This is a genomic window from Gordonia aichiensis NBRC 108223, assembly GCF_000332975.1.
In the GTDB taxonomy this organism is placed as follows: domain Bacteria; phylum Actinomycetota; class Actinomycetes; order Mycobacteriales; family Mycobacteriaceae; genus Gordonia; species Gordonia aichiensis.
The window spans coordinates 517,600-571,269 of record NZ_BANR01000004.1 but is presented as its reverse complement, the minus strand read 5'-3'; the positions used below and the strand labels follow the sequence as shown (position 1 = coordinate 571,269).

At 64.6% G+C, this 53,670-nt stretch carries 42 protein-coding genes, 5 tRNA genes and 1 pseudogene (1 of these 48 only partly in view); 20 read left to right on the top strand and 28 right to left on the bottom strand.

Annotation, left to right across the window (positions count from 1 at the left end):
• Positions 1 to 310: 310 nt before the first annotated feature.
• The 6 genes from GOACH_RS07255 to GOACH_RS07230 all read right to left on the bottom strand — a co-directional run bounded on the left by GOACH_RS07255 (position 311) and on the right by GOACH_RS07230 (position 8,768).
• The gene (locus GOACH_RS07255; protein ID WP_005172744.1) at positions 311 to 1,204 is read right to left on the bottom strand and encodes an IS3 family transposase; all 894 of its coding nucleotides are present in this window, start codon (positions 1,202 to 1,204) and stop codon (positions 311 to 313) included.
• Positions 1,201 to 1,518, bottom strand: coding sequence for a transposase (locus GOACH_RS07250; protein WP_005172740.1), 318 nt, complete (start codon positions 1,516 to 1,518; stop codon positions 1,201 to 1,203). Before GOACH_RS07250 ends, GOACH_RS07255 begins: the two co-directional genes overlap by 4 nt.
• Positions 1,519 to 1,661: 143 nt before the next feature.
• On the bottom strand, positions 1,662 to 2,861 hold the full coding sequence (locus tag GOACH_RS07245) for a GIY-YIG nuclease family protein (RefSeq protein ID WP_005172738.1): 1,200 nt from the start codon (positions 2,859 to 2,861) through the stop codon (positions 1,662 to 1,664).
• Positions 2,858 to 4,825: a DEAD/DEAH box helicase gene (locus GOACH_RS07240; protein ID WP_005172735.1), complete on the bottom strand. Its 1,968-nt coding sequence runs from the start codon at positions 4,823 to 4,825 to the stop codon at positions 2,858 to 2,860. Before GOACH_RS07240 ends, GOACH_RS07245 begins: the two co-directional genes overlap by 4 nt.
• Positions 4,822 to 7,524 carry a DNA methyltransferase gene (locus tag GOACH_RS07235; protein ID WP_005172726.1) on the bottom strand — a complete coding sequence of 901 codons (2,703 nt, stop codon included), beginning with the start codon at positions 7,522 to 7,524 and terminating at the stop codon, positions 4,822 to 4,824. The genes GOACH_RS07240 and GOACH_RS07235 overlap by 4 nt, the downstream gene beginning before the upstream one ends.
• A 293-nt stretch (positions 7,525 to 7,817) precedes the next feature.
• Positions 7,818 to 8,768 carry a hypothetical protein gene (locus tag GOACH_RS07230; RefSeq protein WP_040517856.1) on the bottom strand — a complete coding sequence of 317 codons (951 nt, stop codon included), beginning with the start codon at positions 8,766 to 8,768 and terminating at the stop codon, positions 7,818 to 7,820.
• 133 nt (positions 8,769 to 8,901) lie between these two features.
• Between GOACH_RS07230 and GOACH_RS23965 the strand changes: the two genes are divergently transcribed.
• From GOACH_RS23965 to GOACH_RS07215, 4 genes are all read left to right on the top strand, one after another.
• The gene (locus GOACH_RS23965) at positions 8,902 to 9,279 is read left to right on the top strand and encodes a hypothetical protein (protein ID WP_005172721.1); all 378 of its coding nucleotides are present in this window, start codon (positions 8,902 to 8,904) and stop codon (positions 9,277 to 9,279) included.
• A gap of 714 nt (positions 9,280 to 9,993) precedes the next feature.
• Positions 9,994 to 10,812, top strand: coding sequence for an ATP-binding protein (locus GOACH_RS07220; protein ID WP_005172716.1), 819 nt, complete (start codon positions 9,994 to 9,996; stop codon positions 10,810 to 10,812).
• A 65-nt stretch (positions 10,813 to 10,877) separates the two neighbouring features.
• The gene (locus GOACH_RS23295; protein ID WP_245551835.1) at positions 10,878 to 11,021 is read left to right on the top strand and encodes a helix-turn-helix transcriptional regulator; all 144 of its coding nucleotides are present in this window, start codon (positions 10,878 to 10,880) and stop codon (positions 11,019 to 11,021) included.
• Between the two features lie 6 nt (positions 11,022 to 11,027).
• Complete coding sequence (locus GOACH_RS07215) at positions 11,028 to 12,146, top strand: tyrosine-type recombinase/integrase (RefSeq protein WP_005172706.1); 1,119 nt, start codon at positions 11,028 to 11,030, stop codon at positions 12,144 to 12,146.
• A gap of 74 nt (positions 12,147 to 12,220) precedes the next feature.
• Here GOACH_RS07215 and GOACH_RS07210 read toward each other — a convergent pair.
• From GOACH_RS07210 to GOACH_RS07200, 3 genes are all read right to left on the bottom strand, one after another.
• Positions 12,221 to 12,294, bottom strand: a tRNA-Phe gene (locus GOACH_RS07210).
• Between the two features lie 29 nt (positions 12,295 to 12,323).
• Positions 12,324 to 12,400 (bottom strand) — tRNA-Asp (locus GOACH_RS07205).
• A gap of 38 nt (positions 12,401 to 12,438) precedes the next feature.
• A tRNA-Glu gene (locus GOACH_RS07200) sits at positions 12,439 to 12,511 on the bottom strand.
• Between the two features lie 216 nt (positions 12,512 to 12,727).
• Here GOACH_RS07200 and GOACH_RS07195 point away from each other — a divergent pair.
• Positions 12,728 to 12,800: transfer RNA gene (locus GOACH_RS07195), tRNA-Lys, on the top strand.
• Between the two features lie 47 nt (positions 12,801 to 12,847).
• On the opposite strand, the gene GOACH_RS07190 is transcribed toward GOACH_RS07195, so the two are convergent.
• The 5 genes from GOACH_RS07190 to GOACH_RS07170 form a co-directional block, all read right to left on the bottom strand.
• On the bottom strand, positions 12,848 to 14,296 hold the full coding sequence (locus GOACH_RS07190) for an HNH endonuclease (RefSeq protein WP_005172703.1): 1,449 nt from the start codon (positions 14,294 to 14,296) through the stop codon (positions 12,848 to 12,850).
• Positions 14,297 to 14,403: 107 nt separating this feature from the next.
• Positions 14,404 to 14,952 carry a dihydrofolate reductase family protein gene (locus tag GOACH_RS07185; protein ID WP_005172699.1) on the bottom strand — a complete coding sequence of 183 codons (549 nt, stop codon included), beginning with the start codon at positions 14,950 to 14,952 and terminating at the stop codon, positions 14,404 to 14,406.
• Positions 14,952 to 15,908 carry a helix-turn-helix domain-containing protein gene (locus GOACH_RS07180; protein ID WP_005172696.1) on the bottom strand — a complete coding sequence of 319 codons (957 nt, stop codon included), beginning with the start codon at positions 15,906 to 15,908 and terminating at the stop codon, positions 14,952 to 14,954. The genes GOACH_RS07185 and GOACH_RS07180 overlap by 1 nt, the downstream gene beginning before the upstream one ends.
• Positions 15,909 to 15,994: 86 nt before the next feature.
• Positions 15,995 to 17,053 carry a phosphotransferase family protein gene (locus GOACH_RS07175; RefSeq protein ID WP_005172693.1) on the bottom strand — a complete coding sequence of 353 codons (1,059 nt, stop codon included), beginning with the start codon at positions 17,051 to 17,053 and terminating at the stop codon, positions 15,995 to 15,997.
• Between the two features lie 5 nt (positions 17,054 to 17,058).
• Positions 17,059 to 18,177, bottom strand: coding sequence for an Rv3169 family protein (locus tag GOACH_RS07170; RefSeq protein WP_005172690.1), 1,119 nt, complete (start codon positions 18,175 to 18,177; stop codon positions 17,059 to 17,061).
• 96 nt (positions 18,178 to 18,273) lie between these two features.
• On the opposite strand from GOACH_RS07170, the gene GOACH_RS07165 reads away from it, so the two are divergent.
• Positions 18,274 to 18,876 carry a TetR/AcrR family transcriptional regulator gene (locus tag GOACH_RS07165; RefSeq protein ID WP_005172688.1) on the top strand — a complete coding sequence of 201 codons (603 nt, stop codon included), beginning with the start codon at positions 18,274 to 18,276 and terminating at the stop codon, positions 18,874 to 18,876.
• A 10-nt stretch (positions 18,877 to 18,886) separates the two neighbouring features.
• Here GOACH_RS07165 and selB read toward each other — a convergent pair whose 3' ends face one another.
• From selB to GOACH_RS07150, 3 genes are all read right to left on the bottom strand, one after another.
• Positions 18,887 to 20,677 (bottom strand): selenocysteine-specific translation elongation factor, encoded by a 1,791-nt coding sequence (gene selB, locus GOACH_RS07160; protein WP_005172686.1) that lies wholly within the window; start codon positions 20,675 to 20,677, stop codon positions 18,887 to 18,889.
• On the bottom strand, positions 20,678 to 22,006 hold the full coding sequence (selA, locus tag GOACH_RS07155; RefSeq protein WP_005172683.1) for an L-seryl-tRNA(Sec) selenium transferase: 1,329 nt from the start codon (positions 22,004 to 22,006) through the stop codon (positions 20,678 to 20,680).
• Between the two features lie 40 nt (positions 22,007 to 22,046).
• A tRNA-Sec gene (locus tag GOACH_RS07150) sits at positions 22,047 to 22,142 on the bottom strand.
• Positions 22,143 to 22,175: 33 nt separating this feature from the next.
• Here GOACH_RS07150 and selD point away from each other — a divergent pair.
• On the top strand, positions 22,176 to 23,189 hold the full coding sequence (gene selD / locus GOACH_RS07145; RefSeq protein ID WP_005172681.1) for a selenide, water dikinase SelD: 1,014 nt from the start codon (positions 22,176 to 22,178) through the stop codon (positions 23,187 to 23,189).
• A 57-nt stretch (positions 23,190 to 23,246) separates the two neighbouring features.
• Entirely contained in the window at positions 23,247 to 24,398 is a 1,152-nt protein-coding gene (locus tag GOACH_RS07140; RefSeq protein WP_005172678.1) for a GGDEF domain-containing protein, read from the top strand.
• 19 nt (positions 24,399 to 24,417) lie between these two features.
• Here the strand turns inward: GOACH_RS07140 and nrfD are convergent, their stop codons facing one another.
• The 6 genes and pseudogenes from nrfD to GOACH_RS07105 all read right to left on the bottom strand — a co-directional run bounded on the left by nrfD (position 24,418) and on the right by GOACH_RS07105 (position 32,821).
• The gene (nrfD, locus tag GOACH_RS07135; protein WP_005172675.1) at positions 24,418 to 25,533 is read right to left on the bottom strand and encodes an NrfD/PsrC family molybdoenzyme membrane anchor subunit; all 1,116 of its coding nucleotides are present in this window, start codon (positions 25,531 to 25,533) and stop codon (positions 24,418 to 24,420) included.
• Positions 25,530 to 26,561, bottom strand: a complete 1,032-nt coding sequence (locus GOACH_RS07130; RefSeq protein ID WP_005172673.1) for a 4Fe-4S dicluster domain-containing protein — start codon at positions 26,559 to 26,561, stop codon at positions 25,530 to 25,532. The genes nrfD and GOACH_RS07130 overlap by 4 nt, the downstream gene beginning before the upstream one ends.
• A gap of 10 nt (positions 26,562 to 26,571) precedes the next feature.
• On the bottom strand, positions 26,572 to 29,910 hold the full coding sequence (gene fdh / locus GOACH_RS07125) for a formate dehydrogenase (RefSeq protein WP_005172670.1): 3,339 nt from the start codon (positions 29,908 to 29,910) through the stop codon (positions 26,572 to 26,574).
• A 24-nt stretch (positions 29,911 to 29,934) separates the two neighbouring features.
• Positions 29,935 to 30,156: pseudogene (locus GOACH_RS07115) on the bottom strand (putative quinol monooxygenase); the annotation flags it as partial.
• A gap of 113 nt (positions 30,157 to 30,269) precedes the next feature.
• On the bottom strand, positions 30,270 to 31,079 hold the full coding sequence (locus GOACH_RS07110; RefSeq protein WP_245551839.1) for an alpha/beta fold hydrolase: 810 nt from the start codon (positions 31,077 to 31,079) through the stop codon (positions 30,270 to 30,272).
• Between the two features lie 167 nt (positions 31,080 to 31,246).
• Positions 31,247 to 32,821, bottom strand: coding sequence for an MFS transporter (locus GOACH_RS07105; RefSeq protein ID WP_005172662.1), 1,575 nt, complete (start codon positions 32,819 to 32,821; stop codon positions 31,247 to 31,249).
• Positions 32,822 to 32,925: 104 nt separating this feature from the next.
• Between GOACH_RS07105 and GOACH_RS07100 the strand changes: the two genes are divergently transcribed.
• From GOACH_RS07100 to GOACH_RS07080, 5 genes are all read left to right on the top strand, one after another.
• Complete coding sequence (locus GOACH_RS07100; RefSeq protein ID WP_005172658.1) at positions 32,926 to 33,870, top strand: alpha/beta fold hydrolase; 945 nt, start codon at positions 32,926 to 32,928, stop codon at positions 33,868 to 33,870.
• Positions 33,871 to 33,938: 68 nt separating this feature from the next.
• Positions 33,939 to 35,042: an MBL fold metallo-hydrolase gene (locus GOACH_RS07095; protein WP_040517987.1), complete on the top strand. Its 1,104-nt coding sequence runs from the start codon at positions 33,939 to 33,941 to the stop codon at positions 35,040 to 35,042.
• Entirely contained in the window at positions 35,039 to 35,800 is a 762-nt protein-coding gene (locus tag GOACH_RS07090) for a crotonase/enoyl-CoA hydratase family protein (protein ID WP_005172654.1), read from the top strand. Before GOACH_RS07095 ends, GOACH_RS07090 begins: the two co-directional genes overlap by 4 nt.
• Before the next feature lie 47 nt (positions 35,801 to 35,847).
• Entirely contained in the window at positions 35,848 to 36,768 is a 921-nt protein-coding gene (locus GOACH_RS07085) for a LysR family transcriptional regulator (RefSeq protein ID WP_040517986.1), read from the top strand.
• 13 nt (positions 36,769 to 36,781) lie between these two features.
• Positions 36,782 to 37,669, top strand: coding sequence for a LysR family transcriptional regulator (locus GOACH_RS07080; RefSeq protein WP_005172650.1), 888 nt, complete (start codon positions 36,782 to 36,784; stop codon positions 37,667 to 37,669).
• A gap of 11 nt (positions 37,670 to 37,680) precedes the next feature.
• Here GOACH_RS07080 and GOACH_RS07075 read toward each other — a convergent pair whose 3' ends face one another.
• From GOACH_RS07075 to GOACH_RS07065, 3 genes are read right to left on the bottom strand one after another with little or no spacing between them, the layout of a single operon-like run.
• A complete protein-coding gene (locus GOACH_RS07075; protein ID WP_005172648.1) occupies positions 37,681 to 38,907 on the bottom strand; it encodes an acetyl-CoA C-acetyltransferase in 1,227 nt (408 codons plus the stop codon).
• On the bottom strand, positions 38,900 to 40,570 hold the full coding sequence (locus tag GOACH_RS07070; RefSeq protein WP_005172646.1) for a class I adenylate-forming enzyme family protein: 1,671 nt from the start codon (positions 40,568 to 40,570) through the stop codon (positions 38,900 to 38,902). The genes GOACH_RS07075 and GOACH_RS07070 overlap by 8 nt, the downstream gene beginning before the upstream one ends.
• Entirely contained in the window at positions 40,570 to 41,706 is a 1,137-nt protein-coding gene (locus tag GOACH_RS07065; protein ID WP_040517985.1) for a thiolase family protein, read from the bottom strand. Before GOACH_RS07065 ends, GOACH_RS07070 begins: the two co-directional genes overlap by 1 nt.
• 214 nt (positions 41,707 to 41,920) lie before the next feature.
• Here GOACH_RS07065 and GOACH_RS07060 point away from each other — a divergent pair, with 214 nt between their 5' ends.
• Both GOACH_RS07060 and GOACH_RS07055 read left to right on the top strand, forming a co-directional pair.
• Positions 41,921 to 43,117 (top strand): acyl-CoA dehydrogenase family protein, encoded by a 1,197-nt coding sequence (locus GOACH_RS07060; RefSeq protein WP_005172642.1) that lies wholly within the window; start codon positions 41,921 to 41,923, stop codon positions 43,115 to 43,117.
• Positions 43,118 to 43,159: 42 nt separating this feature from the next.
• A complete protein-coding gene (locus GOACH_RS07055; protein WP_005172640.1) occupies positions 43,160 to 44,317 on the top strand; it encodes an acyl-CoA dehydrogenase family protein in 1,158 nt (385 codons plus the stop codon).
• A gap of 8 nt (positions 44,318 to 44,325) precedes the next feature.
• Here GOACH_RS07055 and GOACH_RS07050 read toward each other — a convergent pair whose 3' ends face one another.
• Positions 44,326 to 46,347, bottom strand: coding sequence for an NAD(+) synthase (locus tag GOACH_RS07050; protein WP_040517848.1), 2,022 nt, complete (start codon positions 46,345 to 46,347; stop codon positions 44,326 to 44,328).
• Positions 46,348 to 46,366: 19 nt separating this feature from the next.
• Positions 46,367 to 47,770 carry a WS/DGAT/MGAT family O-acyltransferase gene (locus tag GOACH_RS07045; RefSeq protein ID WP_005172635.1) on the bottom strand — a complete coding sequence of 468 codons (1,404 nt, stop codon included), beginning with the start codon at positions 47,768 to 47,770 and terminating at the stop codon, positions 46,367 to 46,369.
• Positions 47,771 to 47,932: 162 nt separating this feature from the next.
• On the opposite strand from GOACH_RS07045, the gene GOACH_RS07040 reads away from it, so the two are divergent.
• The 5 genes from GOACH_RS07040 to phoU all read left to right on the top strand — a co-directional run.
• Entirely contained in the window at positions 47,933 to 48,526 is a 594-nt protein-coding gene (locus GOACH_RS07040; RefSeq protein WP_005172632.1) for a nuclear transport factor 2 family protein, read from the top strand.
• 181 nt (positions 48,527 to 48,707) lie between these two features.
• Positions 48,708 to 49,700: an acyl-ACP desaturase gene (locus GOACH_RS07035; RefSeq protein ID WP_005172629.1), complete on the top strand. Its 993-nt coding sequence runs from the start codon at positions 48,708 to 48,710 to the stop codon at positions 49,698 to 49,700.
• 148 nt (positions 49,701 to 49,848) lie between these two features.
• On the top strand, positions 49,849 to 50,982 hold the full coding sequence (gene dusB, locus GOACH_RS07030; protein WP_281168887.1) for a tRNA dihydrouridine synthase DusB: 1,134 nt from the start codon (positions 49,849 to 49,851) through the stop codon (positions 50,980 to 50,982).
• 128 nt (positions 50,983 to 51,110) lie between these two features.
• The gene (locus GOACH_RS07025) at positions 51,111 to 53,429 is read left to right on the top strand and encodes an LCP family protein (protein WP_005172624.1); all 2,319 of its coding nucleotides are present in this window, start codon (positions 51,111 to 51,113) and stop codon (positions 53,427 to 53,429) included.
• 106 nt (positions 53,430 to 53,535) lie between these two features.
• A protein-coding gene (gene phoU / locus GOACH_RS07020) for a phosphate signaling complex protein PhoU (RefSeq protein WP_040517981.1) crosses the window boundary here: on the top strand, positions 53,536 to 53,670 show its 5' end (the start). Its footprint extends 528 nt past the window's final position; the window shows 135 of its 663 coding nt (coding positions 1–135); its start codon is at positions 53,536 to 53,538; its stop codon lies beyond the right edge, outside the window.

The following is a 53,670-nucleotide window of genomic DNA, read 5'->3' as shown; positions in this document are numbered from 1 at the left end:
GCTCCTTTGTGGGGTTCCATTGAGGGCGGTAACGACTCGACTGCACTCACCGATGCCAGCGGACCCGCCGCACGCTCGTACTCCATCTGGAGTAGCCGTCTGTTCGGATACTGGCGCTTAAGGTACTCCGAAAGGGTGACTTCTTGTGCTTGATGGCTTCGGTCGGCGTTTTGTAACACAGCGGGCACGCCAAGCGGATCACTACTGGTCGACCTGAACGAAGAACTCTCTGGAAGTGACGAGACTCGCCCGTCTTAGACGGGTGGCCGTCTCGATACAAGCTGAGGCTCCCCCGAAAAAGTGGACACGGTTAGCTTGATTGCTGACTGGTCAGTGACTTGATCTCGAAGGCGATGGGCGAGATCATTCCCAGCGAGCTGTGCCTCCTGTCATGATTGTAGAAGCGTACGTAATTGTCAAGTCCTGCAGTAAGATTCGTGTAGCTGGTGAACGCGTGCCGCTTGTAGTACTCGTGCTTGACCGTTGACCACAGCGACTCGGCGCCGGCGTTGTCCCAGCAGATCCCCGTCGCGCCCATCGAGCGCTTGAGGTCGTACTTGCCGCATGCTGCGGCCATGTCGTGGCTGGTGTACTGGCTGCCGCGGTCGCTGTGCAGGATGGTGCCGGCCACTGACCCCCCGCGGGTGAACACCGCGGCGTCCACGGCCGTCTCGACCAGCTCGGTGCGCATGTGATCGGCCAGTGACCAGCCCAGCACCCGCCGCGAGTGCTCATCACGAATCGCACACAGATACGCATCCCCTTCACCGCAGGTCAGATACGTGATGTCGGAGGTCCAGACCAGGTCGATGCCACCCTGGTCGAACACCCGCCCGACCCGGTCCGGTGGGAACGTCGCGGTCGGATCGACCTGGGTGGTCTTGACCTTGAAGGTGCGTGGGCTGATGCCCTCGATACCCATCTCGGCCATAATCTTGGCGACGGTGTTCTCCGAGACCGCGACACCCTCGGCGTGCAGGTCGGCGGTGATCCGCGGTGAACCATAGGTGCGCGTGGATGCCTGCCAGTGGGCGAGGATCTTCACCTCCAAATCGCGACGCCACTGCTGTCGCGCTGTCAGTTCAGTGCGGCGTTGCCGATCCACCCACGCGTAGAATCCGGATCGTGAAACACCGAGCAGTTCAGTGAGTTTCGTGATGTCGTGGTCGGCGCACTCCGCGGCGATGAGCTCGAACTTGCTCACCGATGTTGCTGCGCCGCAAAGTACGCCGATACTTTTTTCAGGAACGCTAGATCGCGATCCTTCTCGGCGAGCTCCGCGCGTAACCGGGTCAACTCCGCGTGCTCACCAGCCGACAGATCCCGGTCCGGTGGGGCATTGCGCATCTCGTCGGCGACACCATCGCGCATCCGTTCAGCGCGAACCCATTTGCCCAACAAGTTCTCGTGCACGTTGAGTTCACGTGCGACCTCGGTGACCGGCCGTCCCCCGTCGATCACCCGACGAGCAGCCTCCGCCTTGAACTCAGGCGTAAACGACCGACGCGTCCTGGACATGTAGACATCCTCCCAGCAGGACCCTTCGCCCCGCTATCTCAGGTGTCCACTCAAACTGGGGAGGTTCAAGCAGCATGAAGGGTGACGGGGCAAGACGCCAGTTCCGGCCTCCGCCTGCGAGCGGTTCGCCAAGGAGATCGTGTCTAGCACTCCTGTCGTCCGACTAGTCGGCGGGTGGTCGCGTCATACCGGTAGTGAACGATCTCTCCCGAGATGATCAGCTCGATCGCTTGGTCAATAATCCTGCGCGGCACGACAAACCACTCGGAGGGATCATAGTTGCGGCCGTTCTTGTCGATCTGGGTCAGATTCAGACGGACGTCGGCAAAGACACGATGGAGGAGGTTCTCCAGCGCTGAGGCGCGCGTGTTATAGATCCGGTAGGTCGCGACAACCTCAACCGGCGCCATCAGATATGTGGGCGACTTGTCGGCGTTCTTGATCCTTGTTTCGACCGGCCCACGCGAGAAGCCAATCTTATGCAAGTCGGCGATCCCGGCGATCTGCGGATCGGAGCTCTGAGAGCGCAAGACGTAGATGTAGCCACTGACCTCATCGTCTGTAAGGATGTCCGGTCCCAGCCGGGGCACAACAATCTGGCCATCCTCATCACCCAACCGAATCGCCAAGGATTGGCGGTACATCCGTGATTCGGTGCCGTTCTCGAAGATGCAGCGGAGGCGTTCCCGCTTGTTCTCGCGAACGGTCGACTTCTTGTACTCAGTCTCGCCGACTTCAGCGATGAACAACATTACTCCGTTGAGGACGAAGAAGGCACCTGGTGCGATGTGCTTCAACCCGGGATACGGCAGTAGCTGGCTTGCGCCGTTACGCAGCTCGTCATGCTTCTGCTGAAACAGCGGCGCGAAATCTGCGAAATCGTTCGCGGGCTGGCGACGTGCCGTTTCCTCGGTCTCGAAGTGCTGCTTGCGGACGGGCAGGGTGGAGACGTCGAAGATACCGGTCTCGTCATCCAAAAGATCGAGTGGATCGCCCTCAAGGAGTTCGTCAATTGAGCCAGGCGCGGCGGGTACGTCGAGAAGGCCGAACTCGTCAAGATGCTTGAGTGCCTCGATCTTGCTGTCGTCAGCAAGAATACCCTCCAGACGTGCTCCAAGTTTGCGCTCAGAAATTTCCCTTGTGGTCGAGCTCGGGAGCCGGGCCTGTGCCCGTCGGAACTCCACGATCTCTAAGAACGCTCGCTCCAACCGATCACTGGACGTGATCTTCTTGGCCTTTTCCGGCGTGTCCAGAAGGCCGTCAATATCGGCGTCAAGGAGCTGCTGGAACGCGTCAGGCGCTGGTTGATCGTCGCCTCCTGCGGTCTTGTCATCCGTCGTCATTGAGCATTCTCGATTGCTTGTTTCTGGGCCAGCCGCTGCTGCTTGAGCCGTTGCAAAAACAGCAGCGCTTCGGCGTACCGCTTCTCTGTCGGATTGTCTGAGCGCACGTCGGGGCGTCGACCGTTGACCTTGACCCAGCTCTGAATCTTAGGGAACAGCGCGAGCGCCTCCTCCTCGCTGATCTCCACGCGTGTGCTCGTGATCGCGTCGGAAATGATCTTGAGTACCGAGGGCGTCACCGACTTCGACATCACCTCGAAAGCTCGTTGGAACGGATTGACCCTGTCGATCAGGTTGATGCTGACCTCATCGATGTTCCTGAACGTATCGCCCATCTTGATGAACCGCTTATCGCCGACCTCACGAACCTCGCCATTCTTAATCACCGAGTCCACCACAACGTGCTGCCGAACCTCCTCGACCTGCTCATCAGTCAGGTCCGGGTAGCGTTCGCGGATAATCTTCGGGATCAGGACCTTGTTCGTGGTCTCCGGGTCAACGCTGCCCGCCGCGGCCTTGGCGAACGTGTCGTCCTGCAGAATGTTTGCTTTCAGATCGTTCAGGTCAGTTTCGACGATCTGCTTGACCCGCTCGCTAGACGGCTCCTTGAAGCCCTTGATCTTGATCGTCCCCGGCTCAGGCGCGTCGTCGTTGCCTCGTTTGGCCTTGAAGTTGAAGTTCGGTGCTAGCACTTGCTCCATCAGCAGCGACGCGGTGATCGCCTTGAGCATATTGTTCACCGATACGGTCACCTCACCCCGCTCAGCATCGGGCTCGGCCAGCAGGTTCGTGAACTGCGCATGCGTCTTACCAGGGCTGTCGCGGGTGACCCGGCCGATAATCTGGATAATCTCGGTCAACGACGCCCGATACCCGACGGTCAGAGCGTGCTCGGCGAACGGCCAGTCGAAGCCCTCCTTCGCCATCCCCAGCGCGACGATGATGTCGACGCCGTCACGGTCCTTCGCCGCGACGGTCGACAGATAGTGCAGCGTGTCGGCGCGCTTCTTCTGATCGGTGTCGTCGACGAGATCAGCCACCCGCAGCACCTCACCAGTGTCGGTGCGGCGAATGCGGATGATTCCGGTGTCGGGTTCGGTGTCGATCACGTCGCCGATCGTGTCGATAATGAACCCGACCTCTTCGATCTTGTCTTTGGTCGACTCACCAGAGTTCACGCTTGGGATGTGCACGATCGTCTTCTTGTCCAGGTCCAGCACCTCGCCAATCGCTTCGGTGTAGCGGCCCTGATAGAAGTGGTGCCCGATCCCCAGCGACTTCAGAAACTGGTAGCCGTTGAGCTGGTCGTAGTAGTTGAACGTCACCGGCGTGAACTGCGCCTCGTCCTCGGACGAGAGGACCGGCACCGAGTCGCCACGAAAGTACGAGCCGGTCATCGCCACTATGTGCACGTCTGAGCCGACCATAACCTCCTTCAACAGTGCCCCCAGACGGGAATTCTCGGTATCGGCCGAGACGTGATGGAACTCGTCGATCGCCAGCACGGTGCCGTTGAACTCATCCGGCGCCAACCGCTCGAACGCGAACCTCAACGTCGCATGCGTGCACACCAGAATCGGATCAGCGCTGCTTAAGAAGTCGACGAACGCATCGACCTTGCCCGCCGACGACCCAGGCGTGCACAGGTTTCGCTCTGGCTTGACCTCCCAGTCAGCAAAGAAACCGTGCGCGGTCAGCTTTGTCGTCGAGAAAGATGCCCCGATCGAACGCTCCGGGACAGCGACGATCACCTTTCTGCGACCCTGGTTGTATAGCTTGTCGAGACCCACGAACATCAACGCCCGGGACTTGCCCGAGGCCGGTGGAGCCTTGATCAACAAGTGCTGGGCGTCCCGCTTGGCGAACACGCGCTGCTGCATCTCCCGCATACCCAACGCGTCAGTGTTCACCGATGCACCGGTCTGCGCGTACGTCACGTCAACGACATTCACCGTGCTACTCACTTCTTGCTCCTCTTCGCCGGCTTTGCCGCCTGCTCCGCAGCGGCCATCTCCTCATACATAGCGAACAGGTCTGACAACCGCTCCTCGTCCGTCTCGTAGCCACGCTTGGAATAGATCGAATCCACCAATGCGTCAACCTCAGCGTGCGCGGCCCGCAGATCATCGGGCATCTTGTCCGGATCGTAAAGTTCGGCCAATGTTTTCTCGCAGTGATACTCACGGACGTCCAGTATCCGCAATGCCGCAACTGTCAATTTCTCCTTCACTTGCGCAGACAGTTCAGGAACAGGAAAATTATTGTAAACAATTGTATTAGAATACTGATATCGATTCTCAAGACGTCCAGAAACGGACCGCATCCAAATCATATGCATTAATGAAGTCGTCAATGCAAAAGCCCAGAAATTGGTCTCGGTCATGACTAGTGCCTTATTGGAGCCAATGACATCGGGGCCGACATAACCAATGGGAATATACTCCCGTCGCTCTGAGGAGATGCTGGGAACAATTAATGAGTCCGAATCAACATGTGCGAAGTAGTAGAATCGATTCGGGCTTGACGCCAGTGCATTGGTCGACTTTTCAGTGCTCCTTAACCGGTGCTCCCTTGTCCGGTCGAGGCGATATGCAAGTTCCGGAATATTGTAAGCCTGTCGCAGATGGTCGTCGGGAATTACCAGACACCATCTAGTCTTACCTTTAACGAACTCATCAGACCCACAATACCCCCTAATGTAGCGCTCCACTTCCGGATGGCTCTCCAGGAGTTTATTCTTTTCCGAATCCGATAAGATCAGGTTTCCTCCATCATTGGGCATTGAGCCGTATCCAAGACGGGGCATCTGAGGACTCAGAGGGTTTCGGCGACGCGACAGCCAGACCATTGGACCGCCAGCAAGGTAAGCGTTTATAGTATCAACACGGAGTCGAAATTGATCTGTATACAGATACTTAGCATCTATGGACTTATTCCGAAGTGAAATTACAACACATGTGACGCCCGCGGAATTTCGTGCTTTATTCGCCCATGGAAATGAGGTATATGCATAAGAAATCTCTAAGTTATCCCCCAATACCGCCGGCCAGAGGAGTGCCACCTGCTCTCCTTGCGTAATGGAATTGGTTGTCACCAACGCGAGTCTTGCCCTCGTTCCGCGTATGTACTCAGCACCCTTAACTACCCAACCTGAAACATAGTCGAGACTCTTATAGTTTTTGGTAATGGTGGCAAGATCACGTTTGTGCTTCGCCGACTGATTCCTACTCCCAAGATACGGCGGATTACCGAGCACATATATTTCCTCTGCTCCTCTATTCGGGCAGATTTCAGACCATTCGACAGTCAAGGAGTTTCCCTGATTGATCTGACCAGAATCACGCAGGGGAATGAGGGGGATGGAAACTCTGAATTTCTCCCTAAACTCTGCGTTCATCTGATGCTTGGCGAGCCACAAGGACAGGATTGCCACCTCGACGGCGAAATCATCGATCTCAATGCCATAGAAATTCTCGATGTCAATTTTCGACACGGCGTACAGCACTTGGTGTTTGGGGCTCAAGTCGGCAAGTCGTTCAAGAATCGCGTGCTCCAGGCGTCGCAATTCCTTGTAGGCGATGACCAAAAAGTTCCCCGACCCGCAGGCGGGGTCGAAGACTTTGATCGCGCCGATCCGCTCCAGTAGCTTCTCCAGCTTGCCGACGCTGCTGAAGCCCGCGTCGAACTCCTCCTTCAGTTCATCGAGGAACAGCGGCTCGATCGTCTTGAGGATGTTCGGCACCGATGTGTAGTGCTGCCCGAGGTCCGACCGCTTTCCCGGGGTGACGATCGCCTGGAACATTGACCCGAAGATGTCGGGGTTGATCTCGCTCCAGTCCAGAACTCCCAGATCTAGAAGCAGCCGACGGGCGGACTTGGTGAACGCTGGCACTACGTGCTGGTTGGTGACCTCGAACAGGCGACCGTTGACGTACGGGAACGCTGACAGGTAGCTCGCCTTGTCCTCGGGATTCTCGGTGTCCAGGGCGTTGAACAGATCTGTCAGGAACTCCTGCACGTCCGACCCGTCGGCCTGGGTGTGCGACCCCACCGCGGTGGTGAACTGACCGTCGTCGAAGATCCCGGTGTCCTCGGCGAAGAAGCAGAACAGCAGTCGGGTGAAGAACACGTTCAGCGCATGACGGCCATGCTGCTCGTCGATGAGGTCCGGGTTCGCCTGCAACAGCTCGTCGAACAGCTTGCCCATTCGCTCGGCGGCCTTGACGTCGGCGTGGGCCTCGGAGGTGTACTGCGCCTTCTCCATGCCAGCCCAGGGAAGGAAGAACGTGAAGTGCTTGTCGATGTCGCGGATCGGGAAGACCTTGCTCTCGCCGGTCTTCATGTCGACCGCGACCAGCTCGTCGTAGTCGGTGGCGATTACGAACCGTGGGTTGTACCGAACGACGTCCGGTGATGTCCGCAGCTCCTCGACGTCAGCCAACGGCTCGCGGTCCGTCTCGCGGAAGTAGACAACGTTCTTCTGTGCGATTTCGCGACTCGGATCGGCCGCGACGTTGAGCGACCCGTTACGCAACCGGGTGACGTTACCCTTGGGCTTCCCATAGGCTAGGAGTAGATCGAAGATGAATTCGCGATCGTAGGATTCGCGCCGCGCGAGCGGGGCCACCCGCTCTTCGACCGCCTTCAGGTTCAGTCTCACCACGCGCGTTAACCCTCCTCGAAACCACTACCAGTGCGATAAGCATTCCACTCCGCGATAGCTTCGACAGCCAGTACCCCATTCCCAGGTCGGGGCTGGAGGACTTGGTGACATTCGTTGGGCAGCTAGGTCGGCCGCTGAGGTGTTGCGACCAGCCGGACACCTGACTGCGTCGGATCACGGCGCTGTTGAGTCCAGCAAGTGCCAGCTGAGCCGACACTTCATACGTAAGTCGCTATGGGCCGAGGTTGATCCGGTTGGTGAGGTCGAGAGATGCTGCGTGGCTCGACATCCGGTTAATCCTCGGGCGGCCTAGAGACTCTGCGGACCGAACCCGCCGCTTCGGAACGGACCCCCTCAGCCAAGCGTCCGCGTATCGAATCGAGCGCTACCTCGAGTTCAACGGCTGATCGCAGCAGCGGCCGATCAGTCCGCAGTCCGACCCTCTCAATCGCATCGTAGACCGACCTGTTCAACAACCTCATGTTGTCTAGCAGCAGAAGCGTAGGTTCTTGGGCGTGCTCCGGGGTCATCCACCGCTGACCGTAACCAGCTGCAACGACAACGTTGGTGAGGAGTTCAAAGTAGAGCTTGAAGGCGTTCTCGACCTCGGAATTCAGAACACCACCGCAGCCCTTCAGCGCGGTCATCAGCACTTCCACCTGTTCTAGCAACTGGTCACCGGAGTCAAGGAATCGGTAGGCACGTTCGATGTCGTAGTTTGCGACTCGACGGCGGACCCCTGTTGCTGACATCCCGACACTGCTCGCGACGGCCTGCAAGGAGTGCCGGTACGTACCGACCGCGATGCTCATCACGGAATCTGTGAGGTCGCGCAAATCGCTCTGATGGTCGCGAAGGCTACTCAAGAGGGCGTCAAGATCCTCCGCGCCGTTATCGCGACTTGATTCGTTGCCTGTATCAGCCAGTTCCGCGAATCTGGCGCGCAGGTCTCCAACAGTACGTTGGTGCCGTTCTAGCGAATCAGTGTACGAATCGAGCTGCGCGACCAGCGCTTTGACACTATTAGGCCGCAGAAAGAGGTCTGCTGCGTCAGCTACGCCTTCATTGACCGCAGGCGGAGGCGACGTAGCGTCCGCACGTTTGACCCACCTACGAATCGTCTCCGCGGGCACCCCCGTCCGGTCGGAGACCTCAAGCGCCGCCTGTCGGTCCGACTTGAGCCCTGGTCGCAACTCACGCCACAGGTCGATCACCTGCTCCTGACGCTCACGCGAGTAACCCACAGCACGCATTATAGGCAGCCAACCACTGGGCGTTGATGCACAGTTTAGGTGGTTCATTTTTTTAAGCGTGGTATTATCACAACGTCCCGTGGATCTCATGAGACGTCCAGCAAGAGACGGAGGTTAGAAGCGCATGGCTATACGCGAACTCACCCAGGTACCGGTCAATGCGGCAGGATGGGAGATCGAAGTGAGGGTCATTCGCCCCGCAGAGAAGCAACGCGACACTCCCAACGGTCGCGTGCGAGAACCCAAGATGCGCAACGGAATTCAGGGAATCGAGTTGGAAGTACTGGTGTGGTGGCCAGAACTCGATGAAGAGCGACGAGCGAAACTCACGACCTACCAGGCCGACCCACCCAAGTTAAACCGTCGAGATCTGATCCGTGTTCGTGGGCAACTCTATGCGGCCGCGTGGTCAGCGAATGGTTCCAGCGGTCTATGGTTCGACGCACCCGAGGGGATCGAGTTGGCAGCCAAGCCCGCACAGACGAAGGCGGCCGTCCAATGACCGGGTACAACCTCAGTTTCAAGTCGCGGCGTATCCGCTGTGACGACACGCACATTCTGCACGAAGTAGGCCGCACAGCCACGCACGGAGTCAAGCGCCGCGCTGAGTCCAGCGTCGAAAGGCAGAACCCCGCATCATCCCAGGGGCTACACGCCCCCGCAGAGCGGGCGGAGGTTCTAGCATGATCTCGTTCCTTGTTGTCCTAGCGATCTTGGCAGTAGTCGCCGCCATCGTCTGGTCCGCGTGCGCAGTCGCTCTTGAAATGGCTGACGAACTTACCGATGAGTCTCCAGCGGAGTCGTCATGGATGCGCGGCTGGCGCTCTGTCGATTGGGCAGCTCCTGGTCTGGAGTCACTGTCATACCCCTCGCCGAACGCGATACCTCAACATCCTCGAGTCGATCGGATATGGATGTCACCGACAGGGCCTCGCGCGAAGATCGTATTGCCTGAAGGTGTTTCGGGTTCTCATGTAGACCTTGCCGCCGTCCACCGCCTTGAGGGCTTGCTACCCGGAGCCGCGCCTATGGCGGTTGTCGCGTGTGATCGTCGATCCGTCACCTTCGCACTGGAGTCACGAGACCCCCTCGCAGATGTTCAGCGTTCGTCGGCGCACTCGGGATCCGCCAGTTCCTCCAGCAGGCCAGATCCAGTTGCCGATCGCATCGCGTTTATGGAAGCACTGGCGAAAGTACGGCGCGACGGCGGTGCGCAATGATTACCCCGGCGATAGCGTTTGCCGTCGATGCACAGGGACGTGGCGTGCACATGCGACTTGACCAGCACACACTGATCGCCGGTGTGACTGGCTCGGGAAAGTCAAGTGCGACATACGAGATAATCCGCCACGCGGTCGGAATGCCGAGCGTTTGTGTGTGCGGTGTGGACCCGACCGGCATCTTGCTGGGTCCTCTAGGGACTCACCGCTGGATCTCTATCGGATCGTCCAAAAAGCAACTACTTGCGGCAACCGCGGCGCTGTCCGCTATCGAGTCAGAACTAGACAAGCGACTCGCGGCCCTAGCCGAGGTGGGAATCGATCTCATTCCCTCCTCCTGGCTCGGGCGTGACTTGCCGCTGGTCGTAGTGGTGCTCGAAGAATGGGCGGCCCTACAGCTGCAGTTGGCGCGGGCCGAACGACTGGAAGCGGAGCGGATAGTCGCAAGAATCGGCATGGAGGGCCGCAAGGTGCGTATCAACCTGCTGATCAGCGTCCAACGGCCCGAGGCGAAGCTTCTCGAGGGGGTGCGATCGCAATTGACTCAGATCATGTGCATGGCTCAGACCGACGCGATGTCGATCAAGATGGCGAGCGAAGTCATCTTCGAGGACAAATCGCTCGTGTCGATGATTCTCGGCGCGCGGCCCGGACAGGGCGTTTTGGTCGGCGCGGGCATCGCTCCGACCCCTTTCAAGGCACGCCATCTCGACTACGCCGGATACCGCGAAGCCGTATCTCAAGCGATATTCACTGCACGGGGAACCAACGCCGGTGTAGCTACGGCGCGGCTCAGAGGTAGTGAGTTCCAATGAGCCATACGACGACTGAGGTCTTGTTGACGGCCAAAGAAGTGTCAGAGGTCTGTGGTGGCATTGGCGTGAGCACGCTGCATAAATGGGCGGCTCAGCGCGAGGCCGGATTGCCGGCCGAGGGGCCACCACATCTACGCCTGTCTGCACGCCATCGTCGGTGGGCACTGTCCGACGTGCAGGCCTGGATCGCCCAATCGACAGTGAAGTAGGACGCATTGAGTATCCGAAAGAAGGTCACGAGCAAAGGGGAACCGCGCTGGCTGGTTGAATGGCGGCTCCCCGACCGACGGAAGGTTACTAAATCCTTCCGGACGGAGCGGGAAGCCCGTGTATTCGAAGCAGAGGTGGTGGCCGCGAAGAGCCGCGGGACCGTTTACAACCCGCGACTCGGAAACACCATCACGGTGGCGTACGCGTACAAGTCGTGGCTGTCGAGCCGTCAAGATGTGACAGCGAAGACTCGGCGTGGCTACGAAGACAACTGGCGCAATCACATCGAGCCAGCTTTCGGTGCCTGGCCGGTGACGAAGGTGGATCGATCCAGCGTGCAGAACTGGATCAACTCGATGTCGGTGGGCCCGCGCACGAAACGGTGGCGCCATACGGTCTTGCGGATGGTGCTTGAGCACGCAGTCGAGGAGGGCTGGCTCGCGCGTAATCCAGCCACCAAGACGATCTTCCCTCCCCTGGCTCATCCAACGCATACCTACCTCACCGCGTCGGAGGTGGATCGCTTGGCGAAGCTGTGCGGCGCTCAAGGCGACATCGTCATGATCCTCGCGTACACCGGGCTTCGGTGGGGTGAACTGACCGGCCTCAACGTGGAGGATATCGACCTGGACCGGCGGCGCATTCACGTTCGACGGTCAATGACACAGGTCGGCGGAAAACTCGTCACAGGTGCGACCAAGAGTCGGGCAGGCCAGCGGTCGATCCCGATCCCCGCTACCGTTCGCGAGCTGTTGAGGGCCCGCATTGCGGGTCGTGGGAGAACCGAAGCTGCGGTGTGCTCGCCCATGGGTGCTCGCCTTAGTCGGGAGAATTGGGTTCGATCGGTCAGGTGGAAGAAGAAGGCGGCTGAGATCGCTCGTCCGTCGCTGCGGGTCCATGATCTTCGGCATACCTATGCCTCTATGGCACGATCCGCAGGCGCTGACATGCGCCTGCTCCAGAAGACAATGGGTCATTCGTCGATCACGGTGACGGCGCACACTTACGCCGATCTTTACGACGACGAGCTTGATTCGGTGGCCGATGCGCTCGACAACTTGAGCGCTCGCCTTGTATCCGATGCGGACGACACGTCCATCGATGGCCGACCAGCGGCCGACTAGAATAAATCTGCAATCAATGTCAACGAGCTATCCCTCAATCGAGAAACAGCGTATGACCTGCGTAAACGTCCTCGTGGCCAGGGCCGGGATCGAACCGGCGACCTTCCGCTTTTCAGGCGGACGCTCGTACCAACTGAGCTACCTGGCCGGAAGGTCCGGTGCAAAACCGGAAACCTTTGGCGACCCTGACGGGACTCGAACCCGCGACCTCCGCCGTGACAGGGCGGCGCGCTAACCAACTGCGCCACAGGGCCATGTTCAATTTTCCTGCTCCCCCGTAGGGGCTCAGTTGTACCCCCTACGGGATTCGAACCCGCGCTACCGCCTTGAAAGGGCGGCGTCCTAGGCCGCTAGACGAAGGGGGCCGGTTCTCCGTTGGGAGCCGACTCAGCTTAGGACACCGCTCGCGCAATTCACAAATCGCCTGTTCAGACCGCATTTCGCGCGAGATGACGCCCTCTGGATACCTTACCCGGTCGCGACCCGAACGGCATCGACAATTCGACTCGGACCGTCAGCGCACCGCCGCCGGATCGACCTGTAAACTCTCATCCTGCGTCGGCTACAGCGTCGAGGCATCCGCCCCTATAGCTCAGTTGGTAGAGCTACGGACTTTTAATCCGCAGGTCGTAGGTTCGAGCCCTACTGGGGGCACTCGTCATCGCGAGGCGCTCACTACGCCGGCGTTCCGCTGAACGCCCTCACGCCGCCAAGGTCCTCGTCGTCGAATCGTCGCGACTGCCGGCGGCCTGCTTGAACCTCCACGCGGCGTACAAGACCTCGGTCGTGTATCCGAGGTCGAGCCGTCCGGGGTTCTCGGGCACCACCGCGCCGTCGGCGATCGCTGCCGGCCGCCATCCCTGAGCCGCACTGATCGACGACGCCCGCTCGATCACGGTCCCATCGATCTGTCGATGAAATGTGAACTGCTGCAATGCATGCGCCTCGATCGAGAACTCGCCTCGGTGCAGCGCTCGGTGATGCGATGAACACAGCAGCACCAGGTTGTCGGGCGTCGTGGCCCCGCCACGCGACCAGAACCGGACGTGATGCGCGTGCAGGTGCCGTGTCCGTCCGCATCCCGGGTAGCGGCACCCGCCGTCACGGTCCAGAATCGCCCGCAAGGTCCGCGTCGACGGCACCCGCGTCCGACGCCCCCACGACGTCACCGTCCCCCTCCGATCATGGCGGACGTCGGTCGTCGTGCCGGAGCACGACACCTCTGCCGCCTCCGCCGCCGACAGGGCCGGACCACCCTCGACGTGCGCATCGGGAGCGACTGCCGCGGTGCGGTCAGCTACGCCCTCGCCGCGCTCATGCGTGTGGACGACCACTTCGGCACCCGGCGTGAACGTGGGCACCTCGATCGCTGACTGCATCGTCTCGGCCATCAGCACCACCGCGGGTGCGATGTCCGCAGGCGTGTGGCGCCACAGCCGTCTATCCGCAGGCTCGAGACCGGCCTCCTCGATGTCGGCTTCGCGATCTGCCCCACCGGCTCGTTCGATCTGTGCGGCCACGAGATCGGCGACGGTCGGACCGCGGTCGTCGGACCCGGACGTCCGCGTGCGCTCGTACTCGGCGCGGACCGTCGCCGCCATGAACGACGCCCCGTCTACCGCCGACAAACGCATCCGCACCGACAGGGTGCCGTCGGAATTCCACTCCCACGACGCGGTTGATTCGACCTCACCCTCGGTGGCCTCGCGCTCCCGCTGATCTATGGAGCGGATAGCCCGGACCACCCGCTCGAGCTGAGCGGCGTCGGCGGACAACGCGACGTTGAGCAGTTCGTCCTCGCGGTCGGGTGTCACGACGCGAGTCAGTGCACGCACTTTCGAGTACGACAACCGCCCCTGCGCGAACGCCACACGTATCTTCGGCAATTCGTCGAGGGTGCGTGCCACCCGCACGTACTCCTGCGCGGTTCGCGTCGACAGCCCGGTCCGCAACGTCAACCAGTGTGCGCACGAGATGATCCCGTCACCCGACCAGCCGGTGCGTCGGTCGAATTCTGACACCAGGAGCAGGAACCGGGCAGTCATACTCGCGATCTGGCCCGCGTAGCCTTCCAGCCGGTCGGCGATCTCCCCCACCGCCAGCTCGCACGGATCAGCCTCGTCGAATATGTCTGTGCTGCCGCCGGCCATGGCCACCCCTGGAGATCGATGATGTGTTCGATAAGGGCATCGTATCGGCGGGTACTGACAGGGTTTCGGAGTGAACGTTCCGCTGAACGCCGACAAGGCACAAGCGTTCAGCGGAACGCCGCGACGTCGTAGCGCGCGCAGACGAATCCATGGTTACGCGCAACGTCGAGCAGTTCGAGATCGCACCGCGCCGTGAACAGCGGACGTCCAGAGCCGAGCAGGACCGGTGCGATCGAGACGATGAGTTCGTCGAGCATCCCCGCTGCGAAGAGCTGCGCGGCGAAGTCGCCGCCCCCGACGACCCACACATCGCGACCGGCCGCCGCGTCGAGCAGGGCCTCGCGGTGAACACCGGGCGCCCCAGACACGATACGAACGCTCTCGGCGACGGGAGTCAACTCGCGCGTACTGAACACGATCGCCGGGATCTCGTACGGCCACGGATTACCCTGTTCCACTTCGTGTTCGACGATCCACTCGTAGGTGGTCGACCCCATCACCAGGCAGCCGACACCGCCGATGAAGTCGGCGTAGTTCATCGGACCGTCGTCGTCGATCGGTTGAGTGAGCAACCAGTCGAGCGAGTCGGAGGCGTCGGCCAGGAAGCCGTCGAGACTCGTCGCCGTGTAGTACCGAAACCGCGTCGTTGCACTCATTACTCTCCTCCGGTTTGCCTGCGCTGCCACGTGATCGGATCGGGGTCGAGTTCTGGTGCCGAGGTATCGATCCCCGCCTGGGCGAACATGGTTCGGGCGAGTTGCCGACGATGCGCCGAGAACGTCAGCACGTGCCCGACGATCTGGGCGAGCACGAAAGACTCCGGCGGATCACAGAGCGCGTCGATGATGCTGTCCGCCCACGCGTCGCGTCGGTCGATATCGCGGACCGCCGCCAGCCACCGCGGACCGATCTCGTCGTATCGGTCGGCGAGTTCCGCCGGGCCGTACCGTATGTCCACGTCGGGCAGATCGTCGCCGTCGATACTGGCCATCCACGGCAGCGTGGCGAACACCAGGTGGTGCAGGACATCCGACAGTGACTCGTCGTACCCGTCCCAGCTGATCGTGGTGTTTCCCGGCAGACGCACTCGGTCGAAGTCCTCGTCACTCAGCGACTTCGCGACGTCGAGCAACGCGGCGATGTCGTCGACGTCGTGGCGGACGAGCAGCGACACCAGATCACCACTCGACGCCGTCGTCCCATCGCCGAACGTGCTCGACCCCGCAACGTAAAGCACTGTCGGCGAATGGAAGTGGATTCCGTTCGGTGCGGGCAGCCAATGTCCCCGCCCCTCGACGCCCGGAGGCATCGCACTCGGCGGGTGACCGTACGCACGCGCGAACGCACGGCTGAAACCCTCCACGGATTCATACCCCGCGGCGAATGCGGCATCGGTTACCGACGCGCCGTGCCGCACCTGCCACGCAGCCCGTTCGAGGAGAACGCGGCGTCGGAGCGCGGCCGGGGGTTCCCCGACGTCGCGTGCAACTCGCCGACTGAAGTGAAACGGTGACGAGTAGGCGCTGGCAGCCATACTTCCGAGCGTGGCGTTGTCCTCGTCGAGGACCGCATCGAGGAGTTCGCGGAGTCGATCACGTCCGTGTGCGGGCATATGGTCAGTATGGGACCCGCCGACTGGTCAGCACCCGACCGTTCTTGCGCTCCTGACGATTGCAGGCCGACGGTCTGGTGGCACCGTCAAGCTCCGTCCAGCACCGCTGCGATCCTGTTGGCACACACCTCGGGCAGCAGTCCGTCGAGTCCCATCGCCTCATCAACGCGAATGAGGGGAAGACCGAGGAGTAATGCGCTGCTGATCAAGTGGAAGGTCATGTTCTCCACGGGCGCGCCGACCGCCTCCTCGTATCGTGCGACCGTCTCAGCAGGCAACGGAACGCCGGGCGACGGCGCGTGACCCTCGTGCGGACTGCTGATCCAGTCGGTGGTCAGCATCCAGGCGATGTCTGCGCCCTGGTCACCGAGATAAGCCATTTCCCAATCCAGCGCGGCAATCGGCTCGAACCCCTTGTTGTACAGCAGGTTCGACATGCGGGCATCGCCCCAGCACAGTCCTATCCGCCGCGGGGAATACAGGTGCGAGTCCAGCCAGTCGAGCCCCGCGAGCAGGCCTGGATGGGTCGCTGCACCGGCGTAGGCCCACTCGATCGACGTGCGCAGATAACTCGCGAGATCCGCGGGAGCAGAGGACGGATCGGGCGAGAGCGCCAGAAAGCCGAGGCGGTAGCGCTGTGTGTCCACCCGATGTATCCGCGCAATCATGTCAATGCATCCGTTCCACAGCCGGGCGCGTCCCGCATCGTCGGTGTCGGCGAAGACACCCTCCTGGTGATAGGAGGGCACGTCGCCGACGGTGTGCGCCGAATCGAGATAGTCCATCACGAAGTACGGGGATCCGAGTTCAGTGACTCCTGCCTCTTCGAATCGCACGCGTGGGACGGGCACGTCGGAGTCGGCGAGTCGCTGCATCACGAGGAATTGTCGACGAAGATCGTAGCCGGGCAGGATCGGCAGCAGCGGGGGCCGTCGCAGCACGTAGCGGGCCGTCGTCGACTCCGCGCCCGGATGGTCGACGCCCGCTACGGTCACGATGAATGTCTCCGTCGAGAACCCGGTCTCGGTCCGTACGCACGAGACGACCTCGGTACCTCTGGCCTCCGGAAGTCGTTCTTGCAGAATGGGTGTCAGCAACGTGACCAGTTCGTCGGCCGTCGGCCTCTGATTCTCGTCGTGCGCCATCGCCGTCACCACCCTGTGTAGCCATAGCGCGGATAGGCCCCGAGGAAAACCATCTCGACCAGACCGTGACCGACTTTGCCGTCCATCTCGACCTCGCAGAGAGTTTCACTGAGCATGGTGGCCGGTCGGATCTCGTCGACGTCGCGCGTGTTGACCGTGAACCCGTCGATGACATCCTTACCGCGCCAGTACCCGCTCGCGTAGCCGCGATACTCGTCGTAGCCCGCCAGCCCCGGCCAGAAGTCGGTGAGCGGCTTCACGTCGATGCGAGATCGGGTGCGGTCGTCGCGGACTATCGTGAAGCTTCCGCCGCTCACCACGCGAAGGTCCTCACGGAACGTGAGGTCGTGCTCGACGTCGATCACGGTACCCGGGGACCGGTGGGTGTCGATCGGGAACAGTAATTCGCCCTCGAATTGCGTTCGACGCCCCGCGCTGTCCTCCCGCAGCGCGAAGTGAACCAATTCGTCGTCGAATTCGAAGATCCCCATGTAGTACAGCACGCCGTCGGGGATCTCGGATGGCTGGCGCTCGGGGCCTTCCGAGATGCTGCCGCCGCCCCCGCCGTGCCGCACGCCCCACGAGTGATCGCGGCCGAACCACCAATTGCGCGAATCGATCTCGAGGCGTTCGTCGCCGATCTGCAGGAAACCCTCGACGATCCCGTTCTGGTAGAAGCGTCGAGCGTCTTCGAGAACACGTCCGCGACTGCGGTGAAATGCGGGCGTCTGCTCGTAGGCATCGAATCGGCCCCGCAATCGAAGGTCGAGCGATATTGCGGTCTCGTTGGGCTCCAATCGAACTCGCACCGACCGGAGCGGCTCCTCGATCTCGTAGGTGAACGGCCCGATCCGGTACACGCCGAGAGCCCCCTGCCCCTCCGGCTGCAGTTCCGTCGACATCCGGGCAACGTGGGCGGTGCCGTTTTTCCGCGTGATCATGGCGTAGGCGTCGGTGACATTGCGGTTGGGGTATCGAGCCATACCCGTCATCACGTTGACGTCACCGGAGATGTCGAAGCCGTACATGACGATGCGCTCGACCCAGCGCAGGTCACTCTGTCCCACGTGGTCGAACGTCGTCGACAGTTGATGGCACAGCATCTCGTCGTGTGGAACAAGCATCGTTGACACCCTTCGTCGCAAAGCCGTCGGAGATAGTTTCGTTAGAGAGTTGCACGTAATTGAATTACACGGGGCCGTTTCCGATAAGTTCTCCTCATGACGTCAGCGTCCAGCGGCATCGGCCGACCCCGCGATCCGGAGAAGGACGCCGCGGTGATTGCGTCGACCAAGCAACTGTTGCTCGATGAGGGATACCGCGGTGCCACCGTCGCGGCGATCGCGCGGCATTCGGGAGTCGGCGCACCGACGATCTACCGACGGTGGCCGCGCCGCGAGATGCTCATCGAAGACGCGGCTTTTCGCCAAACAGAAGCCATCTCGCTGCCCGAGCGCGGTGTCGACCTAACCGCTGACCTGCAGGAATGGCTGGGAGTTTTTCTGTCGACACTCGCCGATCCGGTGACCCGAGCTGCTCTGCCCGGTCTGATCGCCGACTACCAACACGATCCGGAGATGTACCGACGACTTCTCGATCGTGCCGATTCCGGTGCCCGGTCGGCCTTCATCGAGCGGCTGACGCCTCATCTGGACTCGACGAAGCCAGACGATGCCGCGCGCCGGCTCGACGTCGCATTCGACGTCCTGGTCGGCCAGACACTGCTCCACGCACTCACCTTCGGCGACACCGGTCGTGCGGAGTTCACCGATCGCACCGCGCGGGCGCTCACCGCCATGCTGCTCTCGCAGAGTTGGGCGTGACGTCTCGGCCTCACCGCACCACCTCGCGGTGACCGGAGTCGAGGCGTCTCGTCCAACCGCGGGCATCGAGATGCTCGAGAAGCGGGATTGCGACACGTCGGGTGGTTCCCAGCGCCTTGCGCGCCTCGCTGGTGGTAAACGGTTGCTCCAGCCCCGCGAGCACCCGCATGGCCAGCGCCGGAGAGCGCGGCGACACCACGATCCCGTCGCGCAAGCGCAGTAACCGCCCGAGTCGCTCCGCCGCGGCCAACTGCTTGTGGCCCAGACCGAGTGCCGAGAGGTCGTCGGCCTCCGGTGCGGCGAAAGCGTTGTCGGCGAATCTGCGCTCGAGTGCCGCCACCGCCTCCTCCGCGTCGCCGAGTCCGCAGAGGACACCCTGCTTCGTGAGATAGCCATCGGCGTGGTCGAGACCAGAGTCAGCGATGAGAGCGGCAACCAGCGCGTCCGACGGCAACCCGACCGCGCCGGCCACGCTCGCCCTCGGTAGTCCCCGCGACAACGAATCCTCAACGGCCACAGCATCGACAGCAGCTCGCAGCCGCTTGATCCAGATCTTCCAGGCAGACTCGTCGACCCACCAGTCCCCGACGACCCGCACTCCGGCAGGCGCACTCTCGCCAGCGGCGACGACGCCGAGTCGCATGAGGTGGTCGACGGTCACCGCACCGCGACGAACCACCTCGTGGAGCGCGTCGCCGTCAGTGCTCATGTCCGACAACGCCTCTGCTCGACGCACTGCATCACCACGCCGCCGCAACTCGGGAGGTTCCGCGTCCAGCACGACACCCCCGCCGATGAGTCCACTGCCCGGGTCACGCAGGACGATACGGTCGCCGACGATCACCGGCAACGCACGGTCGAGTGTCATTCGCGCATGGTCGGCGTCGAAGGGGCGCACGCGACCGCGCGGCGCGGCCGTGCCGATGTGGACGCCGAGACGTGTTGGCACAGAATCAAACCCGGGACCACTGATCCTGCGCACGTCGACAGTGTCGGTCAGCCGCCACACGCCGGGGGTGAGCAGCAGGTCACCGCGGGCGATGTCCACTGCGGACACATCCCTGAGGTTGACCGCCACACGACTGACCGGACCGACGCGTTCATGCGGCGCGTTCTCACTCTGCACCCCACGAATCCCGACGGATCGTACGTCGTTGTCGGTCACCAGATCGAGTGTGTCGCCCCGACCGAGTGTTCCTGCCGACAGCGTTCCGGTCACCACCGCACCTGCTCCGGTGATGCTGAACGATCGGTCGATCCAGAACCGAACGGGCGCAGCGTCGGAGGGAACCGGTCCGGCCTCGAGGACGTCTGTGAGCCGATCACGCAAGGCGTCGATCCCGTGCCCGGTGTGAGCGGACGTGACGACAACGGGAGCGTCGGCCAGCCCCGTTCCGTCGAGCTCCTCGGCCACCTGGGCGACGACCTCGTCGATCCGTCCCCTGTCGGCGAGGTCGGCACGCGACAGCACCACGACACCGCGGTCGATGCCGAGCGCAACGATCGCGTCGCGGTGGTCCGACGATTGCCTGCGCCACCCCTCGTCCGCGGCGACGACGAACATCACGACCGGCGTCGGCCCGAGGCCTGCGAGCATGTTGCCGAGGAAGCGCTGGTGGCCCGGCACGTCGACGAAGGCCAGATCTGCGCCGGATCGCGTTGTGGTCCAGGCGAACCCGAGATCGATGGTGAGCCCTCGCCTACGCTCTTCCGCCCATCGATCGGGCTCGATACCCGTCAGCGCGCGTACCAGCGCGCTCTTGCCGTGGTCGACGTGACCGGCAGTGGCGACGACGTACACCTAACCGTCCGACCCTGACCCGACTGAGTCGAGAGCACGTCGCACAGCTGCGGCGACCGTCGCATCGTCGGCGTGCGGGATACAACGCAGGTCGACCAGACACGCACCGTCGTGGACTCGCGGCAGCACTGCGGGAACACCGGTACGGAGGGCATGCGCGGCACGCTCGGGAAGTCGGATCGCCCAGCCGGGCAACGGCACACCCGGTGCACCACCACCGCCGACCCTGCCGTCGTGCGGAACCACGTCGACGCCCCCGATGGCTGACGCGACACTCTCGGTCCTGGCGCGCAACCGATCCGGGTCTGCATGCAGATACTCCGTCACCGGCGGCGCAGGCCCGGTCAGCGTCGCCTCCATCGCCGCAAGAGCCAGCTTGTCGGCGCGCACGGCTCGCGCCAGCGGGTGTGTGGCCAACCGAGCGATGAGCTCGAGGTCGCCGAGCAGAATCCCGGCCTGCGGTCCCCCGAGTAGTTTGTCTCCGCTGGCGATCACGAGATCGGCGCCCGCGGTCAACGCCGACGATGCGTCCGGCTCGTCGGGCAGCATCGGGTCGGGTACGAGTAGGCCGCTACCGAGGTCGGCGACGAGCGGAACACCTGCAGCGGCAGTCGCTTCGGCCAGGTCGGCGATGGAAGCCTCGGCGGTGAAGCCGCTGACCCGATAGTTGCTCGGGTGGACCTTGAGGACACAGCCGACGTCGCCGTCTGCTAGGGCTGCAACGTAATCACGCAGATGGGTGCGGTTGGTGGTGCCGACCTCGCGCAGCCGTGCACCGGTTGACTCGATGAGATCGGTCAGCCGGAAGCCGGCGCCGATCTCGATCATCTCGCCGCGGCTGATGACCACCTCGCGCCCGGCAGCGAGTGCGGTCGTGGCCAACACCATCGCCGCGGCCCCGTTGTTCACCATCAGCGCGTCACCCGCGGCGGGACAGGCACGCAGCAGCGCCGCCCGGGTGGCACTGCCGCGGCGAGACCGCGTACCCGACACGAGATCGAGCTCGACATCGACGTAACCGGAAGCGTCGAGGACGGCGTCCCGGGCCGCAGGCGACAACGGCGCCCGGCCGAGGTTGGTGTGCACCACCACCCCGGTTGCGTTCAACACAGGCCTACCGGAGCCGACGCGGCGTCGGGCAAGTGCGTCGCGTACTGCATCCTGCACGTGGTCAGGGTCGAGTTCGCCGCGTCTGGCCGAGTCCTGAACCTCGCGCACGACGTCGCGGATCACCTGGTCACCGAGTCGTGCTGCGGCCGAGGAGATTTCGGGGTCGGACAGTAGGTGGTCGGTACGCGGGATCCGCCGCCGGGGATCGGATCGGGTCACCGCGCCTCCTTCGAGTACCCGCATGGGTGCTGACACACTGTGGCGGAGGCGGACGGGAATCGAACCCGCCAGGCCGAGATACTCGACCTCCTCGGTTTTGAAGACCGGGGGGACCACCAGGAACCCTGACGCCTCCTCGGCGACCATACCTCCGATTACCCTCGATCAGATGAGCACCGTCGACACGAGTCAGAATCCGCAGACCCCGACGATCAGGCTGACCGGATACGCCCACGGCGGCGGGTGCGCCTGCAAGATCCCACCGGGCGAGTTGGAGGCCGCGGTCGCCGGGCTGACCGGACAGAGCGGCGAGAACATCCTCGTCGGTCTCGACGACGGCGACGACGCCGCAGCCGTGCGAATCCGTGATGACCTCGCGGTTCTCTCAACCGCCGACTTCTTCACCCCCGTCGTCGACGACGCCTACGACTGGGGGCGCATCGCGGCCGCCAACGCACTCTCCGACATCTATGCCATGGGCGGATCACCCGTCGTCGCGATCAACCTCGTCGGCTGGCCACGTGACGTCCTGCCCATGGAATTGATGACGGAGGTCCTGCGTGGCGGACTCGACGTCGCCGGACTCGCCGATTGCCCGGTGATCGGCGGCCACAGCATCGACGACCCGGAGCCCAAGTACGGCATGGCCGTGACCGGGATAGCTGCCCCCGACGCCCTGATCCGCAACGACTCCGCGACCGTCGGGCTGCCGATCACACTGACCAAACCGATCGGCGTCGGAATGCTCAACAATCGACACAAGCAGACCGGCGAAGTATTCGACGCAGCGATCGATGTGATGACGACGCTCAACCGCGACGCGGACGCCGAAGCCCTACGCGCAGGGGTCCGCGCGGGCACCGACGTGACCGGCTTCGGCTTGCTCGGCCACCTCCACAAACTCACCCGCGCCTCGGGCGTGCGCGCGGTCCTCGACGCCTCCGCGGTGCCACTGGTCGAGGGCGCACGCGACGCGCTCGACGGCGGTTACGTCTCCGGCGGCAGCCGACGCAACCTCGAGTGGGTCCGCGATCACCTCGACGTCGGCAGCGGCATCGATGAGAACGATCTGCTGATGCTCGCCGACGCCCAGACGTCGGGAGGTCTGCTGCTGGTCGGCGAAGTCCCCGGATACCCCGTGATCGGCGAGATAGTTGCAGGTGCAGGGATCGAAGTTCGCTGACATCGAAGCGCGGTCACTCTATTCTCGTGGACGACGGGCCTATTTCTAGGGGGGATGATGTCGCGTCAGCGCCCCGGCTTCGCCGTCTCGACGTGGTTTCGCGATCGGCAATCTCTGCAACGCCGCGTGCCCGTGTTCGAGCAACTCGGTGGGCGAACGCTCAAACGACTCGTCCTCACTCTCGGAACAGCCCTGCTCGGTTTCGCAGCCGGAGCGGCCGCGACATCGTCGAACTCCGACTTCGCCCCGTATGTCACGCAGGTCTTGGTGCTGACCACTCTGGTCACGGCGAGTCTCGTGGTGCGCTGGTGGGTGCTCCCGTTGCCGAGCAGGTTCGAGAGTCTGACGGTGCTCCTGTTCAGCGACGCGGTGATCGCTGTAGCGTGCCTCGGGCATCACGATCACATGCTGGGCGTCGCAGGTGTCACGATCTTCTCGATCATGAGCGTGTTCGCGATGTTCTTCTGCACCTCGCGTGCCCACGTTCTGCACGGCGTGTTCGCCTCGGCCGTCACCGTGCTGCTGATCGTGTTGGTCGCGATCGATCGGGGGCAGGACATGCTGCTGGTCGCCCTCTCGAAAGGCATCGCGCCGTTTGCCCTTGTCCTGGTCATTCTCCCGACCGTCCACTACTTCCTGTGGGTGCTGGGCACCAATGCCTCCGACGCCGGGACCGACGCGCTGACCCGAATGGCCAATCGGCGCGGCCTGGAGCGCTACCTTGCCGGCCTCGACAACTCCCGCACGGTCATGTCGGTGATCATCATCGACATCGACGGATTCAAGGCCATCAACGACACACACGGCCATCACATCGGTGACCTCGTGCTCGTGCGCGTCGGCGGTCGGATCACGCAGGCAGGTCATCGACTGGCGGGAATCCGCAACCTGGTTGCCGCCCGCACCGGCGGCGAGGAGTTCGCGGTCATCCTCGACGACGAACTGCGCACGGCCCGCTCGCTGGCCGAACGTATCCGGGTCGGCGTCGCTGCCGACACCTCGCCTTCTGTCACGGTGAGCATCGGCATCAGCGCATCCTCCGGCGACGGCTCGAAGGACATCGACAGGCTCTTCGAGGCGGCCGACGCCGCAATGTACGCAGCGAAGCGCCAGGGTGGAAACCGGGTTGTCGTCGCCGACCTCGGAGACGACCGGCCGCTTGCGAGACACGCGCACCGCACGCAAGCCCGACTCAGCAAGCTCGGGTGACGCGGCGAGCACCCAGGCCTCAGTCGGCGGTGGTGATCGAGTCGTCGGTGACACCGGCAGCACGACGGGCGGCAAGGCGACGCTTCTGTGGCTCGATCGTGTAGCGCGGATCCTTGGCCGACTCGATGCCCGCATGGAAGACACCGAAGCGCGTGCACGCCGACGCCGCGAGCAGGGCTATCCCTGAGACCGCGGACGCGATCCGCGAGCGGTCACTGAGCAGCGCACCCACCCCTCCCGCGACAGCGAGACGTTCCGCCCAGCGCATCAGTGTGCCCGGTGTGCCGTGGTGGAGTGGTTCAGCGGCGACGGGGTCCATGCGCGATTCCATCACCCGGGTCGCCGCCACATCGCCCACCACGCCGAGCACAGCGAGGGTCCTGGCGGGACCGACCTCGTCGAGCGGTGTGGCGACAAGCGCGAGTCCGCTCGCCGCAAGACTCGCAGAACTCACGAACACGAACGGGAGGTCGCGGTGCATCGCATTCCACGTCGGAGTTGCCGTGTCGCCGAGCAATGCTGCCGTGTACACGGCGAGCAACGGCCCGAACGCCCCACCGACGAGTCCGGCGGGCGCTTCGGCCACGCGCAGCACAGAACGTAGCGGCCCGAGCGGGAGTCGCTCTCGGAGAAGACGATCCACCTCCGCCGCGGCCGCCACGCCGATGCCCCCGGAGAAGCCGGACAGAATCCACGAGCCGACGCTCATCGGCGACGTCACCTTGAAGGTGCGCAGCATGTTGTAGAAGCGGTCCGGGCGGCCCAGGTCGGCGATGAGGGCAACCCCACCGAGTCCCGCTGCCGCCAGTCCGCTGATGCGGGCGTTGCGGCGCAGCACTTTCCGTCCCGTCAACTGCGCCCCGGCAGCGAGCACACCCGACCCTCCCGCGACACCGCCGAGGAACAGATAGGTGGCCACCTTGTCGTCCCAGGGTGGAGGCTTGACGACGTTGTGCCCGTAGTAACCCGCGTGCCCGTCGGCGTCGACCTTCTCGAACTCGACGTCGGGCACCATCGACATCTCGCGTCCACCGTCGCCCTGACCGAAGAAGTTACGTCGACGCCCCTTGCCGCCCTTACGCTTTCGACGCCCCGGTGGTTCCGGTGGGCGTAGCGAATCGTAGTCGGAGGTCATCGCTTCCTACCGGTCAGAAACGACACCGTCGCTGCGGCGACCATGCCGAGGGCGGCGGCGCCTGCACGGCGGTACATCGTGGGAAGGTCGGCCGTGCACACCCGCGGGTCCGGCGGGAGACCGTACACCTCTGGTTCGTCGAGCAACAGAAACACCGAGCCGGTGCCCCCGACCCCGTCGTTGGGGTTCGCACCGTAGAGGCGAGCCTCGGTCATCCCCTGTTCGTGTAATTGCGCGACGCGCTCGCGTGCGGTGTCGACCATGTCGTCGTGATCGCCGAACTTGATCGACGTCGTCGGACAGGTCTTGGCGCATGCGGGTGTCTCGTCATCGACGAGCCTGTCGTAACAGAGTGTGCACTTCTGCGCCACGCCACGTCTCGGGACGGGTGGCTGCTCACCCTTGCACTGCCCCTCTCGCGTCGTCGGCTCGACGGTTCCGTCGGAACGACGTTCGACGACCCCGAAAGGGCAACCGGCAACACAGGTTCCGCACCCGTTGCAGACGTCGTGCTGCACGACGACGGTCCCGAACTCGGTGCGGAACAACGCGCCTGTCGGGCAGACGTCGAGACAACCCGCGTGCGTGCAGTGCTTGCAGACGTCCGATGACATCAGCCACCGGAACTCGGGGGTGTCGGGCGGAGAAGTATCGGGTGGGGAAGTATCGGGCGGGGTGGTGTCCACTTCGGGCTGTGGCTGTGCGCCGCCCGGCATCGTCGGCATCCCCAGGCCGACCAGGGCGCGCCCGGATTCTCGTGCCTGCTCGATGCGTTCGCGATCCTGCTCGATGAACGCAACGTGGCGCCAGGTACTCGCGCCGAGCGCGACGGTGTTGTCGTAGGACATGCCGGTCAGTTCGAGGTCGCCGTCGCGCGGATTGTGGTTCCACTCCTTGCATGCGACCTCACATGCCTTGCAGCCGATACAGATCGAGGTGTCGGTGAAGAAGCCCTTGCGTGCACGCTCAGCGTCGCCCCAGTGCGCGTCTGCACTCGGGTCGGTGGGACCGGACAGTTGATGGCTCATCTCGCACTCCTCACCATCGGGTGAATCCCTCTCCGTCGGTGTCGTCGGAATCGGTTGGCGGATAGATCGTCTCGTGCTCCGGATCGGTGATGCGCACATTGTCGGTCTCGGTTGTCACGCCTGCGCGCTGCTGGTAGTCCCGCACAAGGTCGAGAAGTGCGCGTCCCTGTGGTCGACGGCCTGCGATCACCTCGCACGACCCGACCTTGGACTCCTGGATCTGCACATTGGGATCGAGTGTGACTCCGAGAAGATCGTTGGCGGCGTCGCCGCTCACCACCGCATCGCTGCCGACGCCCCAATGGTAGGGCAGGCCGACCTGGTGGACGTCACGCCCGTTGATCCGCAACGTCTTCATGCGATCGGTGACCAGTACGCGCGCCTCGATCGCAGCACGGGGCGAGACGATCGTCGCCCAGCCCTCGTTGACCAGACCGCGCTCCGCGGCCAGCGCCGGCGAGACCTCGCAGAACATCTCCGGTTGCAGTTCCGCGAGGTACGGCGACCACCGGCTCATCCCGCCCGCGGTGTGATGCTCGGTGAGGCGGTAGGTGGTGAAGACATACGGGTAGACCTCGACGCCCGCGTCGCCTGCGCTCGGAGCGTCGAGATTATCGTTGCGCGCGAAGATGATTCGTGCGGGTGCCTGCTGCTGCGGGTAGAGCGCGTTCGCGACCGGGGACTCCTGCGGCTCGTAGTGCGCGGGAAGCGGGCCGTCGACGAGTCCTTTGGGCGCGAAAAGCCAGCCCTTGCCGTCGGATTGCATGATGAACGGGTCATCGCCCGCGAGTCCGTCCGCGCCACCGAGATCGGGATCGGGGCGAGCGTCTGGCGCCTTGTCGACCGGGAAGTCCGGCACGTCGTCGCCAACCCACTTGCCTGCCTGCGCATCCCACCAGATGTAGCGCTTGCGTTCGCTCCACGGTTTGCCCTCGGGGTCTGCCGAGGCTCGATTGTAGAGAATTCGACGATCTGCCGGCCACACCCAGCCCCACTCGTGCTGGCTCACCGAGTCACCGCCGTGCGGCACGCGCCGCGCCGCCATGTTGGTCGAGTGTGCGTAGACGCCGGTGTAGATCCAGCAGCCGCCCGCGGTCGAACCGTCGGCCTTCATCTGCGTGTAGCTGGTGAGGTTTTCACCCGCGTGCTCGCCAGATGTGACGTAGCCGTTGATCTCCGAGAGCACTGCCTCGGGCTCGGGGTTGCCGTGGTCGTCGAGCGGGTAGTCCCACGTCATGTCGAGCAGGGGCCGGTCGCGCGCGTCGTCGGAGTCCTTGAGCCGCTGCCGGATTCGCTTACCGAGCTCGTAGAAGAAGTCGAGTTCGCTCTGCGCCTGACCCGGCGGTGTGACCGCCTGGTGTCGCCACTGCACCATGCGCTGGGTCTGCGTGAACGAACCGGCCTTCTCGACATGCGTTGCGGCGGGCATGAAGAAGACCTCGGTACCGATATCCTCGGTGCGCAACTCTCCGGAGGAGATCTCGGGACCCTCCTTCCACCAGGTGGCTGACTCGATCATGTTCAGATCGCGCACAACCAGCCACTTCAGGTGGCTCATCGCCAGACGCTGCTGCCTACCGTTCGCCGACCCGACCGCCGGGTTCTGACCCAGGACGAAGTAGCCCTCGACCTCGTCGTCGAGCATCGACACCGTCGTCTGATACGTCCCTGCGGGACCGTTCAACCGGGGCAGATAGTCATAGCACCAGTCGTTGTCGGCCGTCGCGGCGTCGCCGAACCACGCCTTGAGCAGGCTCACCATGTAGGTGTCGGCGTAGGCCCAATAGCCTTTCTGCGCAGGCGAACCGACGGCGTCGAGGTACTGCTCGAAGGTGTCATGCTTACCCACCGAGGGCATCGGCAGATAACCGGGAAGCAGGTTGAACAGCGTCGGGATGTCGGTGGATCCCTGGATGCTCGCGTGTCCACGAAGAGCCATGATCCCGCTGCCGGGGCGGCCGACATTGCCCAGCAACAACTGGAGGACGGCGGCTGTACGGATGAACTGCGCGCCGAGGGTGTGCTGGGTCCACCCGGTCGCATAGCCGAAACACGTTGTGCGGTCGCGACCCGAGTTGTCGGCGATCGACTCGGCGAGGTAGGCGAACTCGTCGATCGAGATGCCGCACATATCGCGGACCATCTCCGGGGTGTACCGGGAGAAGTGCCGTTTCAGGATCTGGAAGACGGTGTGCTCGTCGGTCAGCGTGTCGTCGCGCAGGACCTTCGCATGCTCGAGCGGTGGCCCGCCCGAACCGTGCTGGTCGCCGGCAGCACGCGCTGCCGCCGAGTCGCCATGCTCCTCACCGCCGGGCGACTCGATCCGGCCGTCCTCCGCGTCGGCATACGCCCACGTCGACGGATCGTATTGCCCGGTCTCGGGGTCGAACCCGGAGAACAGCCCGCCGAGGTCTTCGGTGTCGCGGTAGTCGTCGTTGACGATCGTCGCGGCATTTGTGTAGGCGACGACGTACTCCCGGAAGTACCGCTCGTGAGTGATCATGTAGTTGATCAGCCCGCCGAGCAGTACGACGTCGGAACCGGCACGGATCGATATGTGCTTGTCGGCGTTGGCCGACGTTCTCGTGAACCGCGGGTCGACGTGGATGACGCGCGCTCCGCGGGAGCGTGCTTCAACGACCCACTGGAATCCGACCGGGTGCGCTTCGGCCATGTTGCCGCCGATGAGCACGATGCAGTCGGAGTTCGCCATGTCCTGTAGTGATTGCGTTGCGCCGCCGCGTCCAAATGAGGCTCCCAGACTGGGAACTGTTGCGGAGTGTCATATACGCGCCTGGTTCTCGATCTGGATGGCGCCTGCAGCGGTGAAGAGCTTCTTGATCAGATAATTCTCTTCGTTGTCGAGGGTTGCGCCACCGAGCGAGGCGATGCCCATGGTGCGACGCAGCACGCGGCCCTGGTCATCTGTGTCCTGCCACGTCCGACGCCGCGACTCGACGAACCGGTCGGCGATCATGTCGATGGCGGTGTCGAGATCGAGATCGGTCCACTCGGTCGCATACGGTGCGCGATAGCGAATGGTGCGCTGCCGCATCGGGTTGTTGACCAGTTGTTCGCTCGAGGCGCCCTTCGGGCACAGCCGACCGCGCGAGATCGGCGAATCGGGATCGCCCTCGATCTGAATGACGCGATCGTCCTTGACATAGACCTTCTGCCCACAGCCGACAGCGCAGAACGGGCACACGCTCTGCACCACGCGATCGGCGGTGGCGGTCCTCGACTCCGTGGCGCGGGTGCGCGGAGACTGGACGGCCGGACCGCGGCCGTACTTGTCGCCGGTGCGCAACTGCCGGAAGACCGGCCACTCCAATGGGCTGAAGGAGGGCACGATGTCGACCCTACTCCAGATGGCTCACAGCGAGCCCTTGTCGGGATCTCCGGCGGGCACGGCGTCGAACGTTTTGATGTCGAGCGGAGCGGCGAGCAGATCGTTCAGTGCCGCCCCGAGCTCGGCGAGCGCCGCGCCCTTCCCGTGCGTGGCGAGCGCGTCGGGCGACTCCCACTTCTCGATCATCACCAGATCGGTGCCGTCTCCGGCGGCCTCGTGCAGCGCATAGAGCTGGCATCCCGGTTCCGACTATGCACTCCTCTGTGGCGTTCGGACGTGTGGCGGTCCGGTGTGCTCGACGTTACGGGCCGAGTGCGTCGACTGTCCCGGCGTTCAGCGGAACGTTTCGGACGCGGTGGTCAGCCCCGACCGGCGAGTACCGGAGATGCGAGTGCGGCCGCATCGACGGCGGCGACGAAGGGCGGGAGGAACTTCTCGACGCCGATCACGCAGCAGGCGTGGCCGCCATCGACGTCGAATCGGCGTGCGCCGGGAATGCCGTCGACGAGCAATTGCTGCCGCTCCGGCTCGACGGTGTGGTCGCGGGTGGAGACGACGACCGACGTGGGGACGTCGATCTCGCCGAGCCATGAGCGGGAGTCGAAGTTGCCGAGGCCCTCCCCGAAATCGCCTGCGTGCGACAGCGGCGTCGACAAGAACTGCTTGAACGCCCACACACTGGTGTGCTTGGGCCGCTGATCGAGGCTCTCTGACGACGGGCGCGGAAGCGATTCGTAGATCGGGCGCAGGACACGACCGATGCGGGCGTCGCGGCCGCGCCGATGCGGGTCCCGTTCGCTGAAGAACGGTCCGGTCGAACACAGAACAAGTCCCGACACCCGGCTCGGGTGTCGACGCCACGCGAGTTGTGCGATGCCGCCGCCCATGGAGAACCCTGCGGCGACGAAACGGTCGATGCCGAGGACATCGGCGAGCGCGACGACGTCGTCGGCGCAATCGCGCAGATCGAACCCGGCCGCCTGGATTCCGCGCCCGTGCCAGCGCTGGTCGAGTGTGATGACCCGGTAGCGACCGTTCAGCTGCGGGATCGACGGATACCAGCAGAGCAGCCCTGTGGTGAGTACCGAGTGCAACAGGAACACCGCGGGAGCGTCCTTGGGTCCGGAGTCGGTGACGAATGTGGTTCCACGGCCGGGCAATTCGACCATCTGACCGACGGGCAGATCACGAACGGGGTAGGGCGTGGCCACGTGGCGGACACCGCGGATGATCCGTTGAATCGACGTTGGCGTCGAGGCCTGCGTTGCCGGGGAAACGTCTGCACTCACCCGAACAACGGTACGCCGTCACGCTGGCGTTTTCCGTCCGTGCGCGCTCAGCGAACATCCGTGCTGAACAGGTGGTGTTCGTCGGGTATGCCGGTTTCGGTCATGGCGAGAACGCGCGCGACGTTCTCGTGGTCGTACTCGGTCCAGCGGTCGCGGTGCTGACGCTGATACTCCGACCACGACGGCACCACGAACTGCTCGACGTAGCGGTTGTCGGTGTCGGCACTGCGGTACAGCCGCCAGTTACGCGCCCCGGTACGGCGGCGCGATCGGCCGACGGCGGGCATGGCGGCGAGGAAGTCGCTGTGGCGGTCGGCTGGGACGTCGTAGACGGCGCTGACCTCGACGGGGCCGTCCGTGGGAGTGGGCTCGAACACCAGAGTCGGCACGGGCCAGGCCATCGAGAGCTCGCGGCTGAGTGTCCCGGTCACCGGCGACGGCGGCAGGAGCCGCACGCTCGCGGCGGTCAACAGCAGACAGATGCCCGCGATCACCAGCGCCCACCGGGTGCCGAGTGCCGAGCCGACCGCGCCCCACAGCAGCGCACCGATGCCCTGCGACCCCATGAACACCAGCAGGTACGCGGCCATGCCGCGGGCACGGACCCACTGCGGGAGCGTCAGCTGTGCACCCGCGTTGAGAGTGGTCAGTGTTGCGATCCAGGCGATTCCAGCGAACAGGAAGAACACCAGGCATGGCCAGAGCGGCAGGAAGGCCGCGGCGATTGTCGCCGCTGCGAAGACCACAGCCGACGACGCGAGGATCACCGCAGCGGAGAGGTGGGCTCGCATCCAGGGCATCAACGCCACCCCGATCAGCGCGCCGATGCCGAGCACCCCGAGTACCAGCCCGTAGCCCGACGACCCGAGATGAAATGAATGCGCGACGACCAGCGGCAGCAGCGCCCACAGCGCCGACGCCGGGACAGCGAACAGCGCCGATCGCAGCAGGATTCGACGCACGATCGGGGCGGCCGCCACATAGCGCAGCCCCACCCACAGCGAATCCGACAAACGTTCGGGCACGACGTCGGAGCGCTGTCCCGACCGTTTCCACATCAGCAGGGCCACCACGACGGCCAGGTAGGAGACGGCGTTGAGCAGAAACACCAGCCCGGGACCACCAAGTGAGAAGAACACACCGGCCAGTGCCGGTCCGATGGCCCGAGCGGCGTTGACAGAGACACTGCCGAGCGATGCGGCGTCGGGTATCTCGTCGCGCGGAACGAGTTCCGGCTGAATCGCCTGGAACGCGGGTGACGACAGCGCGGCACCGGCGCCGAGCAGGAACGTCAGGATGAGCAGCGTGGCGGGATTGAGGTGTCCGGTGAAGGCCAGCACGGCCATCAGCACCCCGATTGCGGTGGAGTACACCGACATCACCACGAGCAACCACTTGCGGTCGAGGCTGTCGGCGAGGACACCCGCCAACAGCGAGAACAGCAGAGTGGGGGCGAGGCTCGCGGTCTGGACGAGTGAGATGACAGCGGGACCGGCGTGCTGATCGACCAGGAACCACTGCGCACCGACCGACTGCATCCACAACCCGACGTTCGACACCAACTGCGCGATGAACAGGTTGCGGAAGACGGAACTCTTCAGGGGTTGCCAGGCGGAAGCCACCAATCAACCATGCCCGCATTCCGCGGCGACGGCACCCCGTGCGCGCGAACCCGTGCCGAGGACCCGGACTCCCACGGCGGAGTCGATCGTGAGATCCTGGTCACATGATCGACGTGGATCGCCCGAAGATCGAGGGCTCCGTGGCAGTCGGGACATCAACGCTCGACCACAAGAAGCGCCGCATCGGCTTCGCGGAGTTCGGTTCGGCATCCGGGCGCCCGATCCTCTGGCTCCACGGCACTCCCGGTGCCCGACGGCAGATCCCGATCGAAGCGCGCGAGTACGCCGCGGCCCGCGGAGTGCGGCTCATCGGCATCGACCGGCCGGGAGTCGGGTCGTCGACGGCACATCCCTACGAGTGCGTGCGAGATTTTTGCGATGACCTCGTCGATGTGCTCGACGCGCTCGGAATCGACGAGTTCGGGGTCATCGGGGTGTCCGGCGGAGGCCCGTATGCGCTGGCCGTCGCGCATGAGTTCGGGCCGCGGGTGCAGGTGGCAGGAATCGTCGGTGGTGTGGCACCGACCGTCGGCCACGAGGCCATCGGTGGCGGTGCCGTGGCGCTCGCCCGGCGCGCAGCACCGATCCTCCCGTTCGTCGGCGCACCGGTCGGGCAGGCGATCAGTACGGCGTTGCGATTCGTACGTCCTATCGCCGAACCCGCGATCCTGCTCTACGGCAGGCTCTCCCCCGCCGCCGACCGCGAGTTGCTCAGCCGTCCCGAGTTCCGCGCGATGTTCCTCGACGACCTGCTCAGCGGCGGATCACACCGCATGGAGGCGCCGTTCAACGATGTGCGGGTGTTCTCGCGCGACTGGGGTTTCCAGGTTGCCGACGTCGTCACCCCGGTGCGCTGGTGGCACGGCGATCACGACCACATCGTCCCCTACGCCCACGGTGAGCACGTGGTGTCCCTGCTGCCGGACGCGAAACTGTTCAGCCTGCGCGGCGAGAGCCACCTGAGCCTGTTCGGGATGTCGACGGACGTGATGGACGAACTACTCGCTGTGTGGGATCAGGAGACCGTTCCCACCGCGAATCACATATAGGGGTTTCCTCACGGCCCGTGAGCCGACGGGTGTTTGTGGCGCTCGGTCGCGCGTGGTCGGATAAGACGATGAGTACGTCGATCGTGGTCACCGGCCATCGCCAGCGCGAGGCATGGGGTCGAAAGGAATTGCCGCCCGTCGAACAAGTGCGTCCCGGACTCTGGTCGATTCCGGTACCCATGCCCGGCAACCCGTTGCGCTACATCCTCGTGTACGCGCTGGCGACGGCGGACGGTCGATTGGCACTCATCGACACGGGGTGGAATACCGACGCGGGGTGGCAGATGCTGGTCGACGGCATCCACGCGACCGGGCACGACCTCGGCGACGTCTCGCACGTCTTCGTCACGCACCTGCATCCCGACCACTTCGGACTCGTACCCCGACTTCTCGAGCACGTCGATCCACAGGTCGCGATGCATACCGCGGACGCCCGCCATCTGCGGTTCCACTCCGAGGCCGAGCAGGCCCGCGAGTTCGAGGAAGCCCAGCAGGACCTGCGCATCCTCGGCGCACCAACCGACGTCGCCGACACCGGACTCCTCGAGTTCGTGCGGCTTCCCGACGGCCGCACGATGGATGTCGAACTCGACGACGGCTCACCGCTGGACGTTCCGGGCTGGAATCTGCGTGCGGTGTGGACGCCAGGTCACACCGCGGGCCACCTCTGTTTCGCCGACGACGACGCCGGGGTCATCTTCACCGGCGACCATCTGCTCCCCCGGATCAGTCCGAACGTGTCAACCAATTCGTTTCAGACTCCGAGTCCGTTGGCCGACTACCTCACCTCGCTCGCGAGGACCGAACACATCGGCGATCTCGAGGCGATGCCCAGCCACGAGTACCGGTTCCGCGGACTCGCCGACCGCGTGACCGACCTTCTCTCCCATCACGAGGAGCGTCTCGCCGAGATCACCGAAGCCGTCTCCGACCAACCCGGCGCGACAGCGTGGGACGTGACGCGCACGGTGACGTGGTCGCGACCATTCTCCGAATTGTCGATTCCCCTCTCACGCATGGCATTGCGCGAAACACATGCGCATCTGCTCGTACTCGAGGCGCGAGGTGTCATCTCGTCGACAGGTCACGAGCCGGTCCGCTGGAGCATCACCGACCCCCGGCCCGCCGACGACGACGTCGAATCCGCAACCACGAGAGGAATTCTCCGATGACCCCGGTGCACACCGAGTTCGTCGACGGCGTTGCCGTTGTCACCATCGACCGCCCGGACGCGCGAAATGCCGTCAATCAGGAGGTCGCGCAACAACTCGCTGCGGCAATGGACGAGTTCGAGCGCCGCGACGACATCACCATCGGAATCCTCACCGGCGCTGGCGGAACCTTCTGTGCCGGTATGGATCTCAAAGCTTTCACACGTGGCGAACTACCCAGCGTCCCGGGACGTGGATTCGGCGGGATCGCGTCGGCACCGCCGAGCAAACCTCTCATCGCGGCCGTCGAGGGGTGGGCGCTGGCCGGCGGATGCGAGCTGGCGCTGTCTGCGGATCTGATCGTCGCCGCCGAGGACGCGAAGTTCGGTCTGCCGGAGGTCAAGCGGGGACTCGCCGCCGCCGCGGGCGGTCTACTGCGTCTGCCCAAGATCCTGCCGTACCAGCTGGCAATGGAGATCGCGCTCACCGGCGATCCCATCAGCGCCGTCCGTGCGCACGAGTTCGGCCTGGTGAACACCGTGACGCCGTCGGGCGGAGCACTGGACGGAGCTCGCGAACTCGCCGGGCGGATCGCCGCCAACGGTCCCCTGGCCGTCCGCGCCACCAAGCAGGTCGTCAGTATGGCCATCCGATACACGGATCCCGATCTCTTCGCAGCACAGAGCGGCATCCTCGACCCGGTGTTCGCCTCCGACGACGCGCAGGAAGGAGCACGGGCATTCGCCGAGAAGCGCGCACCAGCGTGGACGGGTCACTGACCCGGGCGTGGTGACGCAGCTCGCAGACGCTCGCCTACGATCAGGTGGTGGACCTGCATCTCGCCACCTATTTCGTCGCGGTCATCGACCACGGCGGGATCACCAAGGCCGCGCAGGCCCTCTACATCTCGCAGCCGTCGCTGTCGCAGGCCATCCGCACCCTCGAACGCCGCCTCGACGCGACACTGTTCGACCGGACCGGGCGTCGACTCGAACTCACCGAAGCGGGAGCCCGCGTCGAGGTGATCGCACGTCGTGTCCTCGCCGACGTTGACAGGGCACGTCGTAGAGTCGCCGCAGTGCGCGAATTGCGCTCCGGCACTGTTGATGTGGTCACCGATTCGACTTTCGCGATCACTCCGTTGGTATCGATCGTGCGCGATTTCCGTGCACGGTTCGACGACGTCGTCGTCCGCATCCTCGCCGCCGACGGGCCTGCAGGCATCGTGAACCGACTCCGGCGCGGCGAGGCCGAGATCGGTCTGATCGACTCGGCAGCCGACCACTCGACATTCGTCTTCGCACCGCTCGGTACCCAGGAACTCGTGCTCGCGGCATCGCGGTCGCTATCGGTGGACACGACAGACCATGGAGTGGCCCGGGAGTCCGTGCGGTCGCTTCCGCTGGTGGTCGACCTCTCCGACCAGGCGATAGGCACGCTGCTCACCGATGTCATCGCCGACGATGCCCACAATGTCGTCGCCGACTGCGCGCACCCGCCCACCGTGCGTGAGCTGGTCATCCGCGGTGTGGGCGCGGCCATTCTGCCGCGGGAATCGGTGGCCGAACAGATCCCCGACGCGGTGAGCTACCCGCTGACGCCACCCCTGTGTCGCGATATCGGCATGCTCACCCGCTCGGGCCAGCCATCGCCGGCCGCCGCAGCGTTCATGGCCGTCGCACGCCGAACCTGCGGCGCACCGGGACCAGTCGACGACGACGCGCTCGGCGCGTCCGACCTCGGATAGGACGCGCCACCGCATGGAACTTCGTCAGATCGAGTACTTCCTCGCCGTCGTCGAACACGGCGGTATCGGTGGGGCGTCGGCAACACTCGGGGTGACACAGCCAACCGTCTCGCAGGCACTGCGGGCTCTCGAGCGGGAGTTCGGCGTGCAGCTGTTCCATCGGATCGGACGCGGGATGGTGCCGAGCGCCGCCGGTCGCGCGCTGGTCGGTTCGGCGCGTCAGATGGTTCGCGACGTCGGATCGGTGCAGGACGCGTTGGCCGTCGGCGCCGAGGAGATCACCGGACGGGTCGACATACTGGCGTCACCCTTCATCGACGGCGCGACCCTCGCCGATCTGCTCACCGCATTCGTCGCCGAGCATCCGGCGGCGCGTGTCCGTGTCCGCGACCTTCACGACGAGTCCGCGGCGTCCACCATGATCGAAGAAGGTCGTTGCGAATTCGTCGTCACCCACCTCGGCACTCTCGACGCACGAGCCGACGGCCTCGAAGTGATCACGTTGGGAGAGCAGGAGTTCTGGCTCGTGTGTCCGCCGGGTACCGACCTGCCCGACGGGCCGATCGACATCGCGGACCTGCCGCGGATTCCGATGGTGTTCGTGCCCCGCGGGGGAACCGTCGCCGACGAGATCGAGAGCGCGATGCGCGAAGCCGGGGTACGCCCGCCCGTTGCGGTGCTCGCCGAACACCGCGAGGAACGCCTCCCGATGGTGTTGGCGGGCGTCGGCGCAACGCTTCTCGAGCGTCGCGTCGCCGAATCGGTCGCCGACCATGCGACCGTCCGCCCCGTCCGCCCGCGTTTCGTCCACTCGCTCGTCCTGATGTACGACCCGTCTGCGTTATCGGCTGCGGCGCAGGCCTTTCTGACGGTAGCCCGATTCGTCGCGCCGACACCCTGACGGCTCAGGACTCAGTGCACCCGCTCGAAAACCGCAGCGAGCCCCTGCCCACCTCCGATGCACATTGTCTCGAGACCGTACCGGGCATCACGTCGAACGAGTTCACGCGCGAGCGATGCGAGCATCCTGCCACCGGTCGCGCCGACGGGGTGCCCGAGCGAGATCCCCGAACCGTGGATGTTGGTGCGCGCGAAATCGGGGCTGTCGGGGGAGAATCGCCCGAACCCCCATTCACGCGTCACCGCGAGCGCCTGGGCGGCGAACGCCTCGTTCAGTTCGATGACGTCGACGTCGGACAGTGAGATCCCGGCCTTGTCGAGAGCACGGGCGGTCGCGGGCACCGGTCCGATCCCCATGGTCTCCGGCGGCACCCCGGCCGATCCCCACGAGACCAGACGGACCAATGGCTGCAGGCCGTACCGTTCCGCGACGTCGGAGCTGGTGACCACACACATCGACGCGGCGTCGTTCTGTCCGCTGGCATTTCCGGCGGTGACCGTCGCATCCGGGTCGTCTGCGCCCATGATCGGGGTCAGGGCGGCGAGGGAACCCATCGAGATATCGGCGCGAGGGTGCTCGTCGGTATCGATGAGCGTCTCGGATCGCTTGGCGCGCACCGACACCGGGATGATCTCCTCGGCAAGTACGCCGTCCTTCTGGGCACGAACCGCACGCAGATGCGATTCGACAGCCAGCTCGTCCTGCTCCTCGCGGGATATCCCGTACTGCTTGCGCAGGTTCTCCGCGGTCTCGATCATGCCGCCGGGTATCGGGTGATCACGTCCACCGGCAGTCGACCGGGCACGAACCAGGCTGTCGTGCATGGCTATTCCCGTGCGAGCGCCACCCCACCGCATGTCCACCGAGTAGAACGACGCATTGCTCATCGACTCGGTGCCGCCCGCGATGACGAGATCGTTGTCGCCACTGCCCACCTGGTAGGCGGCCTGGATGACCGCCTGCAGACCGGAACCGCACCGACGGTCGACGTGCATGCCCGGCACCGTCGTCGGCAGGCCGGCGTCCAGTGCCACCACCCGTCCGATGGCCGGTGCTTCGCTGTTGCCGTTGCAGTGTCCGAGGATGACGTCGTCGACTGCTTCGTGTGGAAGCCCGGTGCGCTCGAGTAATCCGCTCAACGCCGCGACACCGAGGTCGACGGCGGTCACCGACCTGAACATCCCACCGTACCGCCCGATCGGTGTGCGTACGGGTTCACAGATGACGATGTCACGCATGGTGTGACGGCTCCTTCGCTGTCGAGACCAATTCCCGCAGAGCAACCTTCTGGATCTTGCCCGCTGCCGATGTCGGCAATGCGTCGACGGTGAAGACGTCGCGGATCTTCTTGTACGGCAGCACTTTCTCCGCAACGAATGTCATCACACTCTGCGCATCGACGTCGTGGCCTTCTTCTGCGACGACAAACGCCACCGGTTCCTGACCGACCGGGCCCGCGTCGCGCGCCACGACCGCCGCCGACGCGATGTCGGGATGCGTGACGAGAACCTCTTCGAGCTCGCGGGGATACACGTTGTACCCCTTGTAGATCAGCATGTCCTTGGCCCGGTCGGCGATGTAGACGTAGCCGTCCTCGTCGCGGTAGGCGATGTCGCCGGTGTCGAGCCACCCGTCGACGAACTGCTGCGCAGTGATGTCGGGGTGATGCGGGTAGCCCGCTGTCACCTGTGGGCCACGAACCCAAAGTCCGCCACGCTCACCACAGCTGACCGGAGTCGTGTGGTCGGTGAGTGACCGGATCTCGACGTCGGTGTCGAAGGTGGGTACACCGACACTCCCAAACCGATAACCACCGAGCCCGTCCTCCTCGGTCGCGACGAGCGGTGCAGACGTGACCAGGCAGGTCGCCTCGGTCAACCCGTAGCCTTCGACGACCGATCCGTGCGGAAATGCCGTCGCAAGCCTGTCGAGGGTCACCCGATCGATCGGAGCGGCACCCGACGACACCACGGCCACGGAGCCGAGGTCGCGGGTGGCGACGTCGGGATGAGCGACGAGAGCTGCCCACATCGTCGGACTACCGGTGATGTATGTCGCCCTGTGGATCTCGATCAGCTCGAGCATGCGGCCGGGATCGAACCTGACACCATGTCGACCTCCGGCGAGCACCTGGGTGGCACCACACATCAACAGGAACGACATGTTGATCAATGCGTGGGCGTGGAACAGCGGCGACACCACGATCGTCGCTGCATCACCCGGCACGACGCCGCGGTTGGCGCTGCAGCGCGGTTCGAGTGACACCAGTCCCGCATCGTCCTCACGAACAGCGTGACCCGCGCGCCACGCGATCATCTGCGTCATATTGGCGATCACGTTGCGATGCAGCACCGCAACCCCTTTCGACACACCGGTGGTACCGCCGGTGAACGCGAGGTGAGCAACGTCGTCGGAGGTGATCGTCAGCTCGGGCGGGCCGGGCGTCACGTTGTCGGTCTCGATCTCATCCAGAGTCGTGTGCTCGTCGGGCGGACCGTCGACGACGATCGTGAGGAGCGACTCGTCGCCTAGCGCATCACGGAGCACATCGAGGCGCCCGCTCGAGGTGAACACCGCCACCGCGTTCGTGTCGTCGAGTTGGGCGCGCAGGCCCTGGGGTGGTTGCGCGGGGTTGACCAGCGTGACCGTTGCACCGGCGCGCAGGGCGCCGTAGTAGGCCAGGACGAACTCGATGCTGTTGTCGAGGTGCAGGGCGATGACGTCTCGCTCCTCGACACCTGCACTGCGCAGACCCGCTGCCACCGCCGCCGTCCTGCGGTCCAGTTCGGTGTAGCCGAGCACTCTGTCGCCGTCGACGACGGCAACCCGGCCGGGGTACATCGCTGCCATACTCGCCGGAAGAACGTCCAGCGTGACCTCGGGATAGTGCAGTTGTGTCATCAGCCGAGCAATTCGAAGATCGTTGCATTGGCCATTCCGCCTGCCTCACACATCGTCTGGAGTCCGTAGCGAATACCGTTGTCGCGCATGTGGTGAACGAGGCGTGTTGCCAGGATCGCGCCGGACCCGCCGAGGGGATGCCCGACGGCTATCGCACCGCCGAGCGGGTTGAGCGCCTTCTCGTCTGCGCCCGTGTCGATCTGCCATGCCAGCGGCACCGGCGCGAAGGCCTCGTTGACCTCGAATGCGCCGATCTCGTCGATCGAGAGTCCCGACCGTGCAAGCGCTTTGGTCGTGGCGGGGATCGGGCCGGTCAACATGATGACGGGGTCATCTCCCGCGACAACGGTCGTGTGTATTCGCACCAGTGGTGTCAATCCGAGCGCCGACGCCGTGTCACTCGACATCACCAGCAATGCTCCGGCACCGTCGGAGATCTGCGATGCGTTGCCCGCGTGGATGACGCCGTGCTCGTCGAAGACCGTCTTGAGCTTGCCGAGGGATTCCAGCGTGCCACCCCGGCGAATGCCCTCATCGCCCTCGAGAACTCCGGGCAGTGTGGCGAGCTGGCCGTCGAACGCACCTGAATCTGCAGCGGCAGCGGCGAGTTCGTGCGAGCGCAACGAATACTCGTCCAGCTGGGTACGATCCAGGCCCCAGCGTCGAGCCACCTCCTCGGCACCCAGGCCCTGACTGAAGCGGTCGACGCCGAATCGGTCGAGGACTGTGGCCGGTTGGCTCTCGCCATTGGGGGCCGCGGTGCCCATCGGAACCCGACTCATCGATTCCACTCCGCCCGCGACCACGACGTCGAGCTGCCCCGAGATCACAGCGGCCGCTGCCATGGCCAGCGCCTGCTGACTCGAACCACACGCACGGGTGATCGTCGTGCCGGGCACCGTCGTCGGCCATCCTGCTGCGAGCACAGCCGTCCGTGCGATGTTGCCCGCCTGTTCGGAGTGCTGGCTGACGCAGCCCCACATCACGTCGTCGATCGCAGACGGTTCGATCCCCGTCCGCTCGACGAGTGCCTCGAGCACGTGGGCCGAGAGGTCGGCCGGGTGGATCCCCGACAGCGCGCCGTGACGACGACCGATCGGAGTGCGCACGGCGTCGACGATCACTGCATCTGACATCGGGGTTCCCTTCGTTCCGCCGCCGGTGGGTGCGTCCATCGCGCGGCTCCTGCTGTCACTTCCGAGCCGACCACTTCGCCTGTGTAATCACAAGTAGATTCGCGTTCACGGGGTCATAGCCGCGGCCTATGGGCCGTGACATTGTCTTGTCCTATCGGTCTGTTAGCCGATCTCCCCGTTCCTGCGGGCCGGGTCGTTGGTGCACCCTGGGAACATGGCACGTCTCGCTGGCACCCTCGGTCTGTCCGACACCCAGGAGGAGATCGTCGCCACGGTGCGGCGGTTCGTCGACACCGTGATCATTCCGACGGCGCAGCAACTCGAGCACGACGACGCCTACCCGCAGGAGATCGTCGACGGCATGCGCGAACTCGGATTGTTCGGATTGATGATCCCCGAGGAGTACGGCGGGCTCGGCGAATCGCTGCTGACGTACGCGCTCTGCGTCGAAGAGCTCGCCCGCGGCTGGATGAGTGTCTCCGGCGTGATCAACACGCATTTCATCGTCGCGTACATGCTGCGTCAGCACGGGACCGAGGAGCAGAAGCAACGGTTCCTGCCGCGGATGGCCACCGGCGAGGTGCGGGGCGCATTCTCGATGAGCGAGCCCGACCTCGGCTCCGACGTCGCCGCGATCTCCACCAACGCCAAGCTCGCCGACGACGGATCGTACATCGTCAACGGAGCCAAGATGTGGTTGACCAACGGTGCGTCGTCGACTCTTGTTGCGGCACTTGTTCGTACCGACGAGGGCGCGGACAAGCCGCATCGCAACCTGACCACGTTCCTCATCGAGAAGCCCGCCGGCTTCGGTGAGGTGATGACCGGACTGACCATCCCACGCAAGATCGAGAAGATGGGCTACAAGGGCATCGACACCACGGAGATGATCTTCGACGACTATCGGGCTTCGGCCGACGACATCCTCGGCGGTCTACCCGGCCATGGCTTCGCACACATGATGGATGGTGTCGAGGTGGGGCGGGTCAATGTATCGGCGCGTGCCTGCGGAATTGCACTGCGCGCCTTCGAACTCGCCATCGACTACGCACAGCAACGCTCCACCTTCGGCAAACCGATCGCCGAGCACCAGGCGATCGCGTTCAGTCTCGCCGAGATGGCCACCAAGGTCGAGGCGGCGCACCTGATGATGGTGAACGCGGCGCGGCTCAAGGATTCCGGTGAGCGCAACGACGTCGCCGCAGGCATGGCCAAGTACCTGTGCAGCGAATACTGTTCCGAGGTCACCCAGGCGTCGTTTCGCATCCACGGAGGTTATGGCTACTCGAAGGAGTTCGAGATCGAGCGACTCATGCGCGAGGCGCCGTTCCTGCTCATCGGCGAGGGCACGAGTGAGATCCAGAAGCAGATCATCAGCAAGGGACTGTTGCGCGAGTACGCACTCCGCTGAACGCAGCACCACACGACAGTACGCACAGACGAAGGGAAACCCGTGCAACGCATCGTATTCAACGAAGATCATGAGGCGTTTCGAAAGACGATTCGCGACTTCATCGCCAAGGAGGTCGTGCCTGTTCACCATGAGTGGGAGAAGCAGGGGCATCCGCCGCGCGACTTCTACCGTAAGCTCGGCGAACTCGGAGTTCTCGGCATCGAGGTGCCGGAGGAGTATGGCGGCGGCGGCGTGCACGACTTCACGTATTCGCTTGTCGTGTCGGAAGAAACCGCTCTCGCCGGCGTGACGTTCGGCAGCGAATCGGTGCACACCAATCTGATCCTGCCCTACCTCATGGAGTACGCCACAGACGAACAGAAGCAGCGCTGGCTGCCCGGATTCGCCTCGGGCGACATCATGTTCGCGATCGCGATGACCGAACCCGGCACCGGATCCGACCTCGCGAACATCTCGACGACGGCCAAACTCTCCGAGGACGGCAGCCACTACATCCTCGACGGCGCAAAGACGTTCATCACCGGCGGCGCTCTGGCCGACCGCATCCTCGTGGTCTGCCGCACCGCTCCCTTCGATGCGAATAATCGTCGTGCCGGACTGTCGATTCTCGTCGTCGACACCACATCTGAGGGCTTCGCAGTCGGACGGAAGCTGGAGAAGATCGGCCTCAAGGCGTCCGACACCGCGGAGCTGTCGTTCACGTCGGTGCGCGTGCCCGTCGAGGATCGGCTCGGCGAAGAGGGCAAGGGCTTCTCCTACCTCACCCACAACCTGGCGCAGGAGCGGCTGAGCATCGCCATCGGGGCGTCGGCAACCGCGAATGCGGCGCTCCAGCATGCCCTCGCCTATACCCGTGAGCGTGATGTCTTCGGCAAGCCCGTCGCGTCGTTCCAGAACACCAAGTTCGTCCTGGCGGAGTGCTCGGCCGACGTGGCCGCGGTACAGCAGTTCGTCGACCAGGCACTGATCCTGCACAACCGGGGTGAGCTATCGGTGGCCGACGCCGCGCGCGCCAAACTCTTCGCGACCGAGACCGCGGGACGGGTCATCGACAGGTGCCTGCAACTCCACGGCGGCTACGGGTACATCACCGAGTACCCGATCGCACGGCTCTACGCCGATACGCGCGTCTCCCGGATCTACGGCGGCACCAACGAGGTGATGAAGACGATCATCGCCAAGGACCTGGGGCTCTAGGGCCGCCCTCAGCGCCCGTGGAGCTGGTCGAGCCAGGTACGGGCGGAGGCGTCCGACGGCGAGCGCCAGTCGCCGCGCGGCGAGAGCGACCCGCCCGAGCCGATCTTGGGTCCGTTCGGCATCGCGGTGCGCTTGAACTGGTTGCTCATGAACCGCTTGAGGAACGTCGACAGCCAGTGGTCGATGGTCGCGGCGTCGTAAGCGTTGCGACGTTCCGGCGCGATCAGTTCCGACCACGCGCCGCGATCGCGGTCGCCCCACGCCTGCCCGGCCAGGTAGGCGATCTTGTCGGGACGATAACCGAAGCGGGTGAGGTAATAGAGGAAGAAATCGTGCAGCTCGTAAGGGCCGACGGTGTCCTCGGTGCTCTGGATCGCGCCGTCTTCTCCCGGCGGCACGAGCTCGGGCGAGATCACGTCGTCGAGGATCTCGGCGAGGGTGTCGGTGGTCTCCCGCGAATACTGACCCGTCGAGATCATCCAGCGAATCAGGTACTGGATCAACGTCTTCGGGACCGACGTATTGACGTTGTAGTGCGACATCTGGTCGCCGACGCCGTAGGTGCACCAGCCGAGAGCGAGCTCGGACAGGTCGCCGGTCCCGAGGACGATGCCGCCGTGGAAGTTGGCCAGGCGGAACAGATGCGACGTCCGCTCACCAGCCTGGACGTTCTCGAAGGTCACGTCGAAGACCTTCTCGCCTTTGGCATACGGGTGCCCGAGGTCGGCGAGCATCTGCTCGCACGATGGACGGATGTCTAGCTCGGCGCCGCTGACGCCGAGCGAATCCATCAGCACATGTGCGCGACGCAGCGTCGCGCCGCCCGTCGCGAAACCCGGCATCGTGTAGGCGAGAATGTTGGTGCGCGGCAGGCCGAGTCGGTCGAAGGTGTCGACGGCGACGAGGAGCGCGAGCGTTGAGTCGAGACCACCCGAGACACCGATGACGATCTTGTCGATGCCCGTGGCGCGCAGTCGCGCGGCGAGGCCCTGCACCTGGATGTCGCGCACCTCGCGACACCGCTCGTCACGGTCGCCAGCGTCGGCCGGTACGAACGGGAAGCGCGCAACCGAACGGCGTAGATCGTCGTCGACGTCGAGGTCGCCGAACTCGAACTCGATGTGACGCAACGACGTCAACCGATCCCTGAGGTCGCTCACCTGATCGTGGAAGCTGCCCATGCGGATACGTTCCTGGCGTAACCGGTCGAGGTCGACGTCGGCGACGATGAGTTGCTCACTCGTCTCGAAGCCCGTACTGCGGGCGAGTAGTCCGCCGTTCTCGGCGATCAGCGCATCACCGTCCCACGCGAGATCGGTGGTGGATTCGCCGTACCCGGCGGCGACGTAGATATAGGAGGCGATGCACCGGGCGGACAGACTGGTGCACAACGACTTCCGATATGACTCCTTGCCGATCGTGACCGGCGATCCGGAGAGATTCGCGAGCACCGTCGCACCTCCGAGCGCCGCCCAGGTACTCGGCGGAATCGGCACCCATGCGTCCTCGCACACCTCGAGATGCAGGGCGAAACCGGGAAGGTCGACGGCGTCGAAGATCAGGTCGGTGCCGAATGGTGCGGTCTGCCCGAGGAGCGTGACGGTGTCGGCGAGGGCATCGCGCGCGGCACTGAAGTACCGCTTGTCGTAGAACTCGCGGTAGTTCGGGAGGAACGCCTTCGGCACGACACCGAGGATCCGCCCGTCACGTAGCAGCACCGCACAGTTGTACAGGCCGGCGTCGACGACCAGCGGTAGCCCGACCGCCACCAGGGGCCGCAGGCCCTCGCTCGCGGTCACCACGGTCGCGAGCGCCTCCAGCGCGGCGTCGATCACCGCATCCTGCTGAACGAGGTCGTCGATGCTGTACCCGGTGAGTCCCATCTCGGGGAACACGACGAGCGCCGCGCCCTCCGCTGACGCCTGCCGCATCAATTCGACGGTGGCCTGTGCGTTGGCAGCGGGGTCGGCGATTCGGACGACGGGGACGGCGCCCGCTACTCGGGCGAATCCGTGGCGATAGATGGACACAGCCAAAGCTTAGTGCCGGTCAGTCACCGCAGACCTCCAGCAGTGTCTTGAGCTGCTCATCGAATGCGTGGCCCAGGACGTCGATGTCGGGGATCTGGTCGGTACAGCCGAGGATGCCGACGTTGAGCATGCCGTCGGCAGAGAACACGGTGATGTTCAGTCCGAGGCCGTGGAAGATCGGCCCGAGCGGGTACACGCCGGTCACACGCGCGCCACAGAAATAGACGGGGATGTCGGCGCCTGCGACGTTTGACACCGTCACGTTGAAGATCGGCGGATGCTTGAGCGACAGCTTGCGGTCGCCGTAGAACTTCATCAGCGTCGACATCGTGGTTCCCGGCGCGAACTGCGCCCATGCCCGCAGGATGTTCGCGTCGATATCGGCATGGTGGGCTTTGGCCTTGCGCGAGAACTCGGCGGCCCGCTCGATCCGTTCGACGGGATCGTCGACGTCGGAGGCCAGCTGGGTGAACATCCCCGACACCTTGTTCGTACCCTGGACCATCAAACCGCTGTCGTCGGCCCCGTGTACCGACACCGGCACCATGGCGACCAGTGGGCGGTCGGGAAGTTCGTTGTGCGCCAACAGATATTCGCGCAGCGCTCCCCCGGTGATCGCCAGGACGACGTCGTTGACCTTCACACCGAAACGGTTCTTGACGCGCTTGATGTCGGCGAGCGAGAGCTGCGTCAGCGCAATCGAGCGGTGCGGGCTGATCGGACCGTTGAACCGGGTCCGCGGCGCCTGGAACGGCGCAGGCATGGCCTCATGGGATCGAGCTCGTCGCAACCACGCGATCGGCACCGCCACTGTCTCCGGCAGCAACCGGGCCATCGCGATCGGTCGTCGGATCAGGTAGTGGACCGCGCCGGTCGCCGCGAGCATCGCGTGCGACGACCCGCCCGCCGACTGATGCAGGAGATCGGCGTCGAGGTCCGGCTGTTCCGGCGAGAGCGAACACAACTGGGCGAGCACCTCCGCGCTGCCCACGCCGTCGACCGCGGCATGGTGCATCCGGAGCATGATCATGATCCGGCCGTTGGAGAGTCCCTCGATGACCCACAGTTCCCACAGCGGCTTCGCGCGGTCGAGTGTCTGACCCGCCAGGTGGCCGCAGAGTTCGGTCACCTCGCCGATGCCGCCCGGCGCTGGGACGGCGACGCGATGGACGTGCCGGTCGATGTCGAAGTGTTCGTCCTCGATCCACGCCGGATGATCGATGTTGATCAGCGAATTGTCGAGCTTGCGTCGGAACTTGGGCGTCGCGCGGACGAGTTGGCGCATCTGATCTCGCACACGACCGAACGAATACCCACCCGGAATGGTCGACGGATCGACCTCGATGAGACCGATCACCTGCATCAGTTGCGATCGCGTCTCCATGTACAGGAACGAGGCGTCCAGACCGCTCAGCCGCTCCATCGGCATCCTCCACATTCTCTACCCGCCCGCACCGTCGCGGAAGCCACGTGTCGATCATCCTCGTGGACGGCCATCGACGCAGTCGAAGGGGTGAAACGCTCTCACCTACTTCCTCATCGATAACGCCTCGCGAGCCCCCGGTGGTTCCCTACGATCAGCCCGATGCGCACCGACAACGCCGTACCTGCCCGAGATGCCCGATCCGCAGACTCACGTTTCTCGCCGACCCCGTTCCCGCTCGGCGAGTTGTCGGAGGCCTTCGAGGTCTTCGAGGCGACCGTCGCGCAGATCGCTGCCGAGGCACATTCGGATCGTGCTGCCGGGCCCGCGGCGTGGGCACGCTTCGCCGACCTGTTCACCCCGGACGCCGACTACATCGAACACGCTCTCGGCACGATGCACGGACGCGAGGAGATCCGCCCATGGATCGTGAAGACGATGACGAGATTCCCGGGCGACCACATGGTGGCGTTCCCCAACCTGTGGACGGTCTTCGACGCCCCGACCGGGCGCGTCATCTTCGAGGTCGACAATCCGATGTGCGACCCGGGCGACGGCAGCGTCATCACCGCCACCAACATCTCGATCGTCACCTACGCGGGCGACGGGCTCTGGCAGTGCGAAGAAGACGTCTACAACCCGATGGAGTTCGGCGCGGCGGCGATGCGCTGGTGTGACAGAGCGCGCGAACTCGGTACCCTTGACGACGACGCTGCTCAGTGGGCGTCGACGTTCGGCCGAGCGTTTCGGGGGTAACGCTTGCGAGCCAAGTTACGACACCGTAAGTACGTACTTGGGTAACGCCTGCTCGGTGCCGTACCCTAGCTGACTGACTGTGTCCATGTCGGTCACCGAGCCAGGCATGACAACCAGAGAAGGCGGTCGGAGCACTGATATCCGACCCACCTCTAATGTGGACCGTTCGGAGGAACGAACTATGGCACGTGAGCTCACTCAGCTCGATCTGCTTCGCGAGTTGGCACCGGTTGCCGAGGAGAACGTGAACCGGCACCTCAAGATCGCCAAGAACTGGAACCCCCACGACTACGTCCCGTGGGACGAGGGCCGTAACTTCGCCGCACTCGGCGGCGTCGACTACGAGCCCGAGCAGTCGCAGCTCGACGAGGTCGCCAAGGCCGCGATGATCACCAACCTGCTGACCGAGGACAACCTGCCCTCGTACCACCGGGTGATCGCCGACAACTTCTCCATGGACTCCGCGTGGGGTTACTGGGTCGGCCGTTGGACCGCCGAGGAGAACCGGCACTCGATCGTCATGCGCGACTACCTGGTGGTGACACGCGGCGTCGATCCCGCCCAGCTCGAGGCCGACCGCATGGTCCACATGACCAACGGCTATTCGCCGGAGGCCGCCGCGGGCGACCGCGTCGAGGAGATGATGGAGAAGGGCGGCGAGATGGGCTTGCTGCACTCCGTCGCCTACGTGACCTTCCAGGAGCTCGCCACCCGCGTGAGCCACCGCAACACGGGCAAGGCGTGCAACGACCCGATCGCCGACAAGATGCTGCAGCGCATCGCCGCCGACGAGAACCTGCACATGATCTTCTACCGCAACATCTGCGGGGCGGGCATGGACATCGCGCCTGATCAGACGCTGCGGGCAGTCACCGACATCGTCACGAACTTCCAGATGCCGGGTGCAGGCATGCCCAACTTCCGCCGCCACGGCGTGTTGATGGCCAAGCACGGCATCTACGACCTGCGCCAGCACCTCGAAGAGGTCATCCAGCCCGTCCTGCGCAAGTGGAACGTCTTCGATCGCGACGACTTCTCCGCAGAGGGCGAGCAGACCCGCGAGGAGCTCGCCGCGTTCCTCGAGCAACTCGAGAAGGACACCATCAAGTTCGAGGAGATGCGCGACCGCGCACTCGCCCGCGAAGCCAAGAAGCGCGAGCGTCAGGCGTCCTGACGCACCCATCGGCTTGACGACGACGATCCGCACCCCAGCCGCGCCGGCGCCCTCCACGATCCACGAGGGCGCCGGTGCGCTGTCGGCTGCGCACTCTCCCTCTGCACACACGCCCTCTGCGCACTCTCCCTCTGCGCGCACCACTCCGTTGCGCATCGGCAGCATCGAACTCGCGAGCCCTGTGGTGCTCGCGCCGATGGCGGGCGTCACCAATGTGGCGTTCCGCACCCTGTGCCGCGAACTCGAGCGTGCCCGCACCGGCACGGTGTCGGGTCTGTACGTGTGCGAGATGGTGACCGCCCGCGCACTCGTCGAACGGCACCCGGTCACCATGCACATGACCGCCTTCGGACCGGATGAGAACCCTCGGTCGATGCAGCTGTACACGGTGGACCCCCGCTACACCTACGAGGCCGCGAAGATGATCGTCGACGAGAATCTCGCCGATCACATCGATATGAACTTCGGCTGCCCGGTCCCCAAGGTGACCCGCAAGGGCGGGGGCTCGGCCATCCCCTACAAGCGCACCCTGTTCCGGCGAATCGTCGCGGCGGCGGTGAAGGCGACCGAGGGCACCGACATCCCGGTCACGGTCAAGTTCCGCATCGGGATCGACGACGAGCACCACACCCACCTCGACGCCGGCCGTATCGCTGCGGGCGAGGGTGCGAAAGCCGTTGCGCTCCATGCACGTACAGCGTCGCAACGTTATTCCGGCGAGGCGGACTGGACCGAGATCGCACGCCTGAAGGAGCACGTCACCGACGTCCCGGTCCTCGGCAACGGAGACATCTTCGAGCCGCGCGACGCCGTGGCGATGATGGAGCAGACCGGCTGCGACGGCGTCGTCGTCGGGCGCGGTTGCCTCGGCAGGCCATGGCTCTTCGCCGAACTCGCGGCCGAACTCAACGGGCTCCCCGCCCCTGCCGCGCCGAATCTCGGCGAGGTGGCACAGATCATTGTCAGGCACGGCGAACTGCTCGCCGATCACCACGGCGAGGACAAGGGCATGCGCGAGATGCGCAAGCACGTCGCCTGGTATCTGCGCGGGTTCCCTGCGGGCTCGGAGATCCGTTCGCGCATGTCGCTGGTCGCGACGCTCGACGAGCTGCGCGACCTGGTCGGATCGCTGCCGGCCGACACACCGTTCCCTGAAGACGGCCACGGCCCACGCGGGCGGCAGGGATCGCCTGCCAAGGTGGCACTTCCCGACGGCTGGCTCGACGATCCCGACGAGGACGTCGTCCCCGCGGGCGCAGAAGTCATGCACTCCGGCGGCTGAGGCGCTTCTCAGGACCCATCAGTACTATGTCCGAAGGTCCCGCAGGCGGGATCTGAGTTTTTCCTGCGCGCCGCAGCGTTCAGCCCCGACGGGCGGCAGCGTCACCACGGGGTACGAGGATTTGTGACGTGAGTCGTTGGACACCCAAGCCGCGCGGCGACGAGCCGGGCGATCGGGACGACGCACGGTCCTCCGAGGGCTCATCGGCGGCACGTCGCCGCAATTCCAACAGAGACAGCAATCCCAACAAAGACAGAAATCCCGACGACCGCAGCAATCCCAACGACGGCAGACTGCGCGAACCCCGCTCCGCCGACCGCTATGTCCGCGGTCGCACCCGGATGACCGTCCGCGAGCTGATGGAACAGATGAACGCCGACGACCCCGGCGCGCGCTCGCAATCGCAGTCCGTCACACCACCTCGTGGCGATTCCGCCCCGACCGAGTCCATCCCCCGCGTCAGCGGCCCCCGCGTACGCCGGGCACAGCGGGCCGCAGCGGATCGCCCGCCGCAGCGCCGTCCCGATCAGCCGGGCGCCAACGAGGTCACGCGCAAGATCCCGATCGTCGGCGCCACGCCAGAGCCCGTTGTCGACCTGAGTGACCGGGCGACCACGGAGCGGGTCGTCGAAGAGTCGCGAGCCCAGGGCCCGCACCTCGACCCCGCCCCCCGCGACAGCACGCCTCTCGCCTCCGCGGCCGACGCCACGGCCGGGGAGGCAGCGGTCCCCTCTACCGCAGAGCCCTCTACCGCAGAGCCCTCTACCGCAGAGCCCTCTACCGCTGAGCCCTCCGCCACAGGACCCGACAAGAAGCCCGCGCCCCTACCCCTCGAGCCGACGCCCGACCTCACCGAGACGATCGCGCTGCGTTCGCGACCGCAGCGCGTGGGGCGTCGGCGGCACGACCGTTCGACACGTCAGAACGTCACCTTCACCGGTCGCATCCTGGTCGCCGTCGCATGTGTCATGGCACTGGTCGGAACCGGGTTCGTGTGGGGGTATCTGAAGTCCAAGAACAGCGATTGGCGCACGATCGCCGCCGTCGACCCCGACGACGCCAACATCCGCAACAAAGATGCACAGTACGGCGACGAGAACTACCTGATCGTCGGCACCGACACCCGCAGCGGCAAGAACGGTCAGGTCGGCGCGGGCACCACCGCGGATGCCGAGGGCGCACGCTCGGACACCGTGATCCTGGTCAACATCCCCGCCAACCGCAGTCGAGTCGTCGCCGTCTCGTTTCCGCGAGATCTTCAGGTCAACCGGCCGCAATGCCAGGACTGGGACAACGACGCCGGAACCTATACCGGCGACCTCCCAGCCGCCGACGCGGTGAAACTGAACAGCGTCTACGCCGACGGCGGGCCCAAGTGCCTGGTCAAGGTGCTCACCGAGATGAGCGGGTTGAACATCAACCACTTCATCGGGATGGACTTCTCGGGATTCGAGAAGGTGGTGCGCGCGGTCGGCGGCGTCGAGGTCTGCTCCACCACACCCATCTACGACTACGAACTCGGCCAGATCCTGTCCAAGCCGGGTAAGCAGACGATCACCGGCCGCAAGGCGCTGAATTACGTCCGCGCCAGGACCGTCTCGACGGAGGGCAACGGCGACTACGGCCGCATCAAACGCCAGCAGTTGTTCATGTCGTCGCTGCTGCGCTCGACCCTCTCGGGCAACGTCCTGTCCAACCCGTCGAAGCTCAACGGCATCGTCAACACCTTCATCAAGAACAGCTACGTCGACGGCGTCGACACACAATCACTGCTCAAGCTCGCCGACTCGATGCAGGGCATCGAAGCGGGCCGCGTGACATTCCTGACCGTCCCGACCTCCGGCACTGCCACCGACGGATCAAACAACGAAATCCCCCGCACCGACGACATCAACGCCATCTTCAACGCGATCATCGACGACGATCCGCTCCCCGGCGAGCAGGCCGCGAAGAAGAAGCAGGGCTCGTCGTCGACAAAGAAGCAGACCACCGCCGCAGGCTCGACGACGAGCACACCGGAAACGCCGTCGACGGTCTCGGCGACGGCACAGAACCCGAGCAACGTCGGCGTGCGCGTACTGAACGGCACGGGCAGGGCGGGTCAGGCCTCCGACGCCTCCGATCAGCTGACGGCCCAGGGCTTCGACGTCCGCGGCATCGCGGACGCCTCTGAGAACCGCAGCGACACCGTCGTGCGATACGGGCCGGGCGAACAGGATTCGGCGGCAACACTCGCCGCAATGTTCCCCGGGGCCAAGATCCAGAGCGACAAGACGGTGAGGTCGGGTGTCGAGGTGATCCTGGGGAGCGATTTCACCGGCGGTGTCGGGAGTCTCCCTGCCGTCGGCGAAACGCTCTCGGCGCAGGCACTTCCCGCCGCGACCAACTCCAGCAACCTGCCCAACGACCTCGCCGTGACCAACGCGGGCGACACCACCTGCTCCTGACGAGGTCACCGCGCCGAGCCCAGGGCACAGCTACTCACCGCGCGTTCACGGTGTGTTCACCACGCGGGAGATCGTGATCTGGCGCACGCACAGTACCCTTGAGGGTATGCGTACCGCGTATCAAGAACAGCTGCATTCACTCAATGCGGTGCTCGGAGAAATGTGCGATCTGGCCGGTTCTGCGATGGACCGCGCCACCCAGGCTCTGTTGCAGGCCGATCTCGCCATTGCCGAGGAAGTG

Coding starts and splice junctions, on each gene's coding strand:
- GOACH_RS07220 (WP_005172716.1), top strand. CDS start 9,994: ATGATTACCCCGGCGATAGCGTTTGCCGTCGATGCACAGGGACGTGGC.
- GOACH_RS07045 (WP_005172635.1), bottom strand. CDS start 47,770: ATGGAGCGGCTGAGCGGTCTGGACGCCTCGTTCCTGTACATGGAGACG.
- GOACH_RS07100 (WP_005172658.1), top strand. CDS start 32,926: ATGATCGACGTGGATCGCCCGAAGATCGAGGGCTCCGTGGCAGTCGGG.
- GOACH_RS07250 (WP_005172740.1), bottom strand. CDS start 1,518: ATGTCCAGGACGCGTCGGTCGTTTACGCCTGAGTTCAAGGCGGAGGCT.
- GOACH_RS07035 (WP_005172629.1), top strand. CDS start 48,708: ATGGCACGTGAGCTCACTCAGCTCGATCTGCTTCGCGAGTTGGCACCG.
- GOACH_RS07140 (WP_005172678.1), top strand. CDS start 23,247: ATGTCGCGTCAGCGCCCCGGCTTCGCCGTCTCGACGTGGTTTCGCGAT.
- GOACH_RS07170 (WP_005172690.1), bottom strand. CDS start 18,177: ATGCTTGTTCCACACGACGAGATGCTGTGCCATCAACTGTCGACGACG.
- GOACH_RS07130 (WP_005172673.1), bottom strand. CDS start 26,561: ATGAGCCATCAACTGTCCGGTCCCACCGACCCGAGTGCAGACGCGCAC.
- GOACH_RS07180 (WP_005172696.1), bottom strand. CDS start 15,908: ATGCCCGCACACGGACGTGATCGACTCCGCGAACTCCTCGATGCGGTC.
- GOACH_RS07175 (WP_005172693.1), bottom strand. CDS start 17,053: ATGGCGCACGACGAGAATCAGAGGCCGACGGCCGACGAACTGGTCACG.
- GOACH_RS07070 (WP_005172646.1), bottom strand. CDS start 40,570: ATGACACAACTGCACTATCCCGAGGTCACGCTGGACGTTCTTCCGGCG.
- GOACH_RS07060 (WP_005172642.1), top strand. CDS start 41,921: ATGGCACGTCTCGCTGGCACCCTCGGTCTGTCCGACACCCAGGAGGAG.
- GOACH_RS07190 (WP_005172703.1), bottom strand. CDS start 14,296: ATGGCCGGCGGCAGCACAGACATATTCGACGAGGCTGATCCGTGCGAG.
- nrfD (WP_005172675.1), bottom strand. CDS start 25,533: ATGACCTCCGACTACGATTCGCTACGCCCACCGGAACCACCGGGGCGT.
- GOACH_RS07245 (WP_005172738.1), bottom strand. CDS start 2,861: ATGACGACGGATGACAAGACCGCAGGAGGCGACGATCAACCAGCGCCT.
- selD (WP_005172681.1), top strand. CDS start 22,176: ATGAGCACCGTCGACACGAGTCAGAATCCGCAGACCCCGACGATCAGG.
- GOACH_RS07165 (WP_005172688.1), top strand. CDS start 18,274: ATGACGTCAGCGTCCAGCGGCATCGGCCGACCCCGCGATCCGGAGAAG.
- GOACH_RS23965 (WP_005172721.1), top strand. CDS start 8,902: ATGGCTATACGCGAACTCACCCAGGTACCGGTCAATGCGGCAGGATGG.
- GOACH_RS07110 (WP_245551839.1), bottom strand. CDS start 31,079: ATGGTCGAATTGCCCGGCCGTGGAACCACATTCGTCACCGACTCCGGA.
- GOACH_RS07095 (WP_040517987.1), top strand. CDS start 33,939: ATGAGTACGTCGATCGTGGTCACCGGCCATCGCCAGCGCGAGGCATGG.
- GOACH_RS07080 (WP_005172650.1), top strand. CDS start 36,782: ATGGAACTTCGTCAGATCGAGTACTTCCTCGCCGTCGTCGAACACGGC.
- GOACH_RS07090 (WP_005172654.1), top strand. CDS start 35,039: ATGACCCCGGTGCACACCGAGTTCGTCGACGGCGTTGCCGTTGTCACC.
- GOACH_RS07185 (WP_005172699.1), bottom strand. CDS start 14,952: ATGAGTGCAACGACGCGGTTTCGGTACTACACGGCGACGAGTCTCGAC.
- GOACH_RS07040 (WP_005172632.1), top strand. CDS start 47,933: ATGCGCACCGACAACGCCGTACCTGCCCGAGATGCCCGATCCGCAGAC.
- GOACH_RS07075 (WP_005172648.1), bottom strand. CDS start 38,907: ATGCGTGACATCGTCATCTGTGAACCCGTACGCACACCGATCGGGCGG.
- GOACH_RS07065 (WP_040517985.1), bottom strand. CDS start 41,706: ATGTCAGATGCAGTGATCGTCGACGCCGTGCGCACTCCGATCGGTCGT.